Raw genomic sequence first — 57,671 nt, forward strand, 5'->3', positions numbered from 1 at the left:
GCTCTTCAAAAAAGGTAGATTCCTCATCTAAAAAGCGAAACATGGTTTGTACGGAGTTTTTATCGTAAAATTGTTGAAAAATCCATTCGCCTTTATGGTTTTCATCTTTTAAAACTTTCAGAAAAACTTTGTCGTAAAACTTATATTTTCTTTTGAATAATTTGTAAGAAGGATTTCTATTTGCTTTTATATTTTCAACAATAATAGCAACTTTTTTTTCGGTATGTTTAAATGAATAGCCCGTAGAACCTTTAACCCAACCACCACCAGTACCTATTTTGGTAATATGTTGTGTGTTGAAATTTTCAAACGGGAAATTCGTCATAGGGATTTGTCCTGTTTCCGTTTCAATAATAGAATAATGATCAATTTTTAGAAACGTATCAATGTATGTTTTAATGTAATGATCGTAAACGGTTTCATTTACAGGGTGTTCTGTAAAATAAGTAAATTCCACCAATGCTTCTGTCTCAGAAAAAGGAAGTATGTAGGTGAATGTGGTTTGTTCGCCATCTTTCAACCTGTAATCCATCATAACAAAGTTGTTTTTATCAAAAACAGGGGATTCAGTTTTAATAATCCAACCTTTAAAATGTTGTACTATGTTAATATAATTAGAAGCTGTTTTTTGAAAAACTTCGGGTAACCGACTATCGAAAACGTGATTAGCAGTGTATGTGTGTTGGTTCGTTTTTACAGTAACAATATTCAATTCTTGAACATTTTCTACACTTTCTAATAAAAAATGAATGTTTTTGTTTGGATTAAGTTTTGCTTTGGAAGTGTTGTAAAAATCAATGGCACGAATGGTTTTATAACTATAGGGATGTAGATTTAAATCAATTGTTTTATTTGAAGTTTTAATGGAAGCCTTTCCCCAAGATTTTTGAATGATGGAATTCCATTTTGAGGGTTCTGTTTCCCAAAAACTCCAAGTTTTGTCGTTATTGTTTTTTTCTGAAGGATCAATCAGAGCAATTTGCTTATCGCAAAAAAAAGAATCTGAAGCTAATTTTAATGCTAACTGTAAACCAGCCAAACCATTTCCAATGATGATATAATCGAAATGGGTGTGCTTCGTCATGTTACTATAAAAAGTCTATTTCTTAAAATATTTAAAAGGTACAAATAGCATCCCGAAACATTCACCATCTTCTTTCCCGATGTGTTTGTGGTGCATTTTATGTGCACGCCTTACGCCTTTAGCATACCTGTTGTTAGCATTTCTAAAAAGTTTGAAACGCTGATGTATAAAAATATCGTGTACTAAAAAATAAGATAAACCATAAGCAAAAATACCTATTCCAATAGGTAAACCTGCCCAAAATATATCGTTTTTCCACAGTAAAAAACAGCCAATACTTACAACTGCGTAAAAAACAAAAAAAGCATCATTTCGTTCAAACCAACTATCATGGTCTTTTTTATGGTGGTCCTTGTGTAAACTCCATAAAAAACCATGCATGATGTATTTATGTGTAAACCACGCCATAAACTCCATAAAGCAATAAGTTGCTAAAAAGATGAGTATAAAATATAAGATTTGCATACTATAAATTTACATTAAATTTAACTGATATTTGACATAACTACGCATTAATAACTCTATTTTTTTTGGATTTGAAACACGTATTCTGGCATTTTTTATTTGTAATGCCGGTGTTTTTTTAAGTTTTTTTAGCAATTGTGTATAATATCTATATGCCATAAAAACACCAAATTTAGCTTCAATGGGTAATTTTTTAATACCGCTTAGTCCCTTTTCAAAATCATTTTCAATATCATCGATGATTTGTTTTTTAGAATTTTCATCTAAATTGCTCAAATTTACGTTAGGGAAATAGCTTCGTTCCAAACCATCAAAATCGGCTTGTAAATCTCTTAAAAAATTCACTTTTTGAAAAGCAGACCCTAAAGCCATGGCGGTATCTTTAAGTTCATTATATCTGTCATGGTCTCCTTTAACAAATACTTTTAAGCACATTAATCCTACAACATCGGCAGACCCATATATATAATTTTTGTATTCATCTTCAGTTAAATAGGCGCTTTTGTGTAAATCTAAACGCATACTTTTCATAAAAGCGTCAACTAATTCCTTATCAATATTATATTTATGAAATGTATATTGAAATGAATTTAAAATAGGGTTTAAACTAATTTTATGTTTTAAAGCATGTTCTAAATCTTCTGAAAATTTATTAAATAAATCTTCTTTATCATACTCATGAAAAGAATCTACAATTTCATCAGCAAACCTTACAAAACCATAGATATTGTAAATATCACTTCTAATAGATTTGTATAACATTTTAGTAGCCAAAGAAAACGAGGTGCTATAGGTTCTAGTTACTACTTTACTGCAACTATACGAGACGGTATCGAAAAGTGATTTCATATTTGATGGTGTTTTATGATTAAATCTGCAACTAATTTACCTGAAATTAATGCTGGTGGAACTCCTGGACCAGGAACCGTTAGTTGTCCTGTAAAATATAGGTTTTTTACTTTTTTGCTTTTTAATTTAGGTCTTAAAAAAGCTGTTTGGGAAAGCGTATTAGCCATACCGTACGCATTACCTTTATATGAATTATACTCTTCTATAAAATCTTTAACACAAAAAGATTCTTTAAACATTATATTATTTTTGATATTCTGTTGTGTTAACTTTTCAAATCTTGAGATTATTAAATCAAAATATTGTGATCTTAATGCCTCTGTATCTTCAATTCCTGGAGCGATAGGTATTAAAAAGAAACCTGTTTCGCAGTTTTTTGGAGCCATTGATGGGTCTGTTACAGAAGGGAAATTAGCATAAAATAAAGGGTCGCTTGGCCATTTTGGATTATCGTAAATTTCTTCTGCGTGTGTTTCAAAACTAGTGTCAAAAAATAAATTATGATGCCTCACATTTTTAAGTTTTTTATCAAAACCAATATAGAAGAGGAGCGACGAAGGTGCAAATGTTTTTTTATTCCAATATGCTTCGGAATATTGACGGTATTTTTGGTCTAATAATGTTTCAGAATGGTGATAATCTGCACCACTTAAAACAATATCACTTGTGTAGGTTGTACCATTTGAGATTATGCTTGTTGCTTTATTATTTTCAATAACTATTTTATCTATGGGTTTTTCTGTTAGAAATTTTACACCTAAACTTTCTGCTACACTTTTCATGGCTTTTATAATTTCGTACATGCCTCCTTTTGGATGCCATGTACCTAATCCGAAATCGGCATAGTTCATAAAATTATAAAACGCTGGTGTTTTACTTGGTTTAGCACCTAAAAATAAAACTGGAAATTCTAATGTAGAAATGAGTTTCGGGTTTTTAAAATTCTTTCTTACTTCACCGCTTATCGTCTTAAAAAATTGATCTACACGCACTGCGGTTTCTGGAGTTACCAATTCAAATGGTGAAACACCTGGTTTTAAAACCACTTTATTTATAGCAATATCATAATTTGTTCCAGCTTTATCAATGAATTTCTTCAAAAATTTAGAACTTCCGGGTTCTATGCGATCAAATTCAATACAGATTTTTTCAAGTGTATCTCCTATAGTAATAATTTCGTCCTTAAAAAATATTTGATAGGCAGGATCAAGTTTGTCCAATTCAAAAAAATCGGAGCGTTTTTTACCGAAATCAGCAAAAAACTTATCAAAAATATCGGGCATCCAATACCAACTGGGGCCCATATCAAAAGTAAAGCCATCTCTAATCAATTGTCTTGCGCGACCGCCAACGGTTTTGTTTTTCTCAAAAATGCTAACATCGTAACCAGCTTTGGCTAGGTAGCACGAAGCAGAAATGGATGAAAACCCTGAACCTATTATATTTACTGTTTTTTTCATATTGTTTAACAAATATAGTAAAAAGTTAAACAAAAAACGTATTACTTTATAAATCTTTAACTAAATTTTCAATTGATTTATAAATTGAAATGTTTTTTGGAAGTTCACTGGAATCAAAATTTAATATTTTTTGTCCTAAAAGTAATAATTTAGTGTTGTTATCTTTAAGAAGTAATTCGCTAAAATTGTTTAAATAAGGAGCGATGTTTTCTTCTTCAGGATAAATAGTAAAGTAAGATACAAATATAATTTCGTCAAAAAAATCGAATAAGTCGGTTAAGCTTTCCATAGGCACGCTTTCTCCCAAAAATATGGTGTGGTTTCCTCTACTTCTTAGTTCATAATTTAAATATAGCAGTCCTATATCGTGTATTTCATGGTCTGGTAAAAATAAAATATAGGTTTTAGATATTGGTTTTGGCTCTAAGCTCTGCAGTCTTTCAGTATTTAAAAGAATTTTTTGCTTTATAAGAACAGAAATAAAATGTTCGTGTGCTGGGGTTATGGTGTTGGTTTGCCACAATAAACCTATTTCGTTTAATAATGGAAGAAAAACAGCATAGAATATTTGGCTAAAAGTTTTATTTTCTAATAAATTGTTGTAGGTACTGTAAAAAAGAACCTGATCAAAATTCATCATAGACATTTTGAAGGCGTTTAAAGCATGATCTTCAATTTTGCCTCTAGATGCTAATTCTCTTACTTTTATAGGTATTTCCTCTTCTTTAAGATCGGCTATTTTAGAAATTTTTAAACCGTTATTGTTTAAATAAGAAATATTCATGAGCTTTTGAAAGCTTGAAACACTGTAATTCCTAATATTGGTATCGGTCCTGTCTGGGCTAAGTAATTTGTAGCGTTTTTCCCAAATACGTATCGTGTGTGCTTTGATACCAGTGAGGTTTTCAAGATCTTTAATGCTGAAGTTAACTTTGATATTGTTCATCAATAATGGTTAAAAGTTGAACAAAAATAGAAAAATCAATTGATTAAATCAATGTTTATGAAGATTTTTAATTTATTTAAATGAAGTAAAGTGCGCACGAGAAGATTCGAACTTCCACATTCTAAGCGAATACCAGCCCCTCAAGCTGGCGCGTCTACCAATTCCGCCACGTGCGCTAAATAACTATAATCGCGACCAAAGCTAAGGATTTTTATAACAAACCCAAAAGCGTTTTTGCTATAAAAAAAATTAAAGTTGGTCTTGTTTGAAATAATGAACAATTATATAAAAAAAACCGTTTTAAAACATAAATATTGGTAATTATAATAATATATTATTTGTGTCTAGCCTTAGCTTTTTTTAAGCAGAATTGTTTAATTTAGTTCCGTATTTTTTTATAGCGCAATCTTATTAAATCATTTAATTACATTGCTAGTCAATTAATTTAATTTCAAAAGAAAAATCACCTTTCTATAATTTAATTTTTAATTTATTATTATTGTAGATTCTCAAAAAAAAGCATGGAATGAAAAGAAGTTTATGTCTTATTATTTTAAGTTTTTGCTGTAATTTTATTTTCGGACAGTATACAAACCTTAAGTTCGAAAACCTAAATACAGACAAGGGGTTATCGAGTAGTACCTGTTTGGAGGTTTTTCAAGATAGTCAAGGGTTTTTGTGGTTTGGTACTATTGATGGGCTTAATAAGTACAATGGCTATGAGTTTAAAGTATTCAGACCTATTATTAATGACTCTACCTCCATAAGTAATAATAGAATAAATGCCATTCAAGAAGATAAACAAGGAAATCTTTGGATTGGCACAAACAATGGCTTGAATTTGTACAACAGACATACAAATACATTTCATCAAATACCGCTTTACAAACAGCCTCTTATTACATACAATCCTAAAAAAATTATAAATTCTTTGTTGTATAATAAGGATGAAAATCAACTTTGGGTAGGTACGAGTAGTGGTTTAGTAAAGCTATCATTACATGATGATACGAGTGATATTAATAATTTAAACCCAGTACATTATTCTTTTAAATTTAATACGGTAACTAGTTTAGACAATAATAATGTAAACGTTATTGTAAAAGATAAGGATGGTTTTATTTGGGTGGGAACGAACGGACAGCATTTAAATAAATACAATCCTAAAACAGATGATTTTTATAGAGTTTTAATTGAAAGTAAAACACCATACGAATTAAATCATATCCCAAAACGATTGTTTATTGATTCTGATAACGATTTTTGGATTGGTAACGATGCCTCAAATTTTATTTTGTGGCAAAGGAAAACAAACACTTTTAAACAGGTTAAACTTACTAATACAAGCGTGCCCTTTTATGAGTTTTATCAAGATGCATCTGGAATTATTTGGATTGTTACAGATGGTTCTGGTATTTTTTTATATAACAAGAAAACTGGAGAAACACAGCAGTTAGAGCATAACCCCATGGATCCTTTTTCTTTGCCAGGAAATCAAATTTCCGATGTGATTCAAGGGAAAGATGGCATTTTTTGGTTAGGAACTTATAATCAAGGTATTTGTAAATTAGATATTACTAAGTCCAATTTCGGGCATTACTACTACAAAAAGGGAACAAAAAACGGTTTAAATGAGAAGATAGTACAATCGGTACTTCAAGATTCCAAAGGGCGTATTTGGATAGGTGCCTATAATGGCGGTTTGAATTTGTTTGATGATAAGGACAATACTTTTACAACCTTTAGCCATGATCCTAACGATGCAGAGTCCTTAAGCTCCAATAAAATGTTGTACACATTTGAAGCTAACGATGGCGATATTTGGGTATGCACTTTAGATGGAGGCCTTAATAAATTTAATCCGGAAACACATAAAAGTAAACGGTTTTTTCATGAAGAGTTGGATGATTCTACCATTGGTCAAAATTCGGTTTGGACCGGTGTAGAGGACAATAAAGGTAGAGTTTGGTTGGGTTTAAGAGATGAAGGTTTGGATTTATTTGATACAAAAAATAAAAAATTCCATCATTATAAAATAGGAAATAGCAAAGCAGATGGATTGTTGAGCAATTTTGTTTTTTCATTATTTATAGATTCAAAACAACGGCTTTTGGTGGGTACCTCTTTAGGTTTAAATTATATTAACCCTAATGAGTTGAAAAATGAATTTCCTAAAGAAATTAAATTTAACGATGTAAATGTTGAAGGTATAGCAGGAAACCGAATAAACTACATTGTTGAAGATCATTTGCACAATATTTGGTTAGGTACAGATATTGGTATTTACATATTAGATTCACAACTCAATTTAGTAAAATCTTATTTTACCCAAGATGGTTTGCCCAATAATTTAATTACAGGATTAAAAGAAGACCATTTTCATAATTTTTGGATTACCACAAGAAGTGGTTTGTCGTTTTTAAATCCTAAAACGAATCAATTCAAAAACTTTAATACCCACGATGGTTTACAGGGGATGGAATACCAAAGTAAATCCATCGAAATAACTGATGACGGACGTATTCTGGCAGGAGGTATTAATGGTTTTAATATTTTTAATCCCAAAGATATTGTTATTACCTCTTCAGCAAAACTACTTCCAACTATATCTGGATTGAAAATAAATGATAAATATGTTCAAGTAGGTGATAAAATAAATAATAAGTTTACTTTAAAAAAACCACTTTCAGAAGCAGACCATATTACATTAAACTATAATCAATCCAATTTATCATTCGATTTTATAGCACTTCATTATCAAAACCAAGAGCAAGTAAAATATGCTTATAAAATGGAAGGGCTTAATGATGAATATGTTGTGGCTGGTAACAATAGAGTTATAAACTATTCCAATTTGCAACCTGGAGATTATGTTTTTAACGTGAAAGCTTCGGTAGATGGTGATTGGGATACGGCTCCAGCAGCTTCAGTTAATATCATAATTAATTCTCCACCTTGGAAAACTTGGTGGGCCTATGCGCTTTATGTAATTATTGCAGCGGTAATCTTATGGTTTTTCCAAAAATATTATACCGAAAGTGTTAATAGTGAAAAGGAACGTGAATTCGACCAGATGAAACTGGAGTTTTTTATAAACGTTTCTCATGAGTTCAGAACGCCTTTAACGTTGATTTTGAATCCGTTGGATAAATTAATAACAGGTTTTAATGATGCCGAAGTTGTAAAAACATCTGCCATGTCCATTCAACGAAGTGCCCGACGTTTATTGTATCTCGTAAACCAGTTATTGGATTATAGAAAAATGGAAGTAGGTATGGCGCCTCTACAATTACAAAAAGGAGATATCATCAAGTTTAGTAACGATATTTTTACCCTTTTTAAAGGAGTTGCTTCAAAAAAAGGAATTGATTATGTTTTTTCATCCACTTCAGAGCAATTATTTTCTTTTTTCGATTTTGATAAAATAGAAAAGATACTTACCAACTTAATTTCAAATGCTATTAAATTTACAGAAAGTGGTGGGGAGATTAAGGTATCAGTAAATAGGTTTTCAGAGAAAACCAGAAACTTAAACTTTCTTAAACAAGATAAGAAAAAATTAGATTCCTATATTGAAATAGTTGTTGAAGATACTGGTATTGGCCTTGATAAAGAACAACTTAAAAAGATATTTTCGCGCTTTTATAATGTGGATCCACATAAAACAGGTACAGGTATTGGTTTAAATTATACACGTGGTTTGGTTGAACTTCATGGCGGAGAAATTTTTGTGGAAAGCCAATTCAATAAAGGCAGTAAATTTGTTGTTAGAATTCCTTATAATAAATCGGCAGAGTCAAGTGTTATTAATAATGTGAAGGATGAGTTTTTAATAAACTCAATGAAATCTGTTGAGTACGATATGCTTATATCTGATGCTAGCCAAAAGTATGATGATAAAGTGGAAACAACAGAGAAGGGCGAATTGCCTACCATATTAATTGTTGAGGACAATAAAGAGCTAAGGGAGCATTTAAGGAATGAACTGAAAATCCGTTATCACATTATTGAAGCTGTAAATGGGGAAGAAGGGTTGGAAAAAGTATTAAAACATTACCCAGATATTGTTGTTAGCGACGTAATGATGCCAAAAATGGATGGTTTTGAATTGTGCAAAAAAATAAAATCGGAATTTGAAACCTGTCACATCCCAGTGATTTTATTAACGGCCCGTGCTTTAGAAGAAGATAGAATAGAAGGCTATAAAACAGGGGCAGATGGTTATTTAGGAAAACCATTTAATTTAAATGTTTTAAAAGCAAGAATTGCTAATTTATTGGAATCTAAACGAATCCTTAGAGAAAAATTCTCAAAACTTGGGGCTGTTATAAGCTCAAATGAGGTGACCAGTAATTCTATAGATGAAGCATTTCTTGAAAAAACCACCAAAGTTATTTTAGATAATATTAGCGATATCGATTTTAAATTGGAGCATTTATTGAAAGAAATAGGTATTGGTAGGTCTCAGTTTTACAGAAAAATACAATCTATCACAGGGCAAAACCCAAGTAATTTTATTCGAACAATTAGATTGAAATATGCTTCAGAATTATTACTTAAAGGTGCATATACCATTAAAGAAATAACGCATATGTCTGGCTTTAATTCGGCTGCTTATTTTGGTAAAACTTTCCGTGAATTATATGATATGACACCTAGTGAGTACTTAGAGCAGAATAAGAAAGAAGATGCATAAGTAATAAATAAATTCAAATTTTTATAAACCTTGTGGGGCAAATGGGCATTGATTTACTTGATTTGATTCATATTTTATAATATTCTTAGAAAAGTATTTTTATACTTGTAGTTATAACTTAACTTAAAAAATGCTTGCCTAATTAGTAGTGTTTTTTCATTTAAAGAATTATGATATGAGAATTTTTAAAATTATTTGTGTTGTTTTTTTAACTGCCACTCTTTTTGCAAGTTGTGCCAATGAAAAAAAGAAAACACCAAAAACGGATGTTGAAATAGTACTGGACCAAAGTACAACAAAACTAAAAAAAGCTTTAAAACATCTAAAAAGCTACGATAGCTTGCCTAGAAATATACCAAATGGAAAAAAACATTGGAAACTAGTTGGTGTAAAAGATTGGTGTAGTGGCTTTTGGCCTGGTGTGTTATGGTATGGTTATGAGCATTCTGGTAACGATTCTATAAAAATAGCAGCCGAAAAATTTACCGAAGCAGTAAAGCCTATTGCTTATTCCAGTGCAGAAGATCACGACATAGGTTTTCAAATATATTGTAGTTTTGGTAATGGCTACCGTTTAACTGGAAATGAATCTTACAAAGAAGTTATGTTGGCTGCAGCCGATACTTTAGCAACTTTATATAATCCTATAGTTGGTGCTATTCAGTCTTGGCCTTCAAAGACGGAAATTTATCCACACAACACCATTATTGATAACATGATGAATTTAGAGCTATTATTCTGGGCTGCTAAAAATGGAGAAAATAAAGATCTTTATAATATTGCGGAAAGTCATGCCAATATAACCATGAAATATATTGTAAGACCAGATAGTGCCGTATATCATTTGGGCGAGTTCAACGATAAAACAGGCGAATTTATTAAAGGGCATACGCACCAAGGCTATGCAGATGAGTCTATGTGGGCTAGAGGACAAACTTGGGGTATTTATGGCTTTGCATTGGCATATAGAGAAACCGGTAGGGACGATTTTTTAAATACATCAATCAAATTAGCTGACCATTTTTTAAACCGTTTGCCAGAAGATGGTATTCCGTATTGGGATTTTGATGATCCAAAAATCCCAAATGCACCTAAAGATGCTTCGGCAGCGGCTGTTGCAGCTTGTGGTATGCTTGAATTAGCTAACGTATTAAAAGATGAAAAGTTAAAAACAAAATACACCAATGCCGCTAAAAAGTTTGTGAAAATTCTTTCAACTGAAAAATATTTAAGTGGAAAAACAAATGATGCTTTATTGTTGCATTCAACAGGGCATCATCCTAAAGGTACCGAAATTGATGTTCCAATTATTTATGCCGATTATTATTTTATGGAGGCATTAACACGGTTGGAAAAATTAGAGTCATCTCAATAATATGATGTTTTTTAAAAAAATAAAAAAATCAGTAAGTATGAAAAATTTTAAACTTATTATTTGTGCATGTTTCATATTAAGTGTGCCACAATATTTTTATGGGCAAACCATACCCTATAGCATAGGCCGAATAGTAGTAAGCTCAGATGGAAATGAGCACGACCACGACGATTGGGCAGCAACACCCTTCACACTCGCTTTATTGGCAGCTAGAAATTTACAAGATAAGTTAACCGTTTACACGTTTAGCGACCACATTTGGGGAAGTAATCACGATAAAAGTGATGGCAAGGAGCAAATGCTTAAAAGTGCTTTAGAAGGGAAAGATATCTACCATTTTAATAAATCTAATTTTATTGAAGCCGTTCAAGATTCAACAAAAGCTATAAATGCCATTACCAAACAAATTAATAAATCTAGCAAAAAAGACCCTTTAACTATTGTTGCTGCAGGCCCCATGCAGGTTGTAGGGAGTGCCATTCAAAATGCAAAAAGTTCTAAATTGAAATATGTTCGTATTATTTCTCATTCAAGCTGGAATGATAACCATGCCGATAAACCGAACGATTGGGAACAGCATTCCGGTTGGACATGGAAAGAAATAAAAGAAAAGTTTGAGCCAAAAGGACTGATTATAGATAGAATAGTAGATCAAAACGGAGGGAAGGATTATGAAGGTATGAAAGCACCTAAAGAGCAATTCGATTGGATTAAAACTACTCACATTCGTGAAAACTCCGTGGAAAATAAAAAACAGTTAGATTGGTTATATTCTAGACAATTAACCTGTGTTAAAAAAGGTGATTTCGATCCGTCTGATGCTGGTATGGTTATTTATTTACTTACAGGTAAACAAAAAACAAATCCAGATGATGCTAGAGCTATTATTGAGAATTTTGTTAAATAATAAATTATAATGATGAAATTTTTTTAACTAAATCAAAAAACATTTTAGCCAGCCTCTTGTGTTTTTCTCATTTTATTTGATTTTTTAGGGTTTAATACCCCGAAGCTTACGCGTCTTCATTTATGGAATTTGAAATTTCCTTTTTTTTAGAATTTATGCCTCATGGGATTGCCCTGAATTAGTTTAAGAGTGGTACAAAATGTAAAATTTAAAATTATAAAAAAGTCTGTTAATAGAAAACTAATTAAATCTGAGCAATCAGAAATGATGCAAATTGGATAATAATTTAGAATGGATTTTCAAACCATATTTTATCAATTGAAACAAATATATTCTTTGTTCGAACCAAGTTTTATTAGCAAACAGAGGGGTTTAAAGCCGAAAAGGGTATTAATTTATTAAAAATGATTCATAGTTTATATCAAAAAAAAGTAAGTATTAATATACTTGCATAGTAACATATAACTAAAACTTGGATATGTGTTTTTTTTAAAATTTGTAAAACAAACAAAAATAGTATATGAGAATTTTCAAACTTGCTTCTGTAGTTATATGTATAGCATCCCTGTTATCTTGTAATAATCAAAACAAAAAGAAAAGTGAAGACACGGCTATGGTAACCGTCAAAACAAACGAGGAAATTGTGCTTGATAAAAGTGTAGTTAAACTTAAAGAAGTTTTGGGGAGTTTAAAATATGCTGATAGTTTTCCAAGAAACATTACCAAAGGTCAAAAAGAATGGAATGTTGTAGGTGTTAGAGATTGGTGCTCTGGTTTTTGGCCAGGAGTTCTTTGGTATGCGTATGAATATTCTAATGACGAGGTTTTAAAAGCAGGTGCAGAAAAGTTTACAGAGCCTTTAAAAACGATTGCATATACGCCCGCTGATAATCATGATGTTGGTTTTATGGTTTACTGTAGTTATGGTAATGGTTATAGGCTTACAGGTAATGAAGAATATAAAAAAATATTATTAGCTGCCGCCGATACGTTAGCAACACTCTACAGCCCTAAAGTAGGGACTATTTTGTCGTGGCCAAATATGAAACATGAATTTAAATACAATACCATTATTGACAATATGATGAATTTAGAGCTTCTTTTTTGGGCAGCCAAAAATGGGGGTGATAAAAAGTTATACGACATGGCAGTAAGTCATGCAGATGTTTCAATGAAACGTTTAGTGCGTCCAGATTACTCTATTTATCATGTAACATGTTTTGACGAAAAAACAGGTGAGTTTATCGAAGGTAAAACACACCAAGGATATGCCGATGAGTCTATGTGGGCTAGAGGACAAGGATGGGGTATTTATGGTTTTGCGATGTCTTATCGTGAAACAGGTAAAGAAGAATACTTAGCAACAGCACAAAAATTAGCCGATCACTTTATAGAACGTTTACCAGAAGACGGTATTCCTTATTGGGATTTTGACGATCCTAAAATCCCAAATGCACCAAAAGATGCTTCAGCGGCAGGTGTTGTTGCTTGTGGTATGTTAGAGCTGTCTGAGCAGTTAAAAGATGAAAAATTAAAAGAAAAGTATTTAAATGCAGCTAAGGATTTGATAACACGTTTAAGTTCTGATGAGTATTTAAGTGGTAACACCAATGATGCACTCTTGTTACACTCAACTGGGCATTTTCCTAATAATTCTGAAATAGATGTGCCTATTATTTATGCCGACTATTACTTTATGGAAGCCTTATTAAGATTAAGAAAAATTGAAAGTAAAAACATATAGAGTTAGTTTGTTATTTTAGTTAGTTTATGAAACTTAGTTTCATTTTGAGTAGCCCTTTAAAATTATGTTTTAAGGGGCTTTTTGTATGTGTTATTTTTAAATAGTTAAGTTTAAAAAACAATTTATTGATGCTTGAAGTTTCTTTTTTTTATGAAAATTTAAGATTTAAAAGTGTAAAATGTATTTATATGCTTTTTTATAATTTAATTATATGATTTTGTGCTTAAAATGAATCATAATTTATAAGAATTGCATCATGATTTAGATAATTAATAAATTAAAACATATACATTGTTTAACATAATTTTAACATTAGATTCGATGTTTTTTCGAACTCTAAATTGTTAATAATCTAACAAATTAAACTATGAGTAAAAAAGATTGAAAATTATCACCATTAAAGAGTTTGTAGTTAATAACTCTAAATTCAACTAAATTCTAATTATTTACTATCAAAAAAACTATTTATGAACAAAACAATTAAACTAAAAAAGATCTATTTAAAGCTGGTTATGTTATTGGCTTTGTGGTTAAGCTTTTCATTTAGTGCATTACATGCAACTACAGATGTAAAAATAGATGAGCAGAACAGAACAATAAAAGGACAAGTCATCAGTGCTGACGACAACATGGGTTTTCCCGGTGTTAACATATTAGTAAAAGGAACAAATATTGGAGCTGTTACAGATTTTGATGGAAACTACACTATTAATGTTCCATCAACAAATGCTGTTTTAGTATTCTCTTATATTGGGTTTAAATCTAAAGAAATTACTGTAGGAAATAACAAAACCATTAATGTCACTTTGGAAGCAGATGTTTCTGCATTAGATGAAGTTATTGTTGTTGGATATGGAACACAAAAAAAGGAATCCTTAACAGGATCTATAGAACAGGTTACCTCTGAAGTTTTTGAAAATCGCGCTGTCACTAATGTGGCGTTGTCATTACAAGGGCAATCACCTGGATTAGTGGTTAATAGAACTTCTTCGCGACCAGGTAATGAAGGTATTGGTTTGCAAATTAGGGGTGCTACTTCAGTTAATGGAGGAAGCCCGTTAATTGTAATCGATGGCGCTCCTGCATTTGACGACAGTGAGTTTTACCAAATGAACCCAGATGATATCGAATCTATAAGCGTTCTTAAAGATGGTGCTGCGTCTATATATGGATCCAGAGCAGCAAATGGTGTAATTTTAGTTACGACTAAAAAAGGTAAGGGTAAAATGAAGGTTGAATTTAATTCCATGCTTAGAATGAATTTCTTAGGCTTAAGACCTCCTGTTCCATCTTATCAGCAATATGGACAATTATGGTTGGATGCCGCAGAACAAGATACTACTCCCAATTATTGGAACTGGGGAGAAGCAACTATAAGATCTTTTGCAGCTGGCTAATCTGGATTTTTTCAAACCCCTACCACCGTTTGGGGATATAATGGATTAATATATATGGCTCCAGCAAACAGATACGATGATTTGTACGGATCTAACACAGGGCATCAAGAAAGTTTAAGCCTTTCTGGAAGTTCAGACCAAGCAAGATATAGGTTATCTTTTGGCCTCTCCGAATCTGAAGGTGCTTTAAAAGTAGCTTATGATGGTATAAAACAATATTCTGTAAGACTAAATACTGATTTTGATATTTCAGAAAAATTAACTTTAGGAGCGAATGTTTCCTTGCAAAAAAATATTGTTTCTAGCCCTTCATCTTCGTTTGGACAAGCTCTAGTGTCACAAGACCCTCCAGTTTTTCCTGTAAAAAACCCTGATGGGCAATGGTATGCAAACTTTGGTAATGCAGGAGGAACTAATTCTATCGCTGGTATTTCAGATGGTGGTAGAGATAATACAGAAGAGACTTTAGCGAAAATTGCTTTGAATCTTAAATATGATATAGGTTATGGGTTTAGTGCCAATGCAAGTGCAACCTATAACCAGGTGAACAGCAGACAAGATATTACTATTTTAAATGTATTACTTTATAATTGGAACGGTGAAGTAGCTAATAACTCAATAAATCAAAATCCAAGTATTGAATCTATAGGTATTACTAAATCTTATCAAACCTATGGTGGTTTTTTAAACTATGAGAAAAGCTTAAGCGATCATAACTTTAAAGCCATGGTTGGTATTACTGCTGAAAAGAATGATTTTCAATCACTTTCTGGAAAGAGATTTGGTATCGTAGATGAAGGAGTATATGATTTAAATGTTGCTACAGGGATTCAGGAAAATGAAGGAGGTCAAACACAAGAAGGTCTCTATTCTTATTTATCTAGAATTAATTATGATTATCAAGAAAAATACTTAGTTGAATTTGTTGGTAGACGTGATGGCTCATCTAGATTTGCAGATGGATTTAAATTTAATAATTACGGTAGTGCATCTGTTGGCTGGAATGTTCATAAAGAAAGTTTTATGGAAAACCTTGATGTTTTAAGCAATTTAAAAGTTAGAGCTAGTATTGGTTCAAGTGGTAATCAAGTAGGTATTGGTCCTTATGATTATGTATCTACCATAGGAACAGGTACTGCACTTTTTGGTGAAGGAGGGACCTTAAGTGCAACTTCATACATTGATGGACTAACAACTACCACTCGTTCGTGGGAAGATGTTGAAATGAAGAATATTGGTATTGATTTTGCGCTGTTTAACAACAAACTTTCTGGTAGTTTTGATACCTACGAAAGAAAGAACAACGGGATGCTTGTTGGTGAAACCTTCCCTACAGTTTTAGGTGTTCCTGAAGTGCCGGAAACAAATATTGGAAACTTAGTAACCAAAGGATGGGAAGCCATGTTAAATTGGAAAGATACAAAAGGAGATTTTTCTTACAACATTGGCGTTAATATGAGCGACAGCAATAATATTTTAGTTAATCTAGAAGGAGGAAGTGCCATACAATCAGGTTTACGTACAACAGTTGAAGGCTATCCATTAAATTCTTATTTTGTTTGGGAAACAGATGGACTGTTCCAAACACAAGCAGAAGTTGATGCCTATAATGCACTTTATAATAAATCTGGATCAGAAGTCCCAACGGGTGCTTCGGCATTGCGTATTGGAGATACCAGAAAAGTAGATTTAGACGGTAATGGGCTTATTAACGATCAAAATGCAGCAGACCCAAACGGAAAAGGACAAGGCGATGTTAAATTTGCAGGAGATGCTCAGGCTCACTATATTTTTGGTATTAATTTAGGTGCTAAATATAAAGGTTTTGATTTCACAGCCTTTTTTCAAGGTGCTCTAGAACAAAAAGTGAGTAGAGCGGGTGTTAATAATTTCCCATTCAACAATCCTTGGCCAAACCAAACCATTGCTTATAATGGTCTTACATGGACTGAACAAAATACGGGAGCCACTTACCCTAGGTTGACTGCACAAAGAAATCTAGCACGATGGAACTGGACTGATACTGATGTCTTTCTTCAAAATAATAGATATATCCGCCTTAAAACATTAGTTATAGGGTACTCATTACCGTCTAGCATTTTAGATAAATTAAAAATGGACAAAATAAGATTTTATTTTTCTGGAAATGATCTTTTTGAGTTTAGTTCTTTAGTTGATGGTTTTGATCCTGAATCTGGAACTGCTTCCGTTACGGATGATAGATCCATATATCCATTTCAACGTACTATTGCGTTTGGAGTTAATTTAGCGTTTTAAGATTATGAAAAAGATACTAATAATTGACAAAAAAAATATACAAATGAAAAAAATAATAATATCATTATCAGCAGTTCTATTTTTACTGGTAGGCTGTGAAGATACATTTCTGGATTTGCAAGATTTAGATAGTGTCACAGAACAGGTTTATTTTGATGAACCTCAAAATTTCGAAGATGCCTCCAACTATTTTTACAGAGGTTTACATTCTCCTAAAGCAACAAAGGGGGATGGATTTGCTGAAATTACAGATTATGGCACGGAATTAAATGGATACGTACAAGATTACGGGCAAGGTATTAACACCGCTACAGATGAAGACATATATTGGAATAATGCCTATGATTATTTAAGAGAGGTAAACCTTTTACTTGATAAAGCAGATGCGTATACTGCTAATGGTGGTAATGCAGCAGACATAAGTAAATATGTTGCAACAGCCTATTTTTTTAGAGCGTATCATCATTTTAGATTATTAAAACGCTTTGGAGGCGTGCCTATTGTAATTGAAGTAACCAATGTAGATTCTCCAATTCTATTTGCTCCAAGAAATAGCAGGTACGAAGTTGTAGCACAAATTCTGGCAGATTTAGATTTAGCTATTGCAGGGTTACCTGCAACGGCAAATGGTGCTGATCTTGGAAAAATTAGTAGTATAGCTGCAACAGCTTATAAAGCACGTGTACTTTTATTTGAAGGTACCTGGGAAAAATATGTAGGTACTGCCACCGATGGTGATGGCACTAATAGTGGTGCAGGTTCTACAAAACCTTCAGGCTATCCTGCTGTGGATGCTATGTTTAATAGTGTTGTACAAGCGGCAAAAGCTGTCATGGATAGTGGGCAATTTGAAATTTGGAACAAAAATGCTGACCCAAATATGGAAAACAATTCGTATAAATGGTTATTTTCTATAGAAGGTGCAGATTCAAACCCTGGAGGTTACACTAAAGCTTCAAATAAAGAATTCATTATTCAAACTATTTTTGACTATGAATCAACTAATCGCATAGGCAGTCAGTTTACTCAAATTAACTTTGGTAGAAATGCACCTACACAAGTAGCATTAGACATGTATTCAACATTAGATGGTTTACCAATAAATAAATCGACTCAATTTCAAGGTTATGCCAAACAATCTGATCAATTTATAAATAGAGATCGTAGAATGTGGGGTAATTTTGGTGAACTTATACTAGCAAACGGGTCTCGCCAAATTTCTGCTATTGGTTCTGTTGGATTATCTAATTTATCGAATTGGAAATGGACTACTTGGAATAATTATAGATCTGTTAGAGAAGAAGGCTATAATTATCCACATTTAAGATATGCCGAAGTATTACTTACTTATGCAGAGGCTTTGTATGAGCGTGATGGTTCTATTTCAGATGCCGATTTAAATCTATCTATTAATTTAATTAGAGCAAGAGCAGGTATTGCACCTTTAACAAATACATTGGTTACTACTAATAACTTGAATATGTTAGATGAAATTAGAAGAGAAAGAACAGTAGAATTGTATATGGAAGATAACAATCATTGGAACGATATACACAGATGGGATACAGCCAAAACTCTATTAAATGACGATTTAATTGGATATGTTATTGAAGGTTCAGAATATGAAACAAATACAGCTCTTTTTAACCCAGCAATTGCTATTTATGGTTATAAAAATGATTACCCATCTGGAAAAGGTCCTGTTAAGGCTTTAATTATTGATCCAGTTAGTACTAGAATTTATAGTCAAAAAAATTATTTATGGCCATTACCAATAAATGAAACGGTAATAAATACAAATTTAAAACAAAACCCAGGCTGGTAAGATAATAGAAAGCAAGCATTAATTATTTTGAGTTAGCCACTCTTTTTAAAAGCAGTTATAGATTTTCTATAACTGCTTTTTTTTATAAGAAAAATTCAAACAAAAACACTCCAATTTAGTTAACCTCAACAAATGAGCTATAGTTTATATGGAATGAGTTATAATTTATATGATAAGACACGAATAGTTTTTAAAATTGTATTGGCTTTAAATTTTATTAAATAGTGATTTAAATCATCGTTGATTAAGCCTTTTTTGTTGAAAAATAAAATTGAAATTTAGTATGAAAAGAATAATTTGGGGAATTTTAGTGATTTTGGTTTTTGGTTCAGCATGTGCTCAAAAAGTAGTAAAGCCTGAATTAACAAAAACAAAAGAAATTTCAGATGCAGAACGCATGGCTTGGTGGGAAGAAGCTCGCTTTGGTATGTTTATCCATTGGGGAATTTATACCGTTCCAGCAGGTTTTTATAAAGGCGAAGCACAGACCAACAGTGCCGAGTGGATAATGAACAAAGGAAAAATTCCAATATCTGAATATGAGCAATTTGCAAAAGAATTCAACCCAACAAAATTTAATGCTAAAGAATTCGTAGCACTTGCGAAACAAGCGGGCATGAAATATATGGTTATTACGGCGAAGCATCATGACGGATTCTCTATGTTCGATTCTAAGGCAACCGATTATAATATTGTAGATGCCACACCATTTAAACGTGATGTATTAAAGGAATTGGCAAAAGAGTGTCAAGAACAAGGTATTAAATTTGGATTCTATTATTCACAAGCGCAAGATTGGCACCATCCAGGTGGTTTAGGAAACACTTGGGATAAAGATTTGAAACGTGTAAGCAGCGATGAATATGTATACGAAAAAGCACTTCCTGAAGTAAAACAATTACTAACAGAATATGGGCCAATCGCTATTTTTTGGTGGGATACACCACGAGCCATGACAAAATCTGTTGTAGATAGTTTACACCATATTACCACAGCGCTTCAACCAAGAATAATCACAAACGATCGTTTGGGTGATGATTATCCAGGCGACCATAAAACTTTTGAAAGAAACGGACCAAGATACCAACCTGAAGCTAAATATTGGGAATTATGTAAACCAATTAGTGGCAGTTGGGGCTATCGTAGCGATGATAATGATTTCAATTCGGTTGAAACCTTAATTCATAATTTAATAGATCAAAGCAGTAAAGGTGGTAACTTCTTATTGAATGTAAGTCCAACCCGTGAAGGCACTTTAAGAACAGAAGCTACAGATCGTTTAAAAGCAATGGGTGCATGGATGGATAAAAACAGTGAAGCTATTTATGGCACACAAGCTAGCCCAACAAGTTCCGAACCAAATTGGGGCAAAATCACCATGAAAACGGTCGATAACAAAGGATTGTTATACTTGCATGTTTTCGATTGGAAAGATGGCGCTTCTCTGCCAATAAGACTTAAGAATAATGTGGAAGCATGTTATTTACTTACCGATAAATCGAGAACATTCAAAACAAATGCTTTTGAAGATGGTATTCAAGTAAAATTAACTGGTGAAGCGCCAGATAGCGTAGCATCTGTAATTGTTTTAAAATTAAAAGAAATGCCAAACGCCTTACCTCAAAAAGCATTGGGGCAAGATGAATCAGGAGTCGCAATTTTACCTGCCGTTAGAGCACAATATGAAAATTTGCAAGGTCCAGGAGCATTGTATAATGACCATTTAGATTGCGTAGGAAGTTGGGACAGCGAAACCGCTAGAGTGTATTGGGCATTCGAAATTAAAAAACCAGGCAATTTTAATATGGTTGCCGGTTATTCTGGAGATAAAGACACTGAAATAACCGTTCTATTTAATGGCGTATCAAAAAATGTAAAAATTCCTGCTAGCGGCGACAATCCTAAGCGATTTAAAACCGTAGATTTAGGTAATTTTAAAGTTGATAAAGCTGGTAAGTATGAGTTATCTTTAATGCCTGTGGCAGGAAAATGGAACATGATTAATTTGAAGGAAGTCAAAATTCAACCAATAAAAAACTAAATTTTATATCATTCAATGAAGCATCTCATTCTTTTATTTATCATATTTATTGCATCTTCTTGCCATGCACAGAATGCTATTTTCGATAATTTAAAAGAAGCACCCGTAAACGGTGGTCTTGAAATGAAAGATTATTGGGTTTGGGGGAGTTCGGTAATTAAAGGCGACGATGGAAAATATCACATGTACGCATCACGTTGGCCTAAAATGTTACCATTTCACCCAGGTTGGATGATAGCTTCGGAAATCGTACATGCCGTTTCAGATACTCCTGAAGGACCTTATAAATTTGAAGCTATTGCTTTAGGAAATAGAGGGGCTCAGTTTTGGGATGGTCGCTCATGCCATAACCCAAAAATTGTGAAATATAAAGACACTTATATTTTATATTATATGGGTTCAACCCATCCATTTGAGGAGGTGGCAACGGATAATTTAAGTGAATTCAATTTATCAAGCAAATGGTGTATCGCTGCCAGATGGGGAAAACGCATCGGTATAGCGACTTCAAAAAGTCCCTACGGCCCTTGGGAACGAAAAGATGCGCCCATTTTAGATGTAAAACCAAACTCTTATTATAGTTTTCTAACGTCTAATCCGTCACCTTTAATTAAAGATGATGGATCTGTTGTTTTACTATTTAAAGGAAGAAGTTATAAAGAAGATGGCATTTCAAATAGTGATATGAGTATTGGAGTCGCCACAGCAGCAACGTTTGATGGTAAATATACGGTAATAGGTGATGAACCATTGTTTTCATTGGAACATTTTGGTGAAGTTGAAGATCCACATTTATGGAGCGACAACGATGGCTATCATATGGTAGCAAAAGACCAAAGAGGAGCCATTACGGGGAATGCTGGCGATGGACTTTTAGCGCATTCCAAAGATGGTATTAATTGGGTGGTTGAAGAAAATCCAAAGGCATATACAAAAACCGTAAATTGGAACAATGGAAAAACAATAACGCAAGGGCAATTAGAGCGTCCTTTTGTTTTTGTTGAAAACGGAAAACCAACCCATATATTTTTCGCAACTATGGATGGACCGGGAGGTTTTGGTAATGGAACCAAAACGTGGAATATGGTTATTCCATTAAAATGAATTTATAAAAATAATAAATAATTAAAAAAGTTAACACGATTGTTGTGAAATCATTATTTCAACTAACAACTAACAACTAACAACTAACAACTTAACAACTAACACTTTTATAAAATGAACAAAAAAATATTATTATGGTCCATTACTGCAGCACTAGCAGGGTTTTTATTTGGATTCGATGTGGTGGTAATCTCTGGTGCCGATAAAAAACTACAAGCCATTTGGGAGTCTTCAGATGCTTTTCACGGTTGGGTAGTTATGGGTGCAGCACTTTGGGGAACCGTAGTTGGTGCCATTTTTGGAGGATTACCAACCAATAAATATGGTCGTAAAAATACCTTAATTGTTATTGGGGTTTTATTTGCGGTTTCTGCCATAGGTTCTGCTTTCGCTAACGATCCTTATGTGTTCGCCTTTGCTCGTTTTATAGGTGGTCTTGGCGTTGGTGCATCAACCATCGCAGCTCCTGCATATATCTCGGAAATTGCACCTGCAAAAGATAGAGGGCGTTTGGTAGCTATGTACCAATTTAATATTGTTTTTGGTATTATGATTGCCTTTTTTTCCAATTATTTATTAAGCGGAATAGGTGAAAACGCATGGCGTTGGATGCTGGGGGTTGAAGCCATTCCTGCCGTATTATATATTTTATTTGCTTTAAAAGTTCCAAAAAGCCCAAGATGGTTATTATCGCAGGGTAGAGAAGCAGAAGCGAGAGAAGTATTAAAAATTATTGAGCCAAATGCGAATGTTGATGAATTGGTACATGAATATAATACACATTCAGATAAAAGTGATAAATCGGAAACTATCTTCATTAAAAAATACAGATTTCCTTTAATGTTAGCATTTTTAATAGCGTTTTTCAATCAATTTTCAGGAATCAACGCATTTTTATACTATGCGCCACGTATTTTTGAAGAAGCTGGTTTGGGTGAAAGCACAGCCTTGTTAAGTAGTATTGGAATAGGTGTTACCAATCTTATTTTTACATTATTGGGTGTGTTTTTAATTGATAAATTAGGAAGAAAAACACTCATGTATATTGGTTCCATAGGCTATATAGTGTCATTAGGTTTAGTGTCTGCTGCCTTTTTCTTAGGATGGACAGGAATGGCGGTGCCAGTTTTCTTATTCCTATTTATAGCAGCACACGCTATTGGTCAAGGTGCCGTTATTTGGGTATTTATTTCTGAAATTTTCCCGAATCATTTAAGAGCATCAGGACAGGCTTTTGGAAGCTCAACACACTGGATTTTGGCGGCTATTATACCATCCTCCATACCATTTTTGTTTAATCATCCTATGATTGGGCCAGGTGTTGTATTCCTTGTTTTTGCAGGAATGATGGTGTTGCAATTATTATTTGTTGCCTTTATGATGCCAGAAACTAAAGGAAAAACTTTAGAGGAATTGGAAGATATCATGATAAAAAAGCAATAGAAAAGCACTTATAATAATCCCGCAGATTATGCAGATTACAACGAATAACTTAAAAATCTGCGTTTATCAGCGAAATCTGCGGGAAATGAATAACAATAAAATGTCTACATGAAAAAAATAATAAGCCATATCATATTACTACTATTAGCTTTCAATGTGTCTGCTGCAAATGTTGATACGCTTGTTGTTTTTAGTAAATCCATGAATAAGGAAATTAAAAATGTAGTCATTACGCCCAATTCATATAAAAAAAACGGCAATGCTTTTTCTGTTGTGTATTTACTTCATGGAGCTGGTGGCGACCACAAAGCATGGTTAGGGAAATCACCCGATATTAAAACCTACGCAGACCAATACAATGTTGTTTTAGTATGTCCTGATGGACAAAAAACTAGTTGGTATTTTGATAGCCCAATTGACAAAACCATGCAATACGAAACATATATTTCAAAAGAATTAATTACAGAAATTGATAAAAAATACAATACAATTGCTAATAAAGAACATCGAGCCATTACAGGTTACAGCATGGGTGGCCATGGTGCGTTATATTTAGCGTTTAAGCATCCCGATATTTGGGGTGTTGCAGCAAGCATGAGCGGTGGCGTTGACATTAGACCATTTCCATTAAAATGGGATATTGAAAAAAGATTAGGTGTTTATGCTGAAAATCCTGAAGTTTGGGAGCAAAATACCGTAATTAATTTGGTGCATTTACTTAATGGTAAAAACTTAAAATTTCTTTTTGATTGTGGTGTCGATGATTTTTTTTACGATGCCAATCTAAGGCTTCACAAAAAGCTTTTAGAACGTAATATTCCACATGATTATATAGAACGCCCAGGAGGGCATACCAATAACTATTGGAATAACTCCATAAAATACCAAATGCTTTTTTTTAGCGAATTTTTTAAAAATACCAATAACGAATAGTAATGAATTTTAAATTATTTTTTTTACTAATTATTGTTTCATGCTTTTCTTGTAAAAGTAACAATACAACTAGAAAACAAGAAACAACAACTACGGTTTCAAACACGCAACCCAATATTGTAGTTTTATTATGCGACGATTTAGGCTATGGCGATTTATCTTCCTTCGGGCATCCCATCATCAAAACTGAAAATCTGGATAAACTAGCTGCTAACGGAATTAAATTAACCAATTTTTACTCTACCGCACCCGTTTGTTCACCTTCTAGGGCTGGATTACTTACAGGCAGAAGTCCAAATCGTGCTGGTATTTATGATTTTATTCCCGGCATTAAAAAAAGTCCAGATAATAGAGATATGGTGCATCTTCAAGCGCATGAAGAAACCATTCCTGCCATGTTAAAATCTGTTGGATATGCAACGTGTTTGGTTGGGAAATGGCACTGTTCTTCCAGGTTTAATTCAAAAGAACAACCGCAACCAAATGATTTTGGTTTTGACTATTGGATGGCAACCCATAACAATGCAGCACCAAGTCACCACAACCCTAACAACTTCATTAGAAATGGTGAAGAAGTTGGAGAAATAGAAGGCTATAGTAGTCAAATTATAGTTACTGAAGCTATTAATTGGTTAGACAATAAAAAGGACAACAAACCATTCTTTTTGGAAGTAACTTTTCACGAACCACATGAACCTGTTGCTTCACCTGAAGATTTAGTACAAAAATATTTACCACTTTCAAAAAATAGAGAGCAAGCCGAATATTTTGCCAATGTTGAAAATGTAGATTTAGCTGTTGGACGTTTAATTGCATATTTAGAAGAAAACAACTTAAATAACACTTTAATTGTTTTTTCTTCGGATAATGGCCCAGAAACCTTAATGCGGTATGATAGAGCTAAACATTCATATGGTTCTCCTGGTGAATTAAAAGGCATGAAATTATGGACGAATGAAGCTGGTTTTAGAGTGCCAGGAATCATCAATTGGATGGGTAAAAAAACATTTACAGGAACATCGGACAAAGTGGTTTCTGCATTAGATTTTTTACCAACATTTGCGGAACTTTCTGGGGCGAAATTACCTAATCGAGTATTAGATGGCGAATCGTTCACGTCACTCTTAAATAACGGCGATTTTAACAGAACCAAACCATTAATTTGGGCGTTTTACGATGCATTGAATGATCGTATGGTTGCCATGAGACATGGTGATTATAAAATCATGGCACGTTTAGATGTTGATAATGTTCCCGTGCCAAATTTCCATAATTTATACGATGGAAACATCGATTATATAAAAAGTGCAAAACTGACTGATTTTGTTTTATTCAATTTGAAAAATGATATCAGCGAATCTGAGGATGTATCTAAAAAACAACCTGAGGTTTTTCAAAAGATGAAAGCTGAGTTTGAAATTCAGTATAAAGAACTTTTAGACGGAAGCCATGTTTGGGTTCGAAATAACTAGTAATTGTTGAAATGGGATGAAAAAGATTTTTTTATTTATTTGTTTGAATTTGATTTTAACAAAAGTCGTTAATGCGCAATTTGTATTTCCAAAAGACATAGATCGAGCACATCCACGATTAATTTTACCTAAAATAACTAAGGAAAATATCCTAAAAAATATTGAATCATCAGAGGATGTAAAACAATCGTACAACGCGTTCAAAAGTAAAATTTCAAAATACGTAGCCCAATATAAAACCGACCCCGAATGGTTGTCGTCTCGTTTTCAAATGTATTGGAAAAGTCATGCCACCAATATTTATGTAAATGGTGAATATTATTCGCATGCCGATGGAAAAGCACCCGTTCCTACTGTTCGACTTACAGGTCAACGCGACTACGTATCCGATTATAAAACACCAAAGTTAGAAGATGTAAAACCATATCTAGAAGACGAAAGAGGTTTGTATCTTGAAAATTCTAAAACGAATCAATGGGAATGGGTGAAACCTTCTAAAACAGGTCGAGCCATAGAAAATACCAACGAAAACATTATGGGTATTGCCCGAGATGCATCCTTGGTTTATTTTGTGGAAGGTGATGAAGACTATGCTAAATTGGCGTTGCATTTATTTGACGTCTATATGCAAGGTTTATACTATCGGAATGAACCTATCGACCTGAAAAATGGTAATGTGCAAAACGTTATTGGATTAACATCTTTTCAAGTTATTAAAGAAAATATTGTGGATGAGTTGGCAGAAACTTATGATTTTTTACACGATTATATCCAAAAAAATCATAAAAAGGAAGACAAAATTTATACAGCGTCGTTAAAAAAGCTGGCTGAAATCATCATAAAAAACGGGGTACCAGACAATAACTGGAACTTGCATCAGGCGAATTTTGTCATCCAAATTGCCTTGGCTTTAGATGAAGACAAAACCTATGAAGATGGTAGAGGCTGCCAATATTATTTAAACCGAGTTTTTAACGAAACCGAAGCAAGACAGTGGTCGGTAACCGATGTTTTGGCTTATGGCTACGATCAAAATAATGGCGTTTGGAACGAAAGTTCTGGTTATGCACTAAGTGTAGCAAAAGGGTTTACGGAATTAGCAATGGTTATTCAGAATGCTTTAAATGTGGATGTTTTAAAGTATATGCCCATTATTCCGCAAGCAGTTACCATTATGCCGCAATATTTGTATCCAAATAATAACATTGTAGCCTTTGGAGATTCTCATTACGGACCACTACAAACCGAACCGCTTTTAGACCTTATTGGCAACGCACAACACTTCAATAAAAAGGAGCAAGAAGAAAAATTTACAGCACTTTTATACATGCTTCAAGGAAAAGACAAAGCCATTAAAGAGCGAAAAAGTAAAAATGCATTCCATGATTTGCTTTATAAAAACGAAATCCATTTAGATAAAACTATTAAACCTGCCAGCATAACAGATTATACCACGGCTTCATTTTATGCACCCAATGTGAGTTGGTTGGTGATGCGAAACAGTATGGATATTCAAAACGGATTGATGATTTCTCAAGTAGGTTCATTAGGAAATCATGCGCATTCCAACGGCATCGCCATGGAACTTTATGGCAAAGGCTATATTTTGGCGCCTGAAGGTGGGAGAGGTTCTAGTTATTTTCAGCCAGATTATCGTGAGTATTACTCGCAGTTTCCAGCCCATAATACGGTGTCTGTAAATGGAAAATCGGAGTACAACAAAATGCGTAGTTATTATGCTTTTGAAATCAATGCCTTATATCCAGCTTCTGAACAAAAATTAGGTTATTATCCAAATATTAATTTTTCAGATGTTTATTTTAATGAACCGAGTACCAACTCCGACCAAAACAGGGTGATGAGCATTGTACGCACAGGTGAAACTTCAGGTTATTACATCGATATTTTCAGGTCGAAAACAAAAACAGGAAATGCCGATTATCACGATTATTTCTATCATAATTTAGGTCAAGAGTTGCAATTGACTTCACCGGAAAATAAACCATTGGCATTACAACCATCGTCAAAATTAAATTCAAAATCGGGAAATATAAAAGCTTATGATTATTTATCGGATGAAACTTCGGTTAAAATCAATTCATCATTTAAAGCTACTTACAATCTATCAATTAATGATGAGAAAATAAGTATGAATATGTGGATGAATGGAAACAACAATCGAGAGATTTTCAAAGTAAATTCACCGCCTTCCGAAGCATTCCGAAAAGTACTTCCTGAAAATATTGAAAAAGCACCGCTTTTAACCACGGTGGTTCGACAATATGGTGAAGCTTGGAACAAACCTTTTGTAGCAGTTTATGAACCTTCAATAACCAAAGAACCTGCAACTATAAAATCAGTTAAACCATTTTCTGTTGAGACGAATACTTCCAGTTTTGTTGGTTTAGAAATAGCAAGTAAAGCCGATAGAACAGATTATGTTTTTTCTTCGGATATTCAAGATTCGTTCGCCCACAATAACATCAATTTCATAGGAACTTTTGGAATTTTATCCAAGGAATCTGAAACTTCAACACTTTTTATGGGATCCGGAAAGAAAATAGAATTTGGAGGTTACACAGTTGAAATATTAGGAAAAAAATCGGGAGCAGCAACCTTGGTTTTTGGCAAGCATTTTGAGTTAACCTGTGATGATGCCATTCTATTAACGGTGCCAGATGATTATAAAAAAGGGGATGTTGTTTTAAATCTAGGGTTTAAACAATTAAATGGCGAGCGCACCCAAATAAATGGAAACAAAATAGTGGTGTTTAAAGTGCCACCAACCGAATTTCAAGCCATAACCATAAATGTAAAAGAGAATTAGTACAAAGCGTAAGGCTTATTTAATATGAACGAATTAATAAAGTATCAAATATTTAAAATTATGAATTATCAATGTAATAAAGTAAAGGCGAGTGTTGTGTTTTTTCTTTTCCTATTTAGTTATGTAACTGTAATAGCACAACAACCAGCAGAGGTATATTATTTAAAATTATCTGGCGATATTCCAGATGGAAAAATTGCCGTAGAAAAATACAATGCATCTGAAAATGAGACGCAGAGCCGAAGAAAAAATCCAATAAATCTATATCCAAATATCGAGTTTCAAACCTTTGAAGGTTTTGGTGGTGCTTTTAACGAAATTGGTGGTGAAGCTTTAATGACTTTGCCAAAAGCGAAACAAAAAGAAGTTGCGGCTAATTTATTCAATATGAATACCGGCGCTAAACTTAACTTTTGTAGAACCGCAGTTGGTGCTAGCGATTTTGGTATTGATGCTTACAGTTATGCTGAAAAAGAAAATGATTTTAAAATGAAAGATTTCTCAATTAAGCGTGAAGAAACATCGGTAATACCTTATATTCAACAAGCTTTAAAAGAAAACCCAGATCTTAAAATTTTTGCTTCGCCTTGGAGTCCTCCGGCATGGATGAAATATTCAGGATTTATGGATCGCGGTGAGGAGTTTCCTGAGAAAAACCAATTAAAAGATGAACCTAAAATTTATGAAGCGTATGCTTTGTATTTTTCAAAATACATTCAAGCTTATGCCGAAAAAGGGATTGATGTAGATCGTTTAATCATTCAAAATGAAAACGATGCCAATACCAAATATCCGTCTAACGATATGTCTGCGGCTCAAATGAGTAAATTTGTGAAAACGTATTTGCGTCCGCAGTTTAATTCTGATAAAATTGACACCGAAATTTGGGCAGGAACGTTTAGAACTTATGGGCGTATAGATGCCATAGAAATCGCTTCAAATCCTGAATATAGTGCATTATATGACGGTATTGGCATTCAATATACGTCTCCAAAATATATTCAGGATTTAACCACACTATATCCTAATGACAAAACCATGCATACCGAAGGCAATTGCCACGATGGAAAAAACAACTGGGATCAAGCTGCAGGTCGTTTGAAAGAAGTAGCACAATATTTCAATTATGGTATTCCGAATTACTGTTATTGGAACATGATTTTAAATGAAACGACCGAAAGTGGTTGGGATTGGAAACAAAATTCGTTAATCAATATCGATAGAAATACAAAGGAAGTAACCTATAATCCAGATTACGCTGTGTTTGCATTTATGAGTACGTATTTGGTTCCGGGAGCGAAACGTATTGCTAATTTTTCAAAAGATGAATTGATTTCTGTGAAGCATAATAATAAAATTTATGTACTAGTTCAGAATAATAACGATGCACCACAAACTTACGAATGCCAGATAGCAAATGGAGAGAAACAAATTGTGAATCTTCCAAGTCAAACTTTGGCTGTAATTATTTTAGATATCTAAATATAAATAAGGAAGATGAGATTAACTGTTTCAAAATTATTGTTTGTGTTTTTTGTAACGATTTGGGCTTTTGTAGGCTGTAAAAGTTCACAAAAAAGCATTCAGTTAAGCTCACCAAATGGCGATAATGTATTTAAGGTTTTATCTGCTGAAAATGAGTCGGTAAATCAGGGTATTTCATTTTCCATATTCTATAAAGAAAATCAAATTTTATTACCATCTATTTTAGAATTGGTTTCGAATGATTTAAATTTTAGTGGTAAGCTATCGGTTTTGAAAGTAGAAGAGTCTAGTGTAGACAACGAATGGCATTCCAATTTCAGTGAATTAAGCACCATTCCAGACCAATACAATCAACTAAAAATATTCTTAAAATTAGATGAAACGAAGCTTAATATTATAGTCAGAGCTTATAATGAAGGCATCGCTTTTGCTTACGAAGTCCCAGAACAAAATGGTATTTCAGAGATTGGTTTAAGTGAAAACATTCATTATAATTTTCAAGAAAATTATTCCGTTTGGTCAACGCCAAGAAGAGAAAAAAGGATGCTAACGGCCCAAGGAAAATACCGAAAAATTCCTATGACCGAATTAGAAGTTGGTGCAGAACGTCCACTTTTAATTGAAATTAGCGATAGCATTAAAATAGCTTTAGCGGAAGCCAAATTAGTGGATTATGCGAGATTGAGTTTTAACAAAGGAACCTCGTCAAAGTATAGTATTGTTTCTTCTCTCGATGGAAAAATGAGAGAGCAAAAACAGGATACCATTACAGGAGCTATTATTTCTGATCGTATCGATGCAGGTACAAAGGTTCATAAAAAATTACCTTTTCAATCACCATGGCGTGTGGTTATGATGGGGAAAAGTTATGCCGAATTGATTGAAAACAATTACATCATTCAAAATTTAAGTGATCCTTCTCAAATAGCAGATGAATCTTGGATTTCTCCAGGAAAGGTACTACGCGAAGGCACCCTAACAACGCAAGGTGGTTTTGCAGCCATCGATTTTGTTGCGAGCCATAACATGCAATATGTACATTTTGATGCTGGTTGGTACGGTAATGAAATGGAAGATGCATCTGATGCCACCACCGTTACATTGGACCCTAAACGTTCTAAAGGACCGTTTGATATCGAAGCCATCTGTAAATACGCCAAAGAAAAAGGCGTTAAGGTGATGCTGTATGTAAACCGAAGAGCTTTAGAAAAACAACTGGACGACATATTGCCATTGTTTAAAGAATGGGGGATTTCTGGAATTAAATTTGGCTTTGTTAGAGTGGGCGACCAAGATGCAACGTCTTGGATGCACGAAGCTATAAAAAAAGCTGCCGAATACAAAATGGTAGTTGATGTTCATGATGAATACAGGCCAACAGGTTTTTCAAGAACCTATCCTAATTTTTTAACCCAAGAAGGCATTCGTGGGGATGAGGAATCTGTGCCTAACGACCATACTTTAATTACCATGTTTACCAGAATGTTGGCAGGTGCTGCTGATAATACGGTTTGCTATTACAATGCAAGAGTAAATAAAATGGGATCTCATGCCTCACAATTAGCAAAAACAGTGTGCATTTTTAGTCCATTGCAATTTTTGTATTGGTACGATAAAGCTCCGGCGGTTCCAGTTAAAGACGATGCACTTTGGGGGAATACCAATACCATTGGAAATGAACCCGAATTGGAGTTTTTCAACAATGTACCGACTACTTGGGATGAAACCAAAGTGCTTCAAGCTGAAATTGGCGAAATAGGAGTTATTGCCCGTAGAAAAGGCAACGATTGGTTTATTGGATGTATCAATGGAACCACGGAGCGTGATATTATCCTAGATTTTTCATTTTTAAAAGAAAACACAAATTATAAGGGAAAGGTATATACCGATGACGAGAGCCTCAATACCAGAACCCATGTAAAAATTGAAGAAAAAGAATTTAATAATAATTCGAAATTAAACTTAAACGTGAAAAGCAACAATGGTTTTGTGATTTATATTGAAGAAAATTAAATATATAATTGATAATGAATAAAAGTTTAAAATTAGTAGCTGTATTGCTTTTAATGGTAACCGTATCTTGTAAAACACAAGGCGTCAAGACAGTAAAAAAAGAGCTGCCAACCCAACGACCTAATATCATTTTTATGATGTCTGATGATCATGCGTATCAAGCCATTAGTGCTTACAGCGATCATCTAATTAAAACACCAAATATCGACCGTATTGCAAATGAAGGTATTAAGTTTACTAATGCCTGTGTGTCCAATTCAATTTGTGCACCTTCACGAGCAACCATTTTAACTGGTAAACATTGCCATATTCATGGAAAAGTTGATAATGTGTTTCCTTTTGATGAATCTCAAACCACCTTTCCGCAGTTAATGCAAGAAGCAGGGTATCAAACGGCGATGTTCGGAAAATTGCATTTCGGAAACAATCCAAAAGGGATAGATGAATTTAAAATTTTACCGGGACAGGGAAGATATTATAATCCTATTTTCGATACCAACGACGGACAAATTACGGTTGAAGGTTATGTAACCGATATTATTATGGACATGACTTTAGAGTGGTTGGAAAACAGAAGAGATGAAAACAAGCCATTTATGTTGTTTTCCATGCAAAAAGCACCGCATAGAGAATGGTTGCCAGCGCCACGTCACTTTAAAGAATTCACTAAGAAAACCTTTGTAGAACCAGAAACTTTGTTCGATGACTACGAAGGTAGAGGGTCGGCGGCTAAAACCGCAGAAATGAATTTGTTGGAACATATGAATTGGGCTGGAGACTCTAAAATGTACCCAGAAATGATGGCAGAATTGGGCATCAAAGATAAATCTGGTTGGGATGTTGAAGCGTTCGACCGTGAGGTAGGTGCCATGAATGCCGAACAAAGAGCGGTTTGGGATTCTGTTTACGGACCTATGATGGAAGATTTTAAAAAACAATATCCAAACATGAACGATACCGAGTTGATGAAATGGCGTTACCAACGTTACATGCAAGATTACTTGGGTTGTATTGCTTCTGTAGATGAAAATGTAGGTCGTTTATTAGATTATTTAGATAAAACAGGACTTGATGATAACACCATCATCGTGTATACCTCCGATCAAGGTTTTTATTTAGGAGAACATGGTTGGTTCGATAAGCGTTTTGTTTACGATGAATCTTTTAAAACGCCCTTATTAATTAAGTGGCCAAATGTGATTACACCAGGAACCACCAATACTGAAATGGTTCAAAATTTAGACTTTGCACAAACCATTTTAGAAGCGGCGCATATTGTGCCACCTTCCGATATGCAAGGCGAAAGTTTAATACCGTTATTACTTGGAAATAATAAAGAGTGGACCAGAGATGCGGTGTATTATCACTATTACGAATATCCAGGAATCCACATGGTAAAAAGGCATTATGCCATTATTACTCAGGAATATAAGTTAGCACATTTTTATTATGATGTGGATGAATGGGAACTTTACGATCGTAAAAACGATCCTCAAGAAATGAAGAATGTGATTAACGATCCTGCGTACGCCAATGTGGTTGTAAAACTGAAAAAGCAACTATCCGAAATGCGTAAACATTATGGCGATAGTTCAGAGTTAGATCAGGAAATACTTAAAAAATATCTGGAGGCAAAAAACAATCCGGATATTGAAACAGTACCGCTTCATTAAAAACAAAAAAGTTTAAACTGTATGAGCTTAACAAAAAAAATATCCTTAATTATTACATTGTTATTAGTAGCAATATTCAGTCATGCTCAAAAAGCAGGGAATCATCCGCGCTTATTTGTAGAGCAAGAAGACAGAGCTGAATTGCTACAAAAAATTGAAAAGGAAGATTGGGCAAAAGCATCTTGGAACAAACTTTTAGAAGACATTGATGTTCATGTAAACCGTCATGTTACCGACCCCGAATGGATGGTTTCAAGATTGGCCATGTATTGGAAAAAAGGCGAACATTACACCCAATGTTATATCAAAAATCAGAATTGGGATTACGGTGAAGGCAATGCCCCTGTGCCAACCGTTCGTCTTCCTGGTATGCGTACTTGGAACGATTACCTGAATGTGCCTTTAGAAGATAGAATTCCATACAACGAGTCGGGTGATATGTTAGGCATCAGTCGTTCTAGCGTAGATAAAACACCAGTCTTAATTCCATATAAAAAGAGCGGGCATATGATTCGTCAGAACAATATGGAAATTCTAAAATTGGCAGAAGAAGCAGCGTTTGCCTATTATGTAACAAAAGATGAAAAATATGCAAAATTTTCAGCTGATATTTTAAATACTTGGTTATTGGGAACCTATTACATGCAACCACCATTAGATCCTGAAAAATCTACCAACGGTCCCGGAGGTTACGAACCAGGAGGCATTATGGGATATTACGATTATGAGGTGATTCATGACGACAGACAAATACCAATGTCCATTGCCTACGATTTTTTATATGATTATTTAAACGCGCATCCTCACGAACATTTAAAAACCATTCACAAAAAACCGGTTGATGTAGCTGGTACGGTATTTAAACGTTTTATAGAAATTGGTTTGATTAGAGGTGGAAAAGTCGGCAACTGGAATGTGAATCGTTATAAAAACATAATGAATAGCATCCTTGTTTTGGAGTCCAATGATTTTTATGAAGATGGAAAAGGTCGCGATTATTACATCCCGTTTTATACCGAAGACAAACCTTCCAAAAATTTTGCAGGCTTGCCAGTCATCATGGATTTCTATGATAAAGAAACGGGCTTATGGCCGGAATCACCTGGTTATGCTTCTGGTATGATTTCTTTGGTATTGGATATGGGCTTGAAGTTATATAAAGTGGGTGTGAATACTTTAGCTGGAAACCCAATTATTAAAAAGGCGGCTTTGGCAAACTTAGGTTGGTTGGATGCTCGTGGAAATTTGGTGGTTTTTGGAGACATGCGTGGTGGTCCTGCAGATATTTCTTCTTTTGAATCGCTATTAACCTACGCAACTTGGGAAGGCGATACGGAAACCGCGAAAGCTATGGCGACCGTTATTGGTAAAAACATCGCTTCGGGGCAATATGATAGGCATAAGTCTGATTGGCAGGGCATCGTTTTGAATCAACCTCTACCAGAATCAGGGAGCGATTTACCATTTCATAGAACGGCGTATTCCGAGTTTCACAGGCATCTCATTATGAAGAATGGCAACGATGAAAACAACGGATTGATGTTTACTTTGTACGGAGGAAAAAGCAAATCGCATTTAACTGAAAACGGACTGGCCATGCAGTTTTATGGAAAAGGATGGGCATTAGCGCCTGATGCTTCTGCATACGAGTCGTATTGGTCAGACGATGCAGGATATCACCGTGGGATTTTGGGTTCTAATACCATCGTACCAGGTTATAAAGAAGGAGAGATCACTATAAACGCGATGGATCCGAAAACCGACGAAGGCGCTTTTTATAATAGTGTAGAAACATCTAATTATGTTTCGTTTGCCGATGTATCTGCAGATGAAAAACGTCGTTTGGTAGCGATGGTTCGAACTTCTGAAACCACAGGCTACTATGTCGATATTTTTAGATCAGATCAAACCGATAACGACTACATTCATCATAATTTAGGAAATTCAGTAACGCTTAAAAATGCATCTAATGCACCTTTAAGTTTGAAGGAAATAAATGATTTAGGCGTGAAATATGATAAATTTTACGCATTTTTTAAAAATCAAAGAAAGGTAAATCATAGTAATGATTTTAATGCGACTTGGGATATTTCTGCAGTATCACCTGCACTACATGTAAACATGTGGATGATGGGGCAAAATAACAGAGAATTGTATGTGGTAGATGCGCCACCAACGACACTGCGCGATGATGTAACACCGGAACAAGTCAATAAAAGTCCGGAAACAACACCTACATTAATCGTACGTCAAAATGGTATCAACGGAAAATCACATCCATTTGTGTCAGTTTTTGAATCGTATGAAACGGGTAAAAAAGCCATTCAAAATATTTCTAAATTAGAAACTTCAGAAAATTTTACAAGTATTTCTGTAACTTCAAAAAACAGTAAACAATACATCTGTAACGCCATTGATAATAAAGTTTACGAACCAATAAACGATTTAAAATTTCAAGGGGTTTTCGGAATTGCTTCTGAAGAAAACAATAGCTTTCAATATTTATATTTAGGGAAAGGGAAACTTCTACAACACGGAAACTATAAAATTGAAGCTGTGAATGAAGACGTTTCAGCAGAATTAAAAATTAAAAACGGTACCTATTATTATTCAGCAGATAAGCCTGTGAAAATTCAATTAAGCAAAGGTAAATCAAAAGAATATCCGGCTGGATACAATATTGAAATTCAATAATTCGTAAGATGATTATAAAAATAAAAATGTTTTTAGTTGCTTTAGTAATGGTTATGTTAATGTGTCCAAGTGTATCGTTCGCACAAGAATTAGGACATCCAAGAATCTATACCACCAATGCATCCAAAACCGAATTTTTAGAAAGTATTCAATCTACCGAATGGAAAAAAAGCTTGGTAGATAAGAAAATTATAAATCTGGAAAAATATCTGGAGTATTGTGAAAAAGACCCAACTTGGTTGGTGTCCAGACTGCAAATGAATTGGAAAACTAAACACGATAAAGTGTTTTTAAAAGGTGGTAATTTTTCTCATTCCGAAGGAAAAGCACCAGTTCCAACCGTTCGTTTTTCGGGAACACGCGATTGGGCATCCGATTATAAGCGTCCGAAACTTGAAGAGGTGGAACCTTATTTTGACGACCCAAGAGGCTTCTTTTTAGAAAATAAAGAAGGTGTGAAAGAATGGGTGCATTCATCAAAAATAGGTTTCACCATCGAAAAAATCAATGAGCAAATTATAAGCTTAATAGAAGATGCTGCCTTTTTGTATTGGGTTACGGGCGATGAAAAATACGCCGCATTTGCAAAGCCTGTTTTTGAAACTTATATGGAAGGCATGTATTATCGAGATGCTCCTATAGATTTAGAAAATGGTACCCAACAACGGATTTCAGGATTGTCAACTTTTGAGGTGATTCATGAGGGTGTATTAGTCAGATTAGCGACTACTTACGATTTTTTATATGATTATTTCAAAAAAGAAAAAGTAAATATAGCCCACAGTGATGCGGTGTTTCAAAAATGGGGCGATCAAATTATTGTAAATGGAATTCCAGACAACAACTGGAATTTATTTCAAGCACGTTTTTTAACCTATGTAGCCTTGGTTTTAGATAACAACAAAGCCTATAAAAACGGAAAAGGGCGCGAATATTTTTTAGAATATACCTTTAATACTTCTACTGAAAGACAATTATCTATCGATGAATCTTTATTGGTTTACGATCAGGAAACCGGTATGTGGCCGGAGTGTCCTACCTATTCTGTACACGTTATCGCCAGTCTGCTTGATATTTTTACATTGCTAGACCATTTTACTGATAAAAATGAGTTGTCTAACTATCCTATCATCGAAAAGGCAGCTTTGGCTTCGTTTCAATATTTATTTCCTAGTGGTTATATGGCAGGTTTTGGAGATTCTGGTCATAAACCGCTTCCTCCAGAAAATTTTGAATTGTTAATTTCAAATTATAGAAAATATAACAATACAGAGAAAGAAGCCATTATTTCGGGCTTGTTAAATAATATGATTTCCAAAGGCGAATACAACAGAAAAGCAGATGGTTTATTCGAACTGTTTTTTTATGTAGACGATTTAAAAGTCACAAAGGATGCTCAAGATGGGTTGAGTAAATTAACCTCGCCAACCTTTTATGCATCGAATATTAGCATGTTCAATCAACGATTGGGCAAAGGAAACGATGCGATAATGGTTTCATTGGCAGGTTCTTACGGCAATCATTCCCATGTAAATGGTATTTCAATGGAATTGTTTGCAAACAACTATGTGTTAGGGCCTGACAGTGGTAAAGGTCCTAGTTATTGGCATACCGATCATCGAGATTATTATTCCAGATTTCCAGCGCATAATACGGTGGTTGTTGATGGAAAGTCCGATTATGGAGCCATGCGTGGTTACCACCCGTTTAGTTTAGATAATCATTTTCCAAAAACTGGAGATACGCCTAATTTCGATAAGCTAACGTTTTCAAAAGTGTCCTTTTTAGAACCAGAAACAAAAGCCAATCAACAGCGATTTACGGCTATAATTAAAGGTAAAAATTCAAAAGGATATATTGTAGATGTGTTCCGTTCAAAAAAACAAGAAGAAGGCAATCAACGGCATGATTATTTTTATCATAATTTGGGTCAGTCGTTAGAGATTTTAGATACGACTGCGAAGCCCTTAAATTTAGCAGAAACTACCGACTTTGGAAGTAAACTAGGTGATTTAAAAGCCTATAACTATTTAACCAATAAAAAGAAAACAGAAACAGCTAAAGATGTACATGCACTTTTTAGGTTGAAGAGCAAAAATGAAGCAGACAATTTAATGAAGGTTTGGGTAAAAGGCAGTGAAAATCAAAGTATTTATAAGGCGTTGTCACCAAAATCGAATGCACTTTCTGATGGAAGCGCACCTGCTGAGGTTTTAGATAAAGGCATGGAAACTTTAATTGTAAAAAGAGACGCTTCTGCTTGGGAAAATCCGTTCGCCATGGTTTTTAATCCCTATGTTGAAGGAGAAGAAAATCCTGTTACTAACGTGATTTATTCATCACTTAAAGAAAATCCGAATACGCAAGTCATTGAGGTGTTGTTGAATGATAATAAAACAACGGATAAGATAATTTTAAATACCAACGAAGAAGATATAATTAAAACAGATAACTTGTACCAACAAGGACTGGTGTCAATCACTCGAAAAGTAAAAGACAGTCAAGCCATTGAGTATTTATTTTTATCAGGAATATATAATTACCAACAAGATGGTTGGGGTATTGTGGCATCAGGCACGCCAGTTACAATTTCAATACAACGTTCAGAAAATACTTTTGTAATTGAAAACGATGGTCCCATAGTAATACGCGCTCCTTTTTTAGAAGGTAAAAAATCGGCAGAATTACAAGTTTATGAAAATGGCAAGTTAATTGCATCTAGAAAAGGGCAAATAAATAGGTCTAACCCAGAACAGTTAGAATTTAGATTAAGCAAAGCTTATAGTAAAGCTATAATTGTATATTAAATAGAATCAAATGATAAAACAGATATTCACAGCAATTGTTTTGTTGCTGATATTTACAAACGTAAATAGTCAAAATAAAACATTAACACCACCTTTACCTCAAGAGTATATCTATAAAATAATTGGAGTGGATACTTTAAAATTGAGTGTTTATCAACCCGAAGGTGTAAAGAATAAATACCCTACCATTATCTTCTATTTTGGAGGTGGGTGGAATGGGGGCAGCATTACACAGTTTGAAGATCAGGCAAAATATTTCACTTCTCGAGGTATGGTATCTGTTTTGGTGGATTACAGAGTGAAAAATAAACACAATACTTCACCATTTGAAGCGGTGAAAGATGCTAAATCTGCCATGAGATATGTAAAAACGCATGCTAAAGAATTTAAAATTGATACTAATAAAATTGTTGCAGCAGGAGGTTCGGCAGGAGGTCATTTGGCAGCGGCAACTACGATGCTTTCAGGTTTAAATGAAGAAGGCGAGGATACTTCAATCAGTACAAAAGCCAATGCGTTGGTACTTTTTAACCCAGTGGTTGATAATGGACCAGAGGGTTATGGCTATGATAGAATTGGTGACCGTTATTTAGAATTTTCACCGATGTATAATATTACAAAAGGCGCACCACCAACCATTTTCTTTTTAGGAGATAAAGATAAATTGATTCCGGTTTCAACAGCTAAAGCATTTAAAGCAAAAATGGAAGCTGTAGGAAGTAGATGTGAGGTGTTTATTTTTGAAAATCAAGAACATGGTTTTTTCAATAAAGGCAAGCAGAAGAACGATAAATGCTACATAGAAACCGTGTATGAAGCCGATGTGTTTTTAGAGTCCTTAGGTTATTTAAAAGGTAAGCCAACAATTAAAAAAAATAAAGAATAATGAAGAGAGTAAGTATTTTATTAGTAGTCTTAACGGTGTTTTTTTCGTGCGTAGCACAATCAAATAGCATCGAAATTTATGTGTCACAAAATGCTGCTAAAAATTCAGATGGTAGCAAAGAAAAACCTTTTGCAAATTTAAAAGCAGCCATTGCTAAAGCGACTCAATTAAGAGCTAATAATGATAAGTTGAATATTGTAATTAATATGTTGCCGGGTGAATATCATTTGTCTGAAGCCATAACTATTCCTGCATCTTTAAGCGGATTGACCATAAAAGGAACGGATGCTTCTGAAGTAAGTATAAAAGGTTCTGTGGTTTTAAATCCTAAATGGAAAAAGTTTAATGAAACTATTTATGAGACATCGGTTCCTGAAAATTTAAACTTCGACCAACTGGTAATCAATGGAGTACCACAAATTTTGGCGCGTTATCCAAATTATGACGAAAATGGTCATTATTGGCAAGGGTATGCGGCTGATGCTATTTCAAAAGAACGCATTGCTAAATGGAAACATCCAAAGGGTGCATTTTTTCATGCATTGCACAAAGGTAGGTGGGGCGGTTACCATTTTCAAATTACAGGAATAAACGAAGATGGAACAGCCATTTTAGAGGGCGGACATCAGAATAATAGGCCATCTACACCTCATGAAGAATACCGTATGGTAGAAAATGTTTTTGAAGAATTGGATAGCCCGGGAGAATGGTTTTTAGACAAAGAAAACAGCAAATTATATTATTGGCCAACAGAAAATGTTCAACTAAACAATGCCAAAATCGAAGTATCTGTACTTAAAGATTTAATTCAAGTTGTTGGAACTTTAGAAAATCCTGTGAAAAACGTCACCATTAGCAACATCACTTTTGAACAGACACAGCGCACGTTTATGGACAAATTTGAGCCTTTGTTACGAAGCGATTGGAACATTTACAGAGGAGCTGTGGTGTTTTTTGAAGGTACTGAAAACTGTAAAGTTGAAAACAGCATTTTTGTTCATTTAGGTGGTAATGTGATTATGGCGAGCAAATACAATAAAGGCTTGGAAATTACAGGAAACCATATTCATGATAACGGAGCTAGTGCGGTTTCTTTTGTAGGTGATCCATCGGCGGTACGTTCACCATCTTTTAATTATAGTCAGTTTGTACCATTTTCAGAAATGGATACCCTTTCAGGACCTAAAAACGAGTTATATCCGCGCGCATGTTTGGTAAAAGATAATTTAATTCACCGTATTGGTAGAACAGAAAAACAAACCGCAGGAGTTCAAATTTCTATGGCTATGGACATTACCGTAAGTCATAACAGCATTTACGATGTGCCAAGAGCAGGAATTAATATTGGTGATGGTACGTGGGGTGGTCATATTTTAGAATTTAACGATGTGTTTAATACGGTGTTAGAAACGAGTGATCATGGATCATTTAACTCATGGGGTCGTGATCGTTTTTGGCTTCCAAAACGAGACGTAATGAATAAATTAACCACGGAGATTCCAGATATGTACAAGTGGGATGCCGTAAAAACAACAATCATTAGAAACAACCGTTTTCGCTGCGATCATGGTTGGGATGTCGATTTAGATGATGGTTCTTCAAACTATCACATTTACAATAATTTAATGTTGAATAGCGGTTTAAAATTTCGCGAAGGCTTTAAACGCGTTGCAGAAAACAATATCATGGTGAACAACTCTTTGCATCCACATGTTTGGTTTGCAAATAGTGAAGATGTTTTCAAACATAATATTGTGGGCGATACGTATCAAGATGTTGGTTTATTAGGTTGGGGTAAAGAGTTGGATTATAACTTGTTTCCAAATGAAGTAGCTATGATGAAATCTCAAATTTACGATAGAGATAAACACAGTCAATATGGCGATCCTATGTTTAAAGATCCTTCAAATTTAGATTTTTCTGTTGCTGAAAATTCTCCAGCATTAAAAATCGGATTTAAAAATTTCCCGATGGATCAATTTGGTGTGCAAAAATCTGAATTAAAAAAGATTGCCAAAACACCAGAAGTTCCCGTAATAAAAGATGCTTCAGAAAAACAAAGCAGTCCGGAAGTTGCATGGTTACGTAATAACATAAAAAGCGTAGATTCAGAGCAAGAACAATCGGCTTATGGATTAAATTCCGCCGAAGGCGTCATCATATTACGTACATGGGCTCCAAGCCCTGCTGTACAAAATAACGGCATCAAAAAAGGTGATGTTATTCTTCAAGCGGATGGAAAAAAAGTGAAAAATGTTCAGGATTTTTTCAAAATAAATGTTGAAAATAAAACGGATAAACTGGATTTAGTTATCATGCGAAATCAATCAGAACAAAAAATTACAATCAATACAAAATAAAAATTAAAAAAAATCATGCATTACAAAAAGACCTTTTTAATATTTTGTGTTATCTCAATATGGAGTCAACTTTGCTTTGCACAAGTAAATCAAGAACTTCCTAATATTGTGTTGATTAATGCTGATGATTTGGGTTATGGCGATTTGGGATGCTATGGCGCAACAAAATTAGCAACACCAAATATCGATAAATTAGCAAAAGAAGGGAGAATGTTTACAGATGCACATTCAGCCTCTTCTGTTTGCACCCCATCACGATATGCCTTACTTACAGGAGAATATCCTATTAGAAAAGGAGGTTTAGACAGTCCTATTTTTCTTAAAGACAAACTAGTGATAGATACCAAAAAGGAAACAATGGCTTCATTACTAAAAAAAGCAGGTTATTCAACAGCATGTATTGGAAAATGGCATCTTGGTTTTGGAACAACAAAGCCAGTAGATTGGAATAAACCACTAGCTCCTGGTCCTAATGAGCTTGGTTTTGATTATTACTACGGTGTTCCTGTGGTGAATAGTCATCCTCCATTTGTATATGTTGAAAATCACAATGTAGTTGGACTTACAGAAGATGACCCTTTTGTTTACGGAAAAAAAGCCAAAACAAAAGAAATTTTTGAAAAAATGAATTTAGATGACATTGGAGGAGCAGATAAGGCGCATGCATTATATGTTGATGAACAAGTTGGTACTCATTTAAAAGAGAAAGCCCTCGGTTGGATGAAAGAGCAAAAAGACAAACCTTTCTTTCTGTATTTTGCTACAACAAACATCCACCATCCATTTACACCAGCACCACAATTTATAGGAACGAGTCAAAGTGGGTTATACGGAGACTTTGTTCATGAGTTAGATTGGATTGTTGGTGAGGTTATGAACACCTTGAAAGAAATGGGAGTAGCTGAAAATACTTTGGTAATATTTACAAGTGATAATGGTGGGATGTTTAATGCCACCGGACAAAAGGCTTGGAAACAAGGTCATAAAATGAATGGTGAATTGTTGGGATTTAAGTTTGATGCTTGGGAAGGGGGTAATCGTATTCCTTTTATCACTCATTGGCCTAATAAAATAAAAGCTGGAGAGGTATCTAATCAGCTAATTTGTAACGTGGATATGCTTGCCACTATCGCGGAACTTACTGGACAAGAATTGGAAAAAGGGCAAGGACAGGATAGTAAAAATATGTTGGCAGCAATTACAGGACAAACGAATAAGCAAATAAGAAACGAAGTGCTTTTAGCACCTAAAAATAGTTCTCATCTTGCCATTCGTAAAGGAAACTGGTTGTATATAGGAGCTAAAGGAGGAGGAGGATTTAATTCGGCGAAAGAAGGTTCACATGGTTTTGGAGGCCCTGCGGCCATATCTTTTGCAGGAGAAATTAATAGCGATATTGAAAATGGCAAAATGAAAAAAGATGCGCCACCAGCACAACTTTATAATCTTGAAGAAGATATCTCGCAGACTACAAATCTTTATTTGCAATACCCTGATGTCGTTAAAGATATGCAAATCAGTCTAGATAAATATAAAGAAGGAAGTAAAGAATAAATAATCAAAATCATAGCACTAAAAATATTGTCTATATCACAATCAACATAAAATAAAAATAGAATTAACAATAAAAAAGAATAAAATGAAAATATTAAGGCGGTTAAGTATACTTGCATTAATTGCAATTTTAAGTGTGAACACAAGTTTTGCACAATCAAAAAATGTAAAAAAATTATCAGATGACGAACGTATGGCGTGGTGGCGCGATGCCAAATTTGGTATGTTTATTCACTGGGGAGCATACTCAATAATTGGTGGAGAACGCGGTACAAAAATTGCTGGAGGTGGTGCCGAATGGGCCATGGATAAATTGGACTATACTATTGAGGATTACGAGAAATTTCCAAAAATGTTCAACCCACAATTGTTTGATGCAGATGCTTGGGTAACCATGGCAAAAAATGCTGGGATGAAGTACATTGTAATTACCTCTAAACACCATGAAGGTTTTGGTTTGTGGGATTCTAAAGTGTCAAAATATGATGTGATGGATACCTCACCATTCAAAAGAGATATTATAAAAGAATTATCTGATGCTTGTAAAAAACAAGGCATTGTGTTTTGTTTTTACTACTCTATTGTAGATTGGCATCATCCACAAGCACAAGGAAATTTATATCCAAATTACAACATTTCACAACATGACGATCCATCAGTTGTTAATCCAGAATTTCCAAAATATTATGAAAACTATATGAAACCTCAAGTAGGTGAATTATTGAAAAATTACGGAGATGTAGGCGTGGTTTGGTTTGATGGCGATTGGATTTCAGATTATACGACTGAAATGGGTAAAGACCTTTATAAATTCATTCGTGATATTCAACCAAACACCATTGTAAATAATAGAGTGGATAAAGGTAGAACGGGAATGGACGGTATGAACAATCATCCAGGGGAGTTTGCTGGAGATTTTGGAACACCCGAACAAGAAATTCCAGATACTGGTATCGATTCTGATTGGGAAGCATGTATGACCATGAACGGCACTTGGGGATATAAGCCAGACGATAATAACTGGAAAAGCAGTCAAGATTTAATTGAGAAGTTAGTCGATATTGTATCGAAAGGTGGTAACTTTTTATTAAATATTGGTCCTGATGGTTATGGAAGATTTCCTTCACAAAGCATTCGTCGTTTAAATGCGATGGGGCAGTGGACTAAGAAAAACGGAGAGGCTATTTATGGCGCTTCTGCAAGTCCTTATGAAAAACCTAAATGGGGACGTTACACTAAAAAAGATGGTGTATTATATGCACATGTTTTCGAATGGCCAAAAGACGGCTTGTTAAAGCTTAATAAGGATATTAAGTTTAAAAAAGTAACTTTATTAACGAATCCAGGTGTTGAATTAAAAGCTTTGGGAACATCTGGTGAAGTATTAGTTGAAGTACCTATGTTAGCACCAGACAATCCTGTTACTGTAGTGAAAATAGAGTTAGCGAAATAGAAATTAAAGTAAATTACTTAGGAAAAATAACATTGTAGTGGCTTTAAACGCTATCTGCGATGTTATTTTTTTAGTATTTTGAAAATCATCTTTTAATCGAGATTAGTTAAAAAAGAAAATTCACCCCGTTGGATTTAATAATACAAAATAGCCAAATTTGTACTAATTGGCACATTGAACTCGTCGAAATGTTTTTTTTATAAAGTATTCGACATCCCGATAGCTATCGGGACAGACTGACATTTAGTTTTTAATTGACTTATGAGTTTTAAATAAAAATGGATTTTCATAAATTACACCCAGCGGATAAAACGCAATACTAGTTGAAAGATTTTAAATCATAGAAAATGAAAATATTTATCAAATCAATTTTATTTGCATTATTTGCAATGGTAACCTTAAGTACTGTTTATGCTCAGGAAACTAAAAAACTTTCTGACAATGAAGAAACGATTTATGGCTCATCTGAGAGTACATTTGAAAAACCCACTTGGGGACATTACACTAAAAAAGATGATTTTATTTACGCTCATGTTTATAATTGGCCTAAAGACGGAAAATTAATTATTTCTAGAAAAATGAATGTAAGAACCGCTTTCTTAAATGATGGGGATAAAAAATTAAAAACACAATTGGTCGATGGGAATTTAACTGTTTTTTTACCCAGCGAAGCTCCAGAAGATTTGCCAACAGTTCTAAAAATTGAATTAACACCCACTGAAGATTGGGCAAATTTAGACCGTTATAGAAAAGCAAATGCCGAATTAAAAACTCCAACAAAAAACGAACAGCGCGTGGTGTTTATTGGTAACTCCATTACAGATAATTGGACCAGAGATCATGGTCAATTTTTTGAAGCGAATCCATCTTATGTAAACAGAGGCATTAGTGGGCAAACGAGTGCACAAATGCTATTAAGGTTTCGGCCCGATGTTATAGAATTAAAGCCAAAGGCAGTGATTATTTCAGCAGGTACTAATGATATCGCAGGTAATAGAGGCGCTATTAGTATCGAACGTATTGCAGGAAATATTTTCTCTATGGTAGAATTAGCCAAAGCAAATAATATAAAAGTTGTTCTGGCTTCTGTGTTACCAGCATCTAGTTATTCTTGGAGTCCTTCTGTGGTGCCAGCAGATAAAATTATTGAATTAAATAAACTCATAAAAGCATATGCTAACGCACATAATGTTGTTTATTTAGATTATTATACACCTATGGTTAATGGCAATAAGGGTTTGAAAGAGGAATTAGGTCGTGATACGGTTCACCCAAATGCGGCGGGTTATGATGTTATGGAACCTTTGGTACAGGAAGCGATTAAGAAAGCATTAAAATAGAAAATTATCATAGTTTATATGCATTGAATCATGATTTAAAAGCTATTTCAAAAAAAATACAATAACATTGTTGCAACAGTTTTTATGTTGTCTTCAATGGTTTTTTTATACATTCTCTTTCAAAATAAACAGCTTTGGTTGAAAATTTTCAACCGACCTCTAAAGTTGTATTCAAATGGCAACGCATGGCAACATTTAGTTTATTCAGTTCCAAAGGAATTCGTGATTAATTGTGAATGAAAGCAGTAAAAAACGGAAGTTATGATGCTTCAAAAGAAGTTGGTTAAAGTCAAACTAAATTAATCAATTGTTCTTTAACTGAATTATTCAGAATAAAACGTCAATCCATAAAAAAGCTAAAAAGTAATTAAATCATACAAAAATAATCAGAAAAAAGCAGTTTTTTAATTTTTAAGAAAGTGCTTTTTTGTTAAAAGGGCTTTAAGTTATAACTCATACAACATATGTTATAATTTAAAGTGGTATTGGTTTGTATTTTTGAAAAACACTAAGAAAACTAAATTATGAAGAAAAAATACACTTTCGTAAAAACAATTATTATTGCATTTTTGGCCCTGTTTATACAGCAATTGGAGGCCCAAACTATAACTGTAAATTCTTTAGAAGATTTATTGCCTTATTTAAAACTCGATAATGTAGATGTTAAATTAGCTCCAGGCGATTATTCCATAAATGCATTTGATATTACCGCAGGAAAATTTTCTAATCCTTTATTTCTTTTTGAGGGTTCAGATAGCACTTACGATTTTACCGATGTTAAAATTAGCATTAACACGTTGGTGCTTACAAAATTTGGTAATAATGAAGTTAACGAACTCCAAATATTGGGAAACAACAACGTCCTTAAAAATTTAACTATTGAAGATATAGGTACAACAGCGCCAAGTGATAGGGCTCAGTCTATAATAATGGATGGACGAGATAATAGGATAGAGGGTTTTAATCTAACGGTTAGGGGTTCTTATCCTTATGGTTATGGTGATGCCTTTGGCAAAGGGGGAGGTGCAGTTATTGCTCATAATAAACATTCAGGGGTTTTAATCAGGGGTCTGCGCAATCATCTTAAAGATTGTAATATAATTTCCCGTTCTTATGGTCATATCGTTTTTATGCAAGCTGCCAGTTATCCTACTATTGAGGGTTGCTACATTGAAGGAGAAATGAGAACAACTGATGATATGCTGTTAGAAGAAAATACAGGTAGTCCAGCAGATAATGTAGATTTTATGACGGATTGGGGTTACAGGCTCCCACCTGGTTACATGATGAGTTTGCAAGAAGGAGGCATTAGAGCTTACAATGCAGGCACAACCTATATCGATGGTGTAGAAATTCAAAGAGGTACCGATAATCCAACAGTTAAAGACTGTACTATTAAAAATGCAAGAACAGGTGTTACTTTGGTACACGCTACTGGTACTAAACATGTTGAAAATGTTACCTTAATAGGATGTGAACAAGGGTATTCTATAGGAAGTGGAACCGTTATAAACTGTAGTGGCGATGCTCAGTATGGTCCTGTATTAAGTTTTGCGTATTCAAGTGATAAAAACACCGATATAGATATTAATGTCTTGCCTGCTGAAGGTCCTTATTATAACGGTAGTGGTACCGTAGCTTATATAGGAGGTTCTGCTCATAATATTACATTGCATGGCAACGATCCAAACGCGAATCTTAAAATTCAAGTGGGTGGCGATAAAAACAATGTAAGGGTATTAGGCGAACCATTTAATCAAAATCCGCTTACAGCATCAAATTTGGTTCTTAATAATCAAACCGATTTTCCTGTGGTTTTAGATGCCATGAGTTCTAATGTTACTGGGGAATCTTGTGGAGAAATTACTGATAATGGAACAAGTAACAATGTGGTGGATTGTGGTGAAACCGTTACTTTTCCTGATCCTAGTGCCATATATTTGATTAATAATCCAAGATGGACTGCTAGATTAGGTGCAGATGGAGGAAATGAAGTATTAATGCTAGCAGAAACCGCTTCAACTACCACCGCGCAATGGAAATTTACTCCTGTTCCTTCAGAATCTGGTTATTATTACATGGATTGTGTTGGCGGAGGTGATAAACCTAGGGTTACAGCTAATGATGGATCGGTTTCAATAATGCAAGCAAGTACAGTTACAGATGATTCAGCAAAATGGCGATTTGATTTATATGATGGCGATTTATTTCATATTACCAACAAAAACGATAAAAGATTGCGTGGTGTTGATACCTATGTAGATATTGTTGAAACTGATAGTAATGGTTCATACACTAGGTTTTCATTTACTAGCATGACGCTTAATACCAATGATGTTGTTTTAGAGGAAGATATTACTATATTTCCTGTCCCTACATCAGGTGTTCTTAATATTCAATTTAGAAAATCAGTTTCAGGAAAAGTTGAATTATTGGATATAACAGGAAAAATCCTTATTTCAAGTAGTATAAAAAACAGGAATACAACATTAAATTTGTCAAATTTCCCAACTGGAATATATATTGCCAGGATTTATTCAGGCGAAAGTGTATCCACTAAAAAGATTGTTAAAAAGTAATAACTAAAACTATTTTGGTTTATTAGAACTAAAAGGTCGCTCTAAACAAGTGGCCTTTTTTGTTTTTTATCTAAGCTCAAAATAAGCTTATGCGTCATAAAATATATGCATATGTTATAAAGTGCTTTTATACAATACTTATTGGATATGAAAACGCCCATAATTTATAGTTAATGAGACATAATTTATAGTTAATCTATTCTAAAAATAAGAACTTGCGTGTTTAAACGAAAAAGATAGAATTTTTCCAATTAATGAAAAAATTCATAGTAGATAGAGTTTTAAAACTTTATATAAACCTTTAAATCAAGAAATGATGCGTGCTTCCTTTTTTATATTCATATGTCTTACAATAGGATTAAATCAAAAGTTGTCAGCTCAAATTTTTGATGATTATCATTGGGAAACATTAAATTGTACAGGAGAACCAGTTGAACGTCATGAAGCTGCTTTCGTAGAAGTTGAAGGTAAGTTCTATTTGTTAGGGGGTCGCCGTATTCAAGAGGTTTCTATCTTCAATCCAAAAACTTATACATGGACTTCAGGTGCTAAACCACCTATCGAACTGCATCATTTTCAAGGGGTGTCTTATAAAGGAAATGTATATGTTGCAGGGGCTCATACGGGTAAATATCCTCACGAAACACCTGTGGAAGATGTTTTTATTTATAATCCTAAAAACGATACTTGGTCTAAAAGTTTTAAAATGCCAGAGGATAGGCTAAGAGCTTCCACCACGGCGAGTATCTATAAAAACAAGCTTTATTTAACAGGTGGCATTATTGATGGGCATTGGGACGGACATGTTAATTGGTTTGATTGTTATGATTTTAAAACAGGTAAATGGGAAATACTTCCAGATGCACCTCGTGCCAGAGACCATGCCACTTCGGTAGTTTGTAATGATAAATTGTACGTTTTAGGAGGTAGAATTACTTCAGGTAAAATAAAAAAGGTTTTTGAATTAACTATAGGTGAAGTAGATGTATTCGATTTTAAAACAAAAACATGGAGTACGATGGAATCAAAAGTACCAACGGAACGCGCAGGCTGTACGGCCGTAACTATTAAAAATAACATCCTATTTGCAGGAGGTGAAAGTACAGTTCAAAATGAAGCCCATAGTGAATTAGAGTGTCTTGATACCACAACAGGAACATGGAGTACTTTACCAAGCTTACCAGAAGGCAGACATGGAACCCAACTTATTTGGTATAAAAAGAGACTTTACATAGCTTCAGGTTGTGGTAAAAGAGGTGGAAACCCAGAGTTAAAAACAATATTAAGTTTTAGTGATAAGTAAAAATAATAAACAAAAACATATGAAAAAGACCCTAGCATTCATAATATTAATTTCTTTTGGAAATTGGTCACACGCTCAAATTCCACTTCCTAATAATTTAGAAGAAGGATACCCACGCATGTATATTACCCAATCTGGGAAAAAGGATTTACAGAAAACAATCAAAAAAGAAACGTGGGCAAAAGAAGTTTTAGAGGGTATCCATAATCGTATTGATGCTCATGTGGAGCGTCATGTTGAAGACCCAGAATGGATGGTGTCTCGCTTGCAAATGTATTGGAAAACAAAATCTACCAATATTTATGTTGATGGTATAAACTATTCACATGCCGATGGCGAAGCGCCCGTGCCTACAGTACGTTTTGTAGGCTCTAGAGATTATACAACGCCTTACGGAACACCAAAATTAGAAGATATTTTGCCATATATGGATGATCCCCGTGGGCTGTATTTACCAAACCGTAGTAAAGATGGAAACCCTTTTGAGTGGGTAGATCCTTCTAAAACGGGAAGAATTATTTATTCCATTAATGAACAAATAATTGAGTTAGCGCGTGATGCAGCTTTTATTTATTGGTTAGAAAATGATGAGCGTTATGCTAAATTTGCTTACGATATTATACATACCTACTTAGAAGGTATGTCTTACAGAAGTGAACCCATCGATTTGCTTAATGGGCATATTCAAACGCTTGTTGGGTTTACAAATTTTCAAGTAATACATGAAAACGTTCTCATTGATGTAGCAGAACTTTATGATTATTTACATCAGTATATAGAAGCATCACATGCTGAAAATATCCCTATGTATGATAAAACCATTAAAAGATGGACAGACCAAATCATAAAAAATGGGGTGCCACAAAATAACTGGAACTTGCATCAAGCTAAGACTATTTTAAAAGCGGCCATGGTGTTGCAGGATAATAAAAATTATGAAGACGGAAAAGGACGTGAATATTATATAGATTATATATTGAACAAGACTTCAGCACGCCAATGGTCGTTAACTAAATTTATGGAGTTTGCTTACGATTTTAATACGGGTGTTTGGGCAGAATGTCCTGGGTATGCACAAGGGGTTACAAAAGATTTAACGCATTTTATTAGTGATTTCGATAATACTTTCGATCACAACATTTTACCTTATACACTAGTAATTCCGAAGGCTGTAAAAATGTTGCCACAGTATTTGTTTCCAAACGGGCAAACCGTTGCTTTTGGAGATTCAAATTATGGAGACATTTATACAGACGCTTTCACAGATTTGATACGTGTTGCTCAGAAAAACAAGGATGAGGCCCTAGAAAAAGAATTTACAGGTTTGTATCGATTATTTAATAAAGATTCTGAAGGATCAGGAAAAGGAAAAGGAAAACCAAGAGCTGATATTTCTTCATTTTTTCAGAGTAAACCATTGGAAATCAATCCGAAATATCCGGAAGGAAATATAGGAGATTACATCACTCAAACCTTTTATGCGCCTAATGTGAGCTGGCATGTGCAACGTATGGGAACTGGTAAAGATGGCATGATGGTTTCGTTAAATGCTTCTTTAGGAAACCACATGCACGCCAACGGCATCAATATGGAATTGTACGGTAAAGGTTTTGTACAAGGTGCAGATCCAGGAAAAGGGGCTGGTTATTTACAACCTATTTATCTAGAATTTTACTCGCAGTTTCCCGCGCATAATACGGTAATGGTAGATGGAGTTTCTTCATATACTGAAATGTTTAGTAACCACGCTTTCGATTTAATGGGTGAATATCCAAAATCGGAACAAAAGGATGGTTACTATCCCAACATCACATATTCCGACGTGTATTTTTTAGAACCAGAAACGCGCAGCGACCAAAGCAGATTGGTAAGTACCATAAAAACAGGTGCAACTACGGGGTATTATGTAGATATTTTCCGTTCAAAAAAACAACGCAAAGGCGATAAGTTCCATGATTATTTCTACCATAATTTAGGTCAGAGTATGGAAATTTTAGATGCTGATGGAAAACCATTAAACTTGACACCATCTGAAGAAATGGCTTTTGCTGGTGGATTTCTTTATGCTTTCGATTATCAATGGGATAAAAAATCAATTAAAACGAATAACGATTATCAAGCACAATGGAAAATTGATAGACCTGAAGGTGAGGAAGATGTATTTATGAATTTATGGATGAAAGGCTCAGAAAATAGAGAAATATTTTCATTGAAATCGCCACCAAACAAAGCATTCAAAGGAAACTCTGGTTTGCCTTATGATGTTGATAAAGCACCGTATTTAACCTTCAATGCACGTCAATTTGGGGAAGCATGGGAGCATCCATTTGTGTCGGTTTATGAACCATTCACTTCAACAGAAGGCAAAAGTATAACATCGATAAAAAGTTTTGATGATGAAAATGGAAGTAAAGATTTTGTTGGTTTAAACATTATCAGCAAATCTGGTAGAGAAGATTTTGTTTTTTCTACAACTAACAATAAAACAGCAAAATATAAACAGATTTCTACGGATGCGACTTATGCGTTGATTGGAAATGAGAAAAATGGTGATTTTGTTTTATTTATGGGTAATGGCAAGCAATTGAATGCCAATGGTTATAAAATTTCAGCTTCTGAAATCGGTAATGTGGTGCTGGAGTTTAAACAAGGAGAACTTTTATTGAATAATGAAGTGCCAGTTACGATTACTTATAAAAATATAGAAACCAAATTCAACGTAGATGGGTTACGTAAAATTAAATTATAATATATGAAGACCAATTTTTTAGTATGCTGTTTTGTAATTTGCTTATCGGCTCTTGTGTCTGCGCAAGAAAAAATTACGATTGAATCCTTATTAAATGAAATGGTTGATAGAGATGCCATTGCTCGTTTTCCTAAAAACAATTTCAGATTAAAACAAGCGAGTAGTTATAATAGAGCTTCTGTTAAACCAGAAGATTCCGTGGGTTGGTTTACAAATCATGATTATAATAAAGGTGAAGAAGACCACCATTTTATTAGAACAGAAGAAACCAATGGCGAAAAAGAATGGGTCCTTATGGATCATGTGGGACCTGGCGCCATTGTTCGTGTTTGGTCGCCATGGCTTAATCAATTGGAGCCAGGTAGCGATATAGATATTCGTGTTTATTTAGATGGAAACCCAAAACCTGTTTTCGAAGGGAATATGATAAGCCTTTTTGATGGTACAGGTATTTTTCCGTATCCATTTGCACATCCGTCTTTACGTTCAGGAGTTTCATTTTTTCCAATACCTTATGCAAAAGGTTGTAAAATAACCTCTTTAAAACAACCATTCTTTTTTCAATATACATATAGGGAATATGATGAAGGCACACCTATAAAAACCTTCACGATGGAAGATTTTAACAAAGCAAAACCACTTACAGAAAAAATAGGAAAGGAACTTTTAAATCCGCAAAACACTAAAGACGGGGAGATTGTTTCGATGAAAATGAAACTTAGGTCTAATAAAGAAGCATCCGTTGAATTACCAAATGGAACAGCAGCAGTGCGTTCTATAGTTCTTAAATTAGGCGATTATAAAGATCCTGCCATAACACGTTCTGTAGTTTTGAAAATGGAATTTGATGGTCAAGAAACCGTTTGGACGCCCATTGGCGATTTCTTCGGAACAGGAATAGGTTTAAATCCCGTTAAAGGCTGGTATCAAACAGTGGAAGATGATGGCACCATGTCCTGCCGTTGGGTGATGCCTTATCAAAAGTCTGGTAAAATTACCGTTTTAAACTTAGGAAAGAAATCAGTAGATGTTCAATTGGAAGCAACTATTGGAGATTGGACATGGAATAGTGAAAGCATGTATTTCAATGCGGCATGGCGTGGACAATACCCCGTACCAACACGTCCGTTTTCCGATTGGAATTATGTAACCTTAAAAGGTCGTGGTGTTTATGTGGGTGATGCATTAACTATTATGAATCCAGTTGCGAGATGGTGGGGTGAAGGTGATGAGAAAATTTGGGTAGATGGTGAAGATTTCCCATCGATATTCGGAACAGGTACTGAAGATTATTACGCCTATTCTTGGGGTGGAAGAAGTACCGAATTCTACGAACATCCTTTTCATGCACAGCCGCGTTCATACGTTTATAATAAACTAAATCCAAAAATAACAAACGAAAAAAATACGTCGGGCTATAGTACCGAAACACGAAATCGCGCTTTAGATGGTATGCCTTTTGAAAGTTCGTTACAACTTGATATGGAAGTATGGAGTGGTACCGATTGCGATATGGGTTACGGGGTTGGCGTATATTGGTATGGAGATGCCAACACCACATCAAATAGAACCCCGGACCCTAAAGGTGTGCTTGAGTTGCCTCCTTTACCAAAAGGATTTCCAAATATTAAAAAGTAATTGGAGCGGTTTAATTTCTGAATTTTCAAAATTTAGTATTAGACTTTCTGAAATATAAACTTAGATTAATTGTGAGATTCAGTAAAACAAAATGGTTTTATTGAATCTCTTTTTTTTGGTGATTTCTCAATTTTGGGTGGTTTTTATCTTGAATGCGTTTAAATGATGGCGATATAGGCTATAATTTATAGAGCATGAGTAATGATTTATATATAATCATTCTTAAAATAATTAATTTGCTAAATTAAATCTGTAGTCATGAATATGAAAAGAAAAATGAAAGCATTAATCTGTTTTGGATGCTTCCTGTTTTTTGCTGTTGCTTTTAGTTATAATAATCAAAAAAAAGACACATTAAATATTGTCGAATATTTCAAACAAGCCGATGGTGATCAAATATATCCTTCAGCAAAACAAATGGAAATGCTTAAAAAAGTGATGCCTAAAGAAGCATATCAGGCGGCACCACAAATAAGCGATAGAAACTATTGGGATGCTATCGCAGCAACACCTTCTGGTAAAGCGTATTTAGAAAAAGCTGAGTCTTTATTGGATGAAAAACCAGAAGTACCTATTTCAGATGAAATATATAGAAGAGCCAATAAAGAAGGGAATCGCGGAATTTACAAACCCAGATATTACCGAACCATGGATCGCTTAGAGCATTTTATTTTAGCAGAATGTTTAGAAAATAAAGGGCGTTTTTTACCTCAAATAAATACATATATACAAGCTATTATGGATATGAAATCTTGGTTGCATCCCAATCATGATGATAGAGATAACGGTGTTTTAGAAGGAAAACGAGTATCGATAGATTTAGGGGCTCGTAAGTTTGGAGGCGTTTTAGCTATAGCGGAATCCCTTTTAGGAAATTCACTTTCGGAAGCCATACAAGCTGAAATTAAAAAACAGTTACAATGGCGTATCACCGATTCCTATTTAAAAAGTTGCAAAAAACCAGACGGAAATAATACATGGTTAAATGGTACAAGTAACTGGAATTCGGTTTGTACCAGTGGTGCTGTGTTGGTAACCATTACCAATTCTGAAAGTGCTGAAGAGCGTTTGGCTGCCGTTGGGTCTTCAATAAACAGCATGAAACATTACATAAGTGGTTTTGGTGCCGATGGGTATTGTTCGGAGGGATTGGGATATTGGGGTTATGGTTTTAATCATTATTTGTATATAGCTCAAATGTTATCCGATTATACCAATGGAAAAATAAATCTATTCCATTTCGATAACCCGGAGAAATTAAGAAATGTTGGAAATTTTCCTGAGCATTTCGAAATTCAAAATGGAACTTGTGCACCCTTTGCCGATGGTGTGTCGCATACAGAAAGTAGCGGAAGTAATTTTGCAGAGGTGCTATCTTCAAAATATTATGGTGCCATTAAACCTTCAGAAATTAGAATGGAAGAAGCTGTTGAACAAATTATGGCTTGGAACAATCCAAAAATGTTCAATGTTAACAAGGAGAGTGAAACTCAAAATTCAGAATTAAACGGTCATACTTATTTTGACGATTTTGGCATGGTAATTTCTCGTGGGAAACAAAAAGTACCATTTTCAATAGCTATAAAAGCAGGGCATAATGCCGAAAACCATAACCACAGTGATGTAGGAACCTATATTTTAGTTATTGATAAAGATTTAATTACTGGCGACATTGGTGCACCATCCTATACAGCAGGATCATTTTCAAAAGACAATAAAGCCAGAAGTTCTTGGGGACATCCTGTTCCTAGAATTAATAATACATTACAATCAAACGGAAGAGAATTCGAAGGCAAAATAACAGAAACCATATTTAAAAATGATTCTGATAAAGTGGTTATGGATATCAAGCCTGCTTATGAATTAGCTATGTTAAAATCCTTAACCAGAACCATGGTAAATGATAAATCTGGTACAGGAGTGATTAGTATTGAAGATGATTTCACTGCTTCAGAGCCTGTTACTTTTGGTACTGCCATCATGACCTATTCTAAATATGAAATTATTGATAATCAAACAGTCATCTTAACTTCAAAAAGTCAAAAAGTAAAAGCTGAAGTTACAGGAGTTGGAGGTAAAATAAAAATTAAGGACGAACAAGTCCCTGTTAAAGCTTTACGCGAAGGAGGTACCGCTTATAGAATTGGTATTGATTTTGAAAAACCAATAAAAGAAGGACGTATCACTATTAAATATACACCAATAAATTAACTGAAATAGAACCCGATTTCTGGAACCAATGATAGTGTTTTCGGGTTCATAAAAATTCTCAAGTCACAAAAAATAAATCAA

The 57,671-nt window shown here is 34.2% G+C and carries 33 protein-coding genes and 1 tRNA gene (1 of these 34 running past the window's edge); 28 read left to right on the top strand and 6 right to left on the bottom strand.

Features of this window, described 5'->3' with window-relative positions:
• The 6 genes from EV196_RS10215 to EV196_RS10240 form a co-directional block, all read right to left on the bottom strand.
• Positions 1-1,084: the 5' portion of a lycopene cyclase family protein gene (locus EV196_RS10215; protein WP_132217660.1), read on the bottom strand. 62 nt of this gene lie to the left of the window's left edge; only the first 1,084 of its 1,146 coding nucleotides appear in the window; its start codon is at positions 1,082-1,084; its stop codon lies off the left edge, out of view.
• A 15-nt stretch (positions 1,085-1,099) separates the two neighbouring features.
• Positions 1,100-1,549: a sterol desaturase family protein gene (locus tag EV196_RS10220; protein WP_132217661.1), complete on the bottom strand. Its 450-nt coding sequence runs from the start codon at positions 1,547-1,549 to the stop codon at positions 1,100-1,102.
• A gap of 9 nt (positions 1,550-1,558) precedes the next feature.
• Positions 1,559-2,398, bottom strand: coding sequence for a phytoene/squalene synthase family protein (locus EV196_RS10225; protein WP_132217662.1), 840 nt, complete (start codon positions 2,396-2,398; stop codon positions 1,559-1,561).
• A complete protein-coding gene (locus EV196_RS10230; RefSeq protein ID WP_132217663.1) occupies positions 2,395-3,858 on the bottom strand; it encodes a phytoene desaturase family protein in 1,464 nt (487 codons plus the stop codon). The genes EV196_RS10225 and EV196_RS10230 overlap by 4 nt, the downstream gene beginning before the upstream one ends.
• Before the next feature lie 46 nt (positions 3,859-3,904).
• Positions 3,905-4,804, bottom strand: coding sequence for a MerR family transcriptional regulator (locus tag EV196_RS10235; RefSeq protein ID WP_132217664.1), 900 nt, complete (start codon positions 4,802-4,804; stop codon positions 3,905-3,907).
• 91 nt (positions 4,805-4,895) lie between these two features.
• A tRNA-Leu gene (locus EV196_RS10240) sits at positions 4,896-4,980 on the bottom strand.
• Between the two features lie 350 nt (positions 4,981-5,330).
• On the opposite strand from EV196_RS10240, the gene EV196_RS10245 reads away from it, so the two are divergent.
• The 28 genes from EV196_RS10245 to EV196_RS10380 all read left to right on the top strand — a co-directional run bounded on the left by EV196_RS10245 (position 5,331) and on the right by EV196_RS10380 (position 57,590).
• Complete coding sequence (locus EV196_RS10245) at positions 5,331-9,500, top strand: hybrid sensor histidine kinase/response regulator transcription factor (protein WP_132217665.1); 4,170 nt, start codon at positions 5,331-5,333, stop codon at positions 9,498-9,500.
• A 175-nt stretch (positions 9,501-9,675) separates the two neighbouring features.
• Positions 9,676-10,875 carry a glycoside hydrolase family 88 protein gene (locus tag EV196_RS10250; protein ID WP_132217666.1) on the top strand — a complete coding sequence of 400 codons (1,200 nt, stop codon included), beginning with the start codon at positions 9,676-9,678 and terminating at the stop codon, positions 10,873-10,875.
• Positions 10,876-10,912: 37 nt separating this feature from the next.
• Positions 10,913-11,782, top strand: coding sequence for a hypothetical protein (locus EV196_RS10255; RefSeq protein WP_132217667.1), 870 nt, complete (start codon positions 10,913-10,915; stop codon positions 11,780-11,782).
• Between the two features lie 520 nt (positions 11,783-12,302).
• Complete coding sequence (locus EV196_RS10260; RefSeq protein ID WP_132217668.1) at positions 12,303-13,526, top strand: glycoside hydrolase family 88 protein; 1,224 nt, start codon at positions 12,303-12,305, stop codon at positions 13,524-13,526.
• A 467-nt stretch (positions 13,527-13,993) separates the two neighbouring features.
• Positions 13,994-14,923 carry a carboxypeptidase-like regulatory domain-containing protein gene (locus tag EV196_RS10265; protein ID WP_132217669.1) on the top strand — a complete coding sequence of 310 codons (930 nt, stop codon included), beginning with the start codon at positions 13,994-13,996 and terminating at the stop codon, positions 14,921-14,923.
• Between the two features lie 54 nt (positions 14,924-14,977).
• A complete protein-coding gene (locus EV196_RS10270) occupies positions 14,978-17,200 on the top strand; it encodes a SusC/RagA family TonB-linked outer membrane protein (RefSeq protein WP_132217670.1) in 2,223 nt (740 codons plus the stop codon).
• A 43-nt stretch (positions 17,201-17,243) separates the two neighbouring features.
• A complete protein-coding gene (locus EV196_RS10275) occupies positions 17,244-19,025 on the top strand; it encodes a RagB/SusD family nutrient uptake outer membrane protein (RefSeq protein WP_165876137.1) in 1,782 nt (593 codons plus the stop codon).
• A 283-nt stretch (positions 19,026-19,308) separates the two neighbouring features.
• Entirely contained in the window at positions 19,309-21,066 is a 1,758-nt protein-coding gene (locus EV196_RS10280; RefSeq protein WP_132217672.1) for an alpha-L-fucosidase, read from the top strand.
• Positions 21,067-21,081: 15 nt separating this feature from the next.
• Positions 21,082-22,170 (top strand): glycoside hydrolase family protein, encoded by a 1,089-nt coding sequence (locus EV196_RS10285; protein ID WP_132217673.1) that lies wholly within the window; start codon positions 21,082-21,084, stop codon positions 22,168-22,170.
• Between the two features lie 114 nt (positions 22,171-22,284).
• Positions 22,285-23,613 (top strand): sugar porter family MFS transporter, encoded by a 1,329-nt coding sequence (locus EV196_RS10290; RefSeq protein WP_132217674.1) that lies wholly within the window; start codon positions 22,285-22,287, stop codon positions 23,611-23,613.
• 108 nt (positions 23,614-23,721) lie between these two features.
• Positions 23,722-24,546, top strand: a complete 825-nt coding sequence (locus EV196_RS10295) for an alpha/beta hydrolase (protein ID WP_132217675.1) — start codon at positions 23,722-23,724, stop codon at positions 24,544-24,546.
• Positions 24,547-24,548: 2 nt separating this feature from the next.
• Positions 24,549-26,018, top strand: coding sequence for a sulfatase-like hydrolase/transferase (locus EV196_RS10300; protein ID WP_132217676.1), 1,470 nt, complete (start codon positions 24,549-24,551; stop codon positions 26,016-26,018).
• 49 nt (positions 26,019-26,067) lie between these two features.
• Positions 26,068-28,845, top strand: a complete 2,778-nt coding sequence (locus tag EV196_RS10305) for a heparinase II/III domain-containing protein (RefSeq protein WP_165876138.1) — start codon at positions 26,068-26,070, stop codon at positions 28,843-28,845.
• A 60-nt stretch (positions 28,846-28,905) separates the two neighbouring features.
• Positions 28,906-30,327 (top strand): glycoside hydrolase family 30 protein, encoded by a 1,422-nt coding sequence (locus tag EV196_RS10310; RefSeq protein ID WP_165876139.1) that lies wholly within the window; start codon positions 28,906-28,908, stop codon positions 30,325-30,327.
• 15 nt (positions 30,328-30,342) lie between these two features.
• Entirely contained in the window at positions 30,343-32,343 is a 2,001-nt protein-coding gene (locus EV196_RS10315; protein ID WP_132217679.1) for a glycoside hydrolase family 97 protein, read from the top strand.
• 14 nt (positions 32,344-32,357) lie between these two features.
• Positions 32,358-34,016, top strand: a complete 1,659-nt coding sequence (locus tag EV196_RS10320) for a sulfatase family protein (RefSeq protein WP_132217680.1) — start codon at positions 32,358-32,360, stop codon at positions 34,014-34,016.
• Between the two features lie 21 nt (positions 34,017-34,037).
• Positions 34,038-36,710 carry a hypothetical protein gene (locus EV196_RS10325; protein WP_132217681.1) on the top strand — a complete coding sequence of 891 codons (2,673 nt, stop codon included), beginning with the start codon at positions 34,038-34,040 and terminating at the stop codon, positions 36,708-36,710.
• 8 nt (positions 36,711-36,718) lie between these two features.
• Complete coding sequence (locus EV196_RS10330) at positions 36,719-39,517, top strand: heparinase II/III domain-containing protein (RefSeq protein ID WP_207902846.1); 2,799 nt, start codon at positions 36,719-36,721, stop codon at positions 39,515-39,517.
• Positions 39,518-39,527: 10 nt separating this feature from the next.
• Entirely contained in the window at positions 39,528-40,403 is an 876-nt protein-coding gene (locus tag EV196_RS10335; protein ID WP_132217682.1) for an alpha/beta hydrolase, read from the top strand.
• Positions 40,403-42,763 (top strand): PDZ domain-containing protein, encoded by a 2,361-nt coding sequence (locus EV196_RS10340; protein WP_132217683.1) that lies wholly within the window; start codon positions 40,403-40,405, stop codon positions 42,761-42,763. The genes EV196_RS10335 and EV196_RS10340 overlap by 1 nt, the downstream gene beginning before the upstream one ends.
• Positions 42,764-42,778: 15 nt before the next feature.
• Positions 42,779-44,317 carry a sulfatase family protein gene (locus EV196_RS10345; RefSeq protein ID WP_132217684.1) on the top strand — a complete coding sequence of 513 codons (1,539 nt, stop codon included), beginning with the start codon at positions 42,779-42,781 and terminating at the stop codon, positions 44,315-44,317.
• A gap of 85 nt (positions 44,318-44,402) precedes the next feature.
• Positions 44,403-45,770 carry an alpha-L-fucosidase gene (locus tag EV196_RS10350; protein ID WP_132217685.1) on the top strand — a complete coding sequence of 456 codons (1,368 nt, stop codon included), beginning with the start codon at positions 44,403-44,405 and terminating at the stop codon, positions 45,768-45,770.
• A gap of 347 nt (positions 45,771-46,117) precedes the next feature.
• Positions 46,118-47,110 carry a GDSL-type esterase/lipase family protein gene (locus EV196_RS10355; RefSeq protein ID WP_243652222.1) on the top strand — a complete coding sequence of 331 codons (993 nt, stop codon included), beginning with the start codon at positions 46,118-46,120 and terminating at the stop codon, positions 47,108-47,110.
• A gap of 524 nt (positions 47,111-47,634) precedes the next feature.
• Positions 47,635-49,689: a T9SS type A sorting domain-containing protein gene (locus EV196_RS10360; protein ID WP_132217686.1), complete on the top strand. Its 2,055-nt coding sequence runs from the start codon at positions 47,635-47,637 to the stop codon at positions 49,687-49,689.
• A gap of 370 nt (positions 49,690-50,059) precedes the next feature.
• Positions 50,060-50,992, top strand: coding sequence for a Kelch repeat-containing protein (locus tag EV196_RS10365; RefSeq protein WP_243652223.1), 933 nt, complete (start codon positions 50,060-50,062; stop codon positions 50,990-50,992).
• A 19-nt stretch (positions 50,993-51,011) separates the two neighbouring features.
• On the top strand, positions 51,012-53,741 hold the full coding sequence (locus EV196_RS10370) for a hypothetical protein (protein WP_132217688.1): 2,730 nt from the start codon (positions 51,012-51,014) through the stop codon (positions 53,739-53,741).
• A gap of 3 nt (positions 53,742-53,744) precedes the next feature.
• Positions 53,745-55,379: a glycoside hydrolase family 172 protein gene (locus EV196_RS10375; RefSeq protein WP_207902847.1), complete on the top strand. Its 1,635-nt coding sequence runs from the start codon at positions 53,745-53,747 to the stop codon at positions 55,377-55,379.
• Between the two features lie 258 nt (positions 55,380-55,637).
• The gene (locus tag EV196_RS10380; protein ID WP_207902848.1) at positions 55,638-57,590 is read left to right on the top strand and encodes a heparinase II/III family protein; all 1,953 of its coding nucleotides are present in this window, start codon (positions 55,638-55,640) and stop codon (positions 57,588-57,590) included.
• The last annotated feature ends 81 nt before the right edge of the window (positions 57,591-57,671 follow it).

Origin of the sequence: Mariniflexile fucanivorans (genome assembly GCF_004341235.1) — a bacterium.
GTDB classification, from domain to species: domain Bacteria; phylum Bacteroidota; class Bacteroidia; order Flavobacteriales; family Flavobacteriaceae; genus Mariniflexile; species Mariniflexile fucanivorans.

Excerpts from the sequence above, each read along its gene's own strand:
- EV196_RS10230 (WP_132217663.1), bottom strand. The coding sequence starts at position 3,858 with ATGAAAAAAACAGTAAATATAATAGGTTCAGGGTTTTCATCCATTTCT.
- EV196_RS10225 (WP_132217662.1), bottom strand. The coding sequence starts at position 2,398 with ATGAAATCACTTTTCGATACCGTCTCGTATAGTTGCAGTAAAGTAGTA.
- EV196_RS10270 (WP_132217670.1), top strand. The coding sequence starts at position 14,978 with ATGGCTCCAGCAAACAGATACGATGATTTGTACGGATCTAACACAGGG.
- EV196_RS10220 (WP_132217661.1), bottom strand. The coding sequence starts at position 1,549 with ATGCAAATCTTATATTTTATACTCATCTTTTTAGCAACTTATTGCTTT.
- EV196_RS10280 (WP_132217672.1), top strand. The coding sequence starts at position 19,309 with ATGAAAAGAATAATTTGGGGAATTTTAGTGATTTTGGTTTTTGGTTCA.
- EV196_RS10355 (WP_243652222.1), top strand. The coding sequence starts at position 46,118 with ATGAAAATATTTATCAAATCAATTTTATTTGCATTATTTGCAATGGTA.
- EV196_RS10325 (WP_132217681.1), top strand. The coding sequence starts at position 34,038 with ATGAGCTTAACAAAAAAAATATCCTTAATTATTACATTGTTATTAGTA.
- EV196_RS10290 (WP_132217674.1), top strand. The coding sequence starts at position 22,285 with ATGAACAAAAAAATATTATTATGGTCCATTACTGCAGCACTAGCAGGG.
- EV196_RS10360 (WP_132217686.1), top strand. The coding sequence starts at position 47,635 with ATGAAGAAAAAATACACTTTCGTAAAAACAATTATTATTGCATTTTTG.
- EV196_RS10275 (WP_165876137.1), top strand. The coding sequence starts at position 17,244 with ATGAAAAAAATAATAATATCATTATCAGCAGTTCTATTTTTACTGGTA.
- EV196_RS10380 (WP_207902848.1), top strand. The coding sequence starts at position 55,638 with ATGAATATGAAAAGAAAAATGAAAGCATTAATCTGTTTTGGATGCTTC.
- EV196_RS10285 (WP_132217673.1), top strand. The coding sequence starts at position 21,082 with ATGAAGCATCTCATTCTTTTATTTATCATATTTATTGCATCTTCTTGC.
- EV196_RS10340 (WP_132217683.1), top strand. The coding sequence starts at position 40,403 with ATGAAGAGAGTAAGTATTTTATTAGTAGTCTTAACGGTGTTTTTTTCG.
- EV196_RS10295 (WP_132217675.1), top strand. The coding sequence starts at position 23,722 with ATGAAAAAAATAATAAGCCATATCATATTACTACTATTAGCTTTCAAT.
- EV196_RS10310 (WP_165876139.1), top strand. The coding sequence starts at position 28,906 with ATGAATTATCAATGTAATAAAGTAAAGGCGAGTGTTGTGTTTTTTCTT.
- EV196_RS10315 (WP_132217679.1), top strand. The coding sequence starts at position 30,343 with ATGAGATTAACTGTTTCAAAATTATTGTTTGTGTTTTTTGTAACGATT.
- EV196_RS10300 (WP_132217676.1), top strand. The coding sequence starts at position 24,549 with ATGAATTTTAAATTATTTTTTTTACTAATTATTGTTTCATGCTTTTCT.
- EV196_RS10260 (WP_132217668.1), top strand. The coding sequence starts at position 12,303 with ATGAGAATTTTCAAACTTGCTTCTGTAGTTATATGTATAGCATCCCTG.
- EV196_RS10320 (WP_132217680.1), top strand. The coding sequence starts at position 32,358 with ATGAATAAAAGTTTAAAATTAGTAGCTGTATTGCTTTTAATGGTAACC.
- EV196_RS10370 (WP_132217688.1), top strand. The coding sequence starts at position 51,012 with ATGAAAAAGACCCTAGCATTCATAATATTAATTTCTTTTGGAAATTGG.
- EV196_RS10265 (WP_132217669.1), top strand. The coding sequence starts at position 13,994 with ATGAACAAAACAATTAAACTAAAAAAGATCTATTTAAAGCTGGTTATG.
- EV196_RS10235 (WP_132217664.1), bottom strand. The coding sequence starts at position 4,804 with ATGAACAATATCAAAGTTAACTTCAGCATTAAAGATCTTGAAAACCTC.
- EV196_RS10350 (WP_132217685.1), top strand. The coding sequence starts at position 44,403 with ATGAAAATATTAAGGCGGTTAAGTATACTTGCATTAATTGCAATTTTA.
- EV196_RS10255 (WP_132217667.1), top strand. The coding sequence starts at position 10,913 with ATGAAAAATTTTAAACTTATTATTTGTGCATGTTTCATATTAAGTGTG.
- EV196_RS10330 (WP_207902846.1), top strand. The coding sequence starts at position 36,719 with ATGATTATAAAAATAAAAATGTTTTTAGTTGCTTTAGTAATGGTTATG.
- EV196_RS10250 (WP_132217666.1), top strand. The coding sequence starts at position 9,676 with ATGAGAATTTTTAAAATTATTTGTGTTGTTTTTTTAACTGCCACTCTT.
- EV196_RS10245 (WP_132217665.1), top strand. The coding sequence starts at position 5,331 with ATGAAAAGAAGTTTATGTCTTATTATTTTAAGTTTTTGCTGTAATTTT.
- EV196_RS10375 (WP_207902847.1), top strand. The coding sequence starts at position 53,745 with ATGAAGACCAATTTTTTAGTATGCTGTTTTGTAATTTGCTTATCGGCT.
- EV196_RS10335 (WP_132217682.1), top strand. The coding sequence starts at position 39,528 with ATGATAAAACAGATATTCACAGCAATTGTTTTGTTGCTGATATTTACA.
- EV196_RS10345 (WP_132217684.1), top strand. The coding sequence starts at position 42,779 with ATGCATTACAAAAAGACCTTTTTAATATTTTGTGTTATCTCAATATGG.